Origin of the sequence: Actinomadura harenae (assembly GCF_003696215.1) — a bacterium.
Lineage (GTDB): Bacteria > Actinomycetota > Actinomycetes > Streptosporangiales > Streptosporangiaceae > Spirillospora > Spirillospora harenae.
In genome coordinates this window covers 1-55,806 of sequence record NZ_RFFG01000017.1, presented here as the reverse complement: position 1 = coordinate 55,806, position 55,806 = coordinate 1, and the positions used below count along the sequence as shown (strand labels likewise).

Genomic DNA, 55,806 nt, shown 5'->3' with positions numbered 1-55,806 from the left:
GCTCAACCTGATCGACGCCGCGGGCGACCCGCTCATGCGCAACGCCGACGTGCTCAAGGCCATCGCCGACCCGGCCTGGGACACCGAGCTCGGCCAGTTCAACCTGGAGATCAACATCCCGCCACGCGAGCTCGGGGGCCACAACGCCCACGAGCTGGAGCAGGAGGTCCGCGACCACCTGAACAACGCCGGGGCCCACGCGGCCGAGGTCGGCGCGGAACTCGTGACGATCGGCATCCTGCCGACGCTGCGCCGCGCCGACATCGGCGAGGAGACGCTGTCGGCCAACAACCGGTACAAGCTGCTCAACGACGAGATCTTCGCCGCGCGCGGCGAGGAGATCCGGATCGCCATCGACGGCCCGGAACCGCTGTCCCTGCACACCGACACCATCACCCCGGAGGCCGCCTGCACCAGCGTCCAGTTCCACATCCAGGTCAGCCCCGACCGGTTCGGCGCGCACTGGAACGCCGCGCAGGCCATCGCCGGGCCACAGGTCGCGCTCGCCGCGAACGCGCCGTTCCTGTTCGGCCACCGGCTCTGGCGGGAGACCCGGATCCCGCTGTTCGAGCAGTCCACCGACACCCGTCCCGAGGAGCTGAAGGCCCAGGGCGTCCGGCCCCGGGTGTGGTTCGGCGAACGCTGGATCACCTCGGTCTTCGACCTGTTCGAGGAGAACACCCGGTTCTTCCCCGCGCTGCTCCCGATCTGCGAGGACGAGGACCCCGAGGCCGTGCTCGACGGCGGCGGCACCCCCGAGCTGCCCGAGCTCGCCCTGCACAACGGCACCATCTACCGCTGGAACCGGCCGATCTACGCCGTCGTGGACGGCCGTCCGCACCTGCGCGTGGAGAACCGCGTGCTGCCCGCCGGCCCGACCGTCGCCGACACCGTCGCCAACGGCGCGTTCTACTACGGCCTGCTGCGCGTCCTCGCCGAGGAGGAACGCCCGGTCTGGTCCCGGATGTCGTTCGCGACCGCGCGGGAGAACCTGCTCCGCGCGGCCCGGGACGGCATCGACGCGCGCCTGTACTGGCCCGGCCTCGGCGAGGTCCCCGCGGCCGAGCTCGTGCTGCGCCGCCTGCTCCCGCTCGCCCACGAGGGCCTGGACCGCTGGGGCGTCGAACCGTCCCGCCGGGACCGGCTGCTCGGCATCATCGAGGGTCGCTGCCTGGCCGGACGCACCGGCGCGGACTGGCAGACCGCGACCGTCGAGGCCATCGAGGAGCGCATCGGGCCGCGCCGTCCCGACGCGCTGCGCGCGATGGTCCGCTCGTACGTCGGTCATATGAACACCAACGAACCCGTCCACACCTGGCCGATCGGCCCCTGACCGGCACAGGTTCCACCGTCGAGGTCCACTGATCGGCACGGGATCCGCCCGGCGGATCCGGTGATCGGCACAGGATCCGCACAACCCGCCCCGGGAGCGCGCGCACCGCGCTCCTAGGGTCGGGGCATGCGCATCCTGGTCGTCGAGGACGAACCCACCATCGCCAAGGCGGTCGCCGACCGGCTGTCCGCCGAGGGCTTCGCGGTGGAGACGGCCGCGGACGGACCGTCCGCCGTCGCGCGGGCGCGCGAGACCGCCCCCGACCTCATCGTGCTGGACGTCATGCTCCCCGGCTTCGACGGGCTGGAGGTCTGCCGCCGCGTCCAGGCGGACCGTCCCGTCCCGGTGCTGATGCTCACCGCCCGCGACGACGAGACCGACAAGCTCGTCGGGCTCGGCGTCGGCGCGGACGACTACCTCACCAAGCCGTTCAGCATGCGGGAGCTGGTCGCCCGCATCCGCGCGCTGCTCCGGCGCGTCGAGCGCGCCGCGACGCTGACGCTGCCCGCGCCCGAGCCCGTCACCCGCCTCGGCCCGCTCGAGATCGACGAGCGCTCCCGCCGCGTCCGCCGGGACGGCTCCGAGGTGCACCTCACCCCGACCGAGTTCGACCTGCTCGCCTGCCTCTCCCGCCGCCCCGGCACCGTCCTCACCCGCGCCGTCCTGCTCGAGGACGTCTGGGACTGGGCCGACGCGTCCGGGACGCGCGTCGTCGACGGCCACGTCAAGGCGCTGCGCCGCAAGCTCGGCCCCGACCTCATCCGCACCGTCCACGGCGTCGGCTACAGCCTGGAGATCCCGGCGTGAGCGACACGCGGACGAGGCGCCTGCGGGTGAGGGGCGTGCTCGCGAGGGGGGCACGGTGAGCGTGCGCGGGTTCGCGCGGCTGCGGGCCGTCGCGGCGGTGCGGGAGCGGGCGCGGCGCAAGCGCGGGTCGGCGGAGCGCGCGTGGGAGCGGCTGCCCCGGCCGCTGGACCCGCTGCGCTCGATCAAGGTGAAGCTGGGCGTGCTGGTCGTGGTGACCGCGTGCATCGCGATCCTGATCGTCCTGTGGGGGTATCCGCTGGGGTTCCGCGCGCGGCAGACCGTCCCCGTCGGGCTGCTCATCGCCCTGGTGATCACGCAGCTCATCGCGCACGGCATGACCGCGCCGCTGCGCGAGATGACGGCGGCGGCGCGGGCGATGGCGCGCGGCGACTACTCGCGCCGGGTGCGGTCCACGTCACGGGACGAGGTGGGCGAGCTCGCCGGCGCGTTCAACCGGATGGCCGCCGACCTCGCCGCCGTCGACCGCCAGCGGCAGGAGTTCGTCGCGAACGTGTCGCACGAGCTGCGCACCCCGATCAGCGCGCTGCACGCCGTCCTGGAGAACGTCGCGGACGGCGTGACCCCCGCGAGCCCCGAGGTCCTGGAGTCCGCGCTGGAGCAGACCGAACGGCTCGGGCGCCTGGTCGGGCAGCTGCTCGACCTGTCCAAGGTGGACGCCGGGGCCGTCCCGCTCGACCTGCGCGTCCTCGACGTCGCCGGGTTCGTCGACGAGGTGACCGCCGCGTTCCCCGACACCCCCGTCACGACCGACATCGCGCCCGGCCTGAGCTGCGTCGGGGACCGCGACCGGCTGCACCAGGTCCTCGCGAACCTGCTGGACAACGCCGTCCGGCACGGGCCGTCCGACGGGGCGGTCGCCATCACGGCGCGTCCCGGCGACGGGGCGGGCGCGCTCGTCCTGGAGGTCTCCGACGAGGGGCCCGGCATCCCCAGGGGCCAGCGCGAACGCGTCTTCGAGCGGTTCTCGCGCGGCGCGTCCGGCGCGGCCACCCCGGACGGCGGCACCGGCCTCGGCCTCGCCATCGCGCGCTGGGTCGTCGACATGCACGGCGGGCTCATCGGCGTCGTCGACACCCCGCACGGCTGCCGCATCCGCGTGACCCTCCCGGCCCGCTCCGCGTCGGTCAGCGGCGGAGGCTGACGATCTCGCCGGTCTCGCCGACGGCCTCGTGGACGGTGGCGAGGAGGTGCTCGCCCGCGCCGGAGGCGAGAAGCGCGCGGGCGCGCAGGACGATCTCCAGGTCGAAGCGCTGGTCGGGGTCGAGGAGCTGGTCGCCGAAGAGCTCCTCGAGCTGGCGCAGCCGGTAGCGGACGGTCTGCGGGTGGACGTGCAGCCGCATCGCGACCTCGTTGGCGTTGCGGCCCGACTGGAGCCAGGCGAGGAGCGTCTCGGCGAGCCGGTCCTGCTGGCTGACGCGCAGGTGCGCGAGCGGGGCGAGGCGCAGCGCGGCGAGGGACGAGATGAGGTCCTCGTCCTGGAAGAGGATCAGCGTGGACATGTGCTCGACGCTGCGCACCACCCCGCCGTCCGACTCGATGACGCCGCGGTCGACGAGCGCGAGGGTCTTGCGCGCCCACTGCACCGAGCGGGCGGCCTCGGCGACCGGGACGGTCGGGCCGACGACGGCGTGCGTCCCGGCGAGCGCGCGGTCGATGAGGCGGGCGCGGCCGGGGCCGTCCGGGTCCGGGACGATCAGGCTGGGCGTGCGGCGGGTCAGGTCGGACAGGACGTCCGGCGGGAACGCGGGGTGGTGGGACCCGGCGGGCGGACGGCCGAGCGCGACCGCCGCGACCGTGCGCGGCACCGGCCAGGCCGCGGCGGCGGCGAGGTCGGCGATGGCCTCCGGCGCGGCGGGCGGGTCGGCGAACAGCAGGTCGAGCAGGCGCTTGCGGCGGCGCTGCATCTCGCCCGCGACGGCGGCCTTGGCCTGCGCGTACCCCTCGGCGGCCGCGGCGGCCAGCTCGTCCTGGACGAGCATGAGCGCCTCGCCGACCGCGCCGAGCGTGCGCGGGTCGACCTCCAGCGCGGCGGCGCCGTCGGCGATCCGCCGCCAGGCGACCATCCCGCCGACCCGCATGGCCGACTGCATGGCGTCCAGGCTGCGGCCCTCGCCCGACTCGCCGCGGCCGATCGCGCGGAAGAAGTCGGCGAGGTCGCCGGGCTCGTGCGCGGGGTCGGCGACCCGCTCGACGAAGTGGTGCAGGACGCGCTCGACGGCGAGCCGGAGCGTCCCCGAGTAGGGGCCGTCGCCCGGACGGTCGTACTCGCGGACCCGGCCCTGGATCTCGGCGATCATGTCGTCGGCGACCTCGTCCAGGTTGGGCCGCATGTGGTCGGCCAGCTCCCTGGGCAGGTCGGACCAGGGGCGCCCGTGTCCCGCCGTCCCGGTCCCGCCCGTCGCGTCCTCCGCCACGCCGCTCCCCCCAGGTCCGTCACCGGCTCATGCGCCTTACAGCCACACATGAGAAAATTGCTCACTTTTGAGTCTAGTGTGGGGAAAATCATCATCCCAACCAAGGGTCCCCTGGGCGTCCATGGCGAGACCCGACCAGATTCGGTCGCCCCGCTTGACGAGGTTGGACGAAGACCTCCCCTGGAGCGCGGTCGTCGTGCCTGGTGAGGCGTCCCAGCGGCGGGGCGGGGCGGGGCGGGGCGGGGTGAGGCGGGTCAGTGGTCCCGCATGGCGAGGCGGCCGCGGGCTTCGAGCCAGGGGGTCATGGCGGCGTCGTCGAGGTGGCAGCCGCGCAGGTAGGCGCGGAGGACGCGTTCGCTCGGGAGCCGGTCGCCCTTGTCGGCCTTGGAGAGGGTGGAGACGACGGGGGTGCCGCCGCTCAGCCGGGCCATCTCGCGGTAGGACGCGCCGCGGTACCGCTTGAGGCGGCGGAGCTGCTCGGCGAACTCGGCGGTGGTCCGGGCGGTGGCCGGGTCGGGGTGTTCGGACGGGGACCGGCGGGCCCAGCCCTGGAGGGCGCCGGCCAGGTACTCGGCGGCGACGCGGATGAGGGCCGCCAGATGGTCGGCGGCCAGGCGGATCGCGACCGCGAGGCGTTCGGCGGTCAGGCGGAACCCGCCGTCGTCGGGACGCCGTCCCTCAGGGCGGCGCGGATCGTCGTGCTCCCCCTTCGCGCACATGTGCAGCTCCTCCCACTGGTCGTGCCTGACCGGACGTTTCGTAAGGGGGCGCCGACGGTGGCGGCCGTCGCATCGCCCCGATCCACGAAATCATGGCTCAGAGATCAGCATCATGTCGGCATTTCTAACGAGATGCTGGAGGGGAGAAATCCACACCCAAGGTAGATGGATCCTCCTCCGTTCCGGGGTGGTCACGGTAGAGAATCCCAGGCGGTATTCGATCATGCACCATAAATCGCCTTAAAACGGGCGGTCACGACGGGGGCATGCCGGGGACATGCGCGATAATCGACTCAGGGCGGAGATGTGTCACGTGACACGAAACCGCTCCTCTCAAGGGCGCTCCTGACCGGGCGGCCCCGGCGGCGGGCGGCCGCGCGCAGTGCTGTGGCGGCAGAGCGTCGGAACGCCCGCCGCCACCCCCTTCCCTTTCGCCCTTCCCCTGTTCGCCTTTGTTCGCGTCCGTGCCGATTTCGAGGCGACCGCGTTCGTTCGGGCACCCGGCCCACATGCGGCGTTCCATGCTTGCGCCTACTCCCGGAGTGCTCCGGGAAGGCGATTCCGGCGTCGCATCCACACGCCGGTCCGTTTCGAGGATGACGATGGAACAGAACGCATCGCCCCCTCCGGCCGGGCTTCCCGGCCATCCGGTCCCGCGCGCGGTATTCGGGCTGGACGTGGTCGGTTACGGCCGCCGCTCCGGCGCCGTCCGGCGCGTCCTGCGGGACGACCTGCACGCCGTCGCGCGCGCCGCGTTCGCCGCGATCGGGCTGCCGCTGGACTGCTGCTCGTCCCGGGACACCGGCGACGGGCTCGTCCTGGCCGCCCCGCCGGACGCCGACTGCGGGCTGCTCGCCGGCGAGCTCGTCCAGCACCTCGACCGGCAGCTCCGCGCGCGCAACGAGGCCCGGACAGAGGACGGGCGGCTGCAGCTCCGCGCGGCGGCCGCGGTCGGCCTCGTCCTGCGGGACGGCGAGGGCCTGGACGGCGACGGGTTCGTCCGGCTCGCGCGGATGCTCGACGCCCCGGCCTTCCGCGACCTGGTCGCCGGGCACGGCACCGACCTGGGGTTCGTGATGAGCGGATTCCTCTACCGCAACTTCGTCCTCGAACACCGGACGCTGATCCCGCCGGCCGAGTTCTTCGAGATCGACCTGGCCAACAAGGAGAGCGAGGAGACCGGCTGGGCGTGGGTCGCGCGCCCGCAGCGCCACCTCCACGTCGCGGGCCGCCACGTGTCGGCCTGACCAGCAGTGTTGGCCTGACCAGCAGTGTCGGCCTGACCAGCAGTGGCCGCTACAGGAGTTTGCCGAAGCAGCGGCTCGACTCGGAGCAACGGTAGTAGCCGAACTTCTCGATCTCGCCGTACCCGGACGAGGCGTACAGGGCCAGCGCCTCGGGCTGCGCGGTGCCGGTCTCGAGGACCATCCGCCCGCGTCCCGCCGTCCGCGCCGCGGCCTCGAGCCCGGCGAGCAGTTCCCGCGCGAGGCCGCGCTTGCGGGCGCGGGGCACGACGTACATGCGCTTGAGCTCGGCGTCCCCGTCCAGGAAGCCGGGCTCGCCCGCGTCGTGCGCGCGCCATCCGCCGCACGCGACGGGGTCGCCGCCGAGGCGTCCGACGACGAAGTGGCCGAGGGGCGCGGCGAACTCGGCCGGGTCGACCGGCGTCTCGTCCGGCCCGCCGTAGCGCACGACGTACTCCTGCTGCAGCTCGTCGATCAGCTTCCGCGCGGCCGGATCGGCGTAGGAGGACACCAGCAGTTCCATGTCGAGCAAAGTACGCGAAGGGGATGACATCTCGACAGACCCGGCGATAGCGGTCGGCTCACGCGGAGGTCGCGGCCGGGGCGGGAGTGCGCGGGCGGGTGAACGCGAGCGCTCCGGCGGCGAGCGCGAGCAGGACGATCGGCAGCGCGAGCGCCAGGTGGACGCCGTCCAGCGGCGAGCCGACGGTCATGAGCGCGGTGGTCGCGGCGGTGCCGAGCACCGAGCCGAGCTGCCGGACGGAGTTGCTGACGCCCGAGGCCGACCCCGCGAGCCGCGCCGGGACGCCGCGCATCGCCTCGGCGGAGAGCGGCGCGATCATGCATCCGGTGCCGAGTCCCATCAGCATGAGCGGCGCGGTGAACGTCCAGGCGTGCGCGTCGCCGCCGGTCAGCAGGGCGACGAGGCCGAGTCCGAGGGCGAAGGCGAGCAGTCCGGCGACCAGGACGCGGTGCCCGCCGACCCGGTCGCTCATCCGACCGGCGAACGGCGACACGGCGAGCGACACGAGCGGGGACGGCGCGAGCGCGAGCCCGGCGTGGACGGCGCTGAGGCCGAGCTGCTCCTGGAGGAAGATCCCGAGGGGCAGGACGGCCCCGATGAGCGCCGCGCCGATCACGCCCATCAGGGCCGTCATCAGCGCGAATCCGCGGTTCTGGAAGAGCTCGAACGGGATCAGCGGCTCGCGGTCCTGGCCTCCGGCCTGGTGGCGGAGGAAGAGGCCGCCGAGCAGCGCGCCGGACGCCATGAGCCCCCAGATCCACGCGTTCCACCCGTACCGGTCGCCTTCCATGAGCGCGAACGTGAGGCAGGTCAGGGCCGCCGAGGAGAGCAGGACGCCGGGCAGGTCGAGGCGGTGCGCGCGTCCGGTCCGGACGTCGGGGACGACCAGGACGGTCATCGCCAGCACCAGCGCGCCGACCGGGATGTTGACGAGGAACACCCAGCGCCAGCCCGCGGCGCTGACCAGCGTCCCGCCGAGCGTCGGCCCGGTCAGGGTCGCGACGCCCGCGACCGCGCCCCAGACGCCGAGCGCCGTGCCGCGCCGGTCCGCCGGGAAGGTCGCGATGATCAGCGCCATGGTCTGCGGGGTGAGCAGCGCCGCGCCGACGCCCTGGACGACCCGCGCGGCGATCAGCGTCCCGACGTCCGGGGCGAGGCCGCACGCCGCGCTCGCGAGGGTGAAGACGACGACGCCCGCGGCGAACACCGTCCGCTGTCCGCGCAGGTCGCCGAGCCGCGCCGCCGTCACCAGCAGGACGGCGAGGACGAGCGTGTACCCGCCGACCGTCCAGACCACCTGGTCGAGGCCGGTGTGCAGCGAGCGCATCACGTCGGGGATCGCGATGTTCACGATCGTCATGTCGAGCAGGGTCATGAAGAACCCGAGGGACAGTGTCGCCAGGACGGCCCAGGGGTTGCCGCGCCACTTCGTCATGCCGCCGACCGTAATGCATCTTTTGAGATGCATCAAGAGAGATGCATCTTGGATGATGTAATCTCGGGCCGTGAACGTCACGGAGCTGTACCTGCTGGGACGCCGCCTCCAGAAGATCGCCGAGGCCGCGATCCCGACCGAGGGCGTCGGCGAGCACCCGACGAGCACCGGCACCGTCCTGATCGTCGCCGACGACGTCCGCGACCATCCGGGCACGACGGTCACCGAGATCGCCAAGCGGACCGGGCTGGTGCAGAGCCAGGTCTCCAACTGCGTCGCCCGCCTGCGCGAGGCCGGAACCGTCCGCGCCGAACCCGACCCGTCCGACCGCCGCCGCACCCTCCTCCACCCGAACGCGGACGTCTCGCCCCGCGCGAAGGTGATCCGCGACGCGCCGCTCGAACCCGTCCTCGCCGAGGCCACCCCGGACGTCCCCGAGACGCTCGCCCTGCTCGACCGCCTCGCCGTCCTCCTCAAGATCGAAAGCTGACCTCGCCGGACCTCAGGGCCGGACGCGCCGTCCGCGCCGTCCGCGCCCGAAGTCGTGGGTCCGCTGCGGCGAAGGTCGGGCGGCGACCTCCCTAGAGCGGGTCCAGCTCGCCCAGCCCGATGCTCCGCAGGGTGTGGTTCGCCATGTGCAGGTGACCGACGGCGTTGGGGTGGGCCGGGTCGTCGAGCCACGGGATCGGGTCGTCCGCGCCGTGGTGCTCCAGCCAGTGGGCCTCGTGGTCGACGAGCAGCGCGCCGCTCTCCTTCGCGATCTCCCGGACGGCCTGGCAGTACGCGGGAAGCGCCGCGCGCCGCTCCCGGCCCGAGGCGCTGACCAGCACGGGCGTGTGCAGGACGACCTGCGTGCCCGGCGCCGCCCCGGCGATGATCCGGTGCATCGCGTCGCGGAACCCGGGCAGCCCGTCCTCTCCGGCGAGGCAGTCGTTGGTGCCGAGCGACACCGACAGGACGTCGGGTTCGAACCGTCCGATGAGGCGGTCGTGGGCCGCGAGCACGTCGTCGGCGCCCCACGCGGAGACGCCGGTGTTGACGACGACGTCGGTGAGCCGGTTCAGCTGCCACCGGATCCGCTCGTGCAGGTGCTCGACCCAGCCGCGGGCACCGTGGGTGTGCTCGACGGCCTGGGTGATGCTGTCCCCGGTCGCTACCCAGGTCATGGGCCCGTCTGACAGCCGGATCATGGCGTTCTCCTCTGTGAGCGGTCACCACGAACCCCCTGGTGACCGCGGTCATCGCTCGAAACGCCATCGTGCCCGTTCAAGATCTTCCGCACAATGTGATCCCTGACGGGTGCCGGTGCGGTCAGGGGCGGAGTCCGGCGAGGCCATGGGACAGGTCGGTCGCGTAACGCCACGTCCGGCTGCGGCGCTCGGCGGCCAGTTCCCACTGGTCGAGATTCCGCCTGTGGACGGTGACCTGGAGCTCCACGATGAGGTTCCGCACGCGGAAGTCGATGGCGTGAGGCCTGTCCTTCGCGTCCCCGGCCGGCATGTCGATCGCCTGGTCGCCGAGCGGGGACGGCGCGGACACCGGAAAATCGGCGAACGCGTGGTGCAGCGAGTCGAACACGGCGGCCGCGTGGTCGGTCGCGCTCTCCCCGAGGCGCGGTTCGTACTTCGTCACGTCGACCGAAAGCTCGTCCCGCTGCGGGGATCCCGGGCGCGCGGCGCTGAACCGGCAGCTCCACATGTCGTAGCCCTCACCCGGGTTGTAGCGGCATGAGTCGTCCTTGTCGCGGAAGGTCCTCACCACCTCGGCCGGGAAGAGTCTCCAGGGGACGGGGGCGCTGGAGAACTCGTCCGGCCACCTCGTCCCCGGCGCGGTCGGGCTCGATTTTCCGGACGAGTAGGCGACCGTCCCGCACCCCGAGGCGGCACCGGTCAGCATCGCGGCCGCCATGAGGACGCGCCACACACGGTTCATCGGTCGATCCCCCCGGATCGGACGGGCCTCAGGCGCGTTCGGCCAGGCGGGCGACGGCGGTGAGGAGTTCGATGCGGATCATCCCGGCGCCCCCCAGGCGGATGAACGACCAGTAGGGGCGGAACGCGCGGCGGCTGCGCCGGTCGGTCGCGGTGACGCGGGTGTCGGCGGCGAGGAGGGTGCGGCCGTCGAGCGGCGTGATCTGGAGGCCCATGGCGGCCTTGGCCCAGCCGGGTTCGGAGAAGGCGGCGAAGCCCTCGGCGCCCGTGGCCTCCGCCGGGCCGAGGGCCGGGCGCGGCTTCCAGAACTGGCCGACGCGGCCGATGACGACCTCGCGTCCGTCCTCGCGGCCGAGCTCGGGGATCAGGCCGTTGGCGACGAAGGCGCCGGGGTCGGGACGGCGGCCGCCGCCGCGGATCCGCATCAGGACGCGGGTGACCGGGAGATCGTCCACGCCGATGCTCAGGAGCGCGCGCCAGACGGCCTCCGGCGGGGCGTCGACGGCGCGGGTGTGGCAGGTGCGGAAGTCGGGGTCGGGCAGCAGGCGGTCCAGGATCCAGTCCACGGTCGGGTCCCCTCCGAACGTACTGAACGGATGCGTACAGAACCTAGACTGTACGGCACCGTCCAGAACGTGGGGAGCGTGAGAAATGCCACGAACCGCCCGCCTCAGCCGGGACGACTGGGCCGCCGCGGCACTCGCGGCACTCGCCGAGGGAGGCGCCGCCGCGGTCGCGGTGGAGCCGGTCGCGGCACGGCTCGGGGCGTCCAAGTCGAGCTTCTACTGGCTGTTCGAGAACCGGGCGGCGCTGCTGGACGCGGCCCTGGAGCTGTGGGAACGCGAGCAGACCGACGAGGTCGTGGCCCGCCACGCGGGCATTCCGCACCCCCTGGAGCGGATGCGGATCCTGCTCCGGAACGCCCTGTCCGACAACCGCGCCGATCTCGCGCTGCGGCTGACCGGCGAGACGCACCCCGCCGTCCTCGAGGTCGCGGGCCGGGTCACGCGGCGGCGGCTGGAGATCGTCGCGGCGGCGTTCCGCGAGCTCGGGATGGAGGAGGAGCAGGCCCGGCACCGCGCGACCGCCGCCTACGCCAGCTACCTGGGGACCTTCGCCCTCGCCCGCGTCGACGCCGCCCCCGCGGACATCGACGCGTACGTGGACACGGTGCTGGCCTGCTACGCGCCCTGACCGGTCAGTTCGGTGGAGATCCCCCAGAGCCGCGCCGCGTCCTCGGGGTCGACGGCCCACGGCTTGACCCCGCCGACGAGCATGTCGTCGCCGGTCGCGTGCTCGGCGATGTCGCAGTCCTGCGCGTAGAGCCCGCCGAGGCCGTCCAGGAGCGGTGACGTGGCGGCCCAGATCGCCGTGGCCGCCCCCTGCTCCGGAGTCTTGAAGCCCTCCGCCGGGGTGCCGTTCTCGTCCATCCACCCCTGCGCGATCTGCTCCTCACGCGGGACGTGCCGCTGGAGCGGCGTGAGGATGCTGCCGGGGTGAACGGCGAACGCCCGCACCCCGACCACGTCGTTCAGGTGGACGGCGAACAGCGCGTTCGCCGTCTTCGACTGCGCGTACGCGAGCCACCCGTCGTACCCATCATTGAAGTGCAGGTCGTCCCACCTGATGCCCGACAGGAAGTGCCCGGACGACGCGACCGAGACCACCCGCGTCTCCTCGGTGAAGAGCGGACGCAGCCGGTTGACCAGCGCGAAGTGCCCGAGATGGTTGGTCGCGAAGTGCGCCTCCCACCCCGGCCCGACCCGCGTCTCCGGGCACGCCATGATCCCCGCGTTGTTGATCACGATGTCGAGCGTCCGCCCCTCCCCCAGGAGATGATCGGAAAATTCACGCACGCTCTCCAGATCACCGAGGTCGAGCTCGAAGACCTCCACTCCCGTCAGGCCCGCCAACGCCTCCCGCGCGACATCGACCCTCCGAGCTGGGACGACGACCCGCGCCCCCGCCTCCACCAGCGCCTGGACACCGGCCAGCCCGAGCCCCGAGTAGCCCCCGGTGACGAGCGCGGATTTTCCAGAGAGAACGATCCCAACGAGAACGTCCCGCGCCGTGCTGTGCGCGCCGAACCCCGAACCAAGCTTGTGCTGCTGTTCCCACGTCATGTCCCAAGACGCTAGGAACTGGAGCGCGCTCCAGGTCAAAACGGCCCCGCCCGATGCCGTCCGTGCGGACGCGGCCGGAACATATGGAAGAGCAGCCCCGCCAGCGAGGCCGCCGCACACGCCCCGGCAACGCCCGACCCCACCACCACCGACGCGCGAACAACGTCGAACGCGGCGATCACGCGTCGGCGCCCGGCGAGACGAACCGCGCCCACACGGTCTTGCCGCCGTCCGGCGAGCCGTGCTTGCCCCACGAGACCGCGAGCGCCTGGACGATCCCGAGCCCTCGTCCCGTCTCACAGTTCTCGTCGGGCTCCTGAAGTTCGGGACACCCAGGCCCGTCATCCCACACCGCGACCTCGACCATGGCATCGGTGTGCCACTCGACAAGCACACGGATATCGCCCGCACCGCAGTTCAGCGCATTGGTGACCAGCTCGGACACACACAGCGCGGCGTCGTCCTCAAGGTCTTCACGCCCCACCCCCGCAGCACCTCCCCCACCCGCCGCCGCGCTTTCCCCGCAGCGGACAAATCCGCCTCGAACCGACAAACGACCAGCCTTTCCTGATCGTCCTCCACCGGAGCTTTCGGAATCATCGGACCCGTCCTCATGGCGCGAATTCCAGTGTTCTGCATCACACCCTGACGCCACTCGACTACCGTTGTCACTGTTGTTGCTCGGATCAGAAAATGCGCCGATCAGACCCCCGCGGAGCGCACCATGGTCAAGCCACCACCCGACGCCCGGCTCTCCCTCTGGGCCCTGATGGCCAATCACCTTCGCCATATGCGCATCTGGATGAACCTGCGCCAGCACGACGTGGCCGCCATCCTGGAGTGCTCGATCAGCCAAGTTTCCAAGTACGAGACCGGCGACAAGCAACTCGACGAACGCCAATGCAAGGCCCTCGACACCACCTGGCACACCGGACAACTCTTCGAAACCCTGCATTACTTCGCGACATCGGGCACCAACCCCAACTGGAGCGAGCGCCTGAATCACATTCAGCGCGAGGCCATCGAAACCCGGGTCTTCTCGTACAACATCATTCCGCTGCCCTTTCAGACGGAGGACTACGCGCGGAGCCTTCTGACGGCCGGACACAACGCCGGCCTCATCAAGGATGTGGACGCCGCCGTGGCTCGCCGCATGGAGCACCAGACCGCGATGTTGAGGGGCGAGCGCCAGATCTGGGCGGTGCTCGACGAGGTCGCCCTACGTCCGCTGGCGAGCCGCGAGGTGATGTGCGCCCAGACCGACCACCTGCTCAAAATGGCGGAGCGGCATCATGTCTCGCTGCGCATCATTCCCGAGCGGATCACGCCGCACATCGGTGTCGACGGATCGTTCTGGCACTTCAGGATGCCTAGGGGCGAGGAGCTGGGCTTCGCCGGCACCGCGCTCGACGTAGGAGGAATCATCGACGACCAGAGTCGAGCGGACCGTACGCGGATACGCTTTGATCGACTCGCCGCTCGCGCTCGCAGTGAGGACGAGTCTCGCGAATGGCTCATCCTCGAACGGCGAGAGGAATGACGATGATCAAGTGGCGCAAGAGCAGCCACAGCAGCGAGAGCGGCGGCGGCGGAACCTGCATCGAACTGGCCGACCTCGGCACGTTCGTGGGCGTCCGCGACAGCAAGGATCCCGACGCCGGGCACCTCACCCTCCACCGCACCGACCTCCGTCGGCTGGCCTCGTTCGTCCTTGACTCGGAGCCGCCGTCAAGAGCGCGGTCCAGCCACGCGCCTGGCTAGGGGCGTAGGTAGAGGCGGCGTTCGTCGGGGGTGAACGGGCGGGGTGCGTGACGCCGGACCAGGGCGGGCAGGCGGTCGGCGGGACCGCAGACCTCGCACTCCCAGGTGCGCACGCGGGACGGCCGACGCCACCGGGCCGCCCCGTCGGAGCCCACCTGACCGGTGAACGCCGCGACCAGCCGGGTGCCGTGGAACGCCAGCGGGCCGACCGGTCCGCCGAGCCCGCCGAACGTCAGCGGCTCGGTGGGACCCTCGCCGACCCGCCACACACGCAGGCCGCCGGACGGCTCGGTGGCCGCCAGCCAGGACCCGTCGGCGGTGAACGCCAGCGACCGGCCCTGGAGGATCTCGCCGCCGGTGCCGCGCATGACGGCGGCCGCCGCGCCGTCGGCGGCGGTGTCCCACAGCAGCACGGTCCCGTCGGAGCGGGCCCCGGCCAGCCACCGCCCGTCGCGGCTGAGGGCGAGCTCGGTCACGCTGGACCGGCCGCCGCGCAGGACGCGGGGCCGGACCCGGCCGGACAGGTCCCAGAACCACACCGAGCCGTCGGCGCGGGCGCTGGCCAGCCGCCGACCGTCGGCGCTGACGGCCAGTCCGCCGTCGGCGCGGCCTCCCTCCCCGCCACGCCGCCATCCGGTCATCTCCGTGGGAGGCCCCTGCGGGGGCACCCGCCATACGCGCACGTCGGCCGCGCCGCCGCTGCTGACCGCCAGCGTCCGGCCGTCGCCGCCGAAGGCCAGCGCCGTCGTCCGCGCGCCGCTCTCCACCAGCACGTGCGGCGGGCCGCCCGCCAGGTCCCACAGCCGGACCGGGGCGCCGAAGAACCCGCCCGTGGCGGCGCGGCGGCCGTCGGGGCTCAGCACTGCGTAGTCGGCCTGGCCCGGGGGGACGCGGTGGTCGGCCAGCGGTCGCCCGCCCCGACCGGCGTCCCAGACCGCGAACCGGTCGCCCTTGACGGAGGTGGCCAGGACCCGCCCGCCGTCGGCGCTGAGGGAACGGTCGGCCATCCCGTCGTGGCCCTCCAGCCGGGCCGACCGTTCGCCCGTGCCCGCCGTGACGTCCCAGACGTGCAGCGCGCCCTGGCCCGTGACGCCCGCCAGGCCGCGGCCGTCGGGGGCGAACGCGACCGCTTGCAGGACCCCCGAGGGGATGCGCAGCGTCAGCGGGTCCAGCGTGCTGCCGGTGTCCCAGACACGGACCGCCCGGTCGTCGGCGAAGGTCGCGACGCGGCCGCCGTCGGCGCTGAACACGGCGCCCCGGAACGTCTCGGCCCCCATCCGCCAGGTGGCCTCGGCCTGCCAGTCCCCGCGTCCGGCCTCCCAATCCGTCCGCCACAGGCGCGCCTGCCGGCCTTGGGTGGAGACCATCCACACGCCGTCCGGGCTGAACGCCAGGTCCCTCGGACGGCTGTCGAGAGCGGTCCGCAGGGTCTCGGCGCCGGTCCGCGTCAGTGTGAACATCCGCTGGGCCGTCCCGAAGCCGCCGCACACCAGCTGCCGCCCGTCGGGGCTCAACGCCACCGTGTCCACGTCATGGGCCGCACCGAGCCGGACGAACGCGCGGTCCGGTTCGTCCAGGTCCCATACGCGCACCTCCTTACCGCGCGCCGCCGCCACCCGGCCGCCCGCGAACGCGACCGCGGTCTGGACCGGCGACCCGCCCTCGTCCCACAGCGTCCGGATCCGCCCGCGACCGCCGGAGGCGTCCCACAACTCGACGGTCCCCTTGCCACCGCCCACCGCCAGCGTCCGGCCGTCCGCACCGAACGCCGCGTCGCTCACCACTGCGGGGATCTCCAGCCCGGGCCCGTCCGGGACCAGCCGGCCGTCCTCCCACCGCCACGTCCGCACGGACGTCCCCGCGCCGCGCCCCGGACCCCACACCGCGATCCGCGTCCGGTCGGGGGCGGCCGCCATCCCGGTCACGATGGTCAGGCCCGTGGCGGGGGCGGGCCGGTGCCGGGCGTCGGCCAGGGCCTGCCGCAGCACCGTGTCCGCCTCGACGGTCGGCGCCACCCGGTGCGACTCGGCCGCCAGTGACAACGCCAGGGCGGGGTCCAGGGTGAACTGGCGGCGGGCCTCGGCGGCGAGCTGCCGGGACCGGGCGCGGTCGCGGGCGTCGGCGTTGCGGTCGGCCTGGACCAGCGCGACGACCGCCAGCACGGCGACCACGGCGGCGACCAGGCTCAGCCCGCCGAAGCGGCGGCGCGCACGGCGGCGCTCGGCCAGATGCTCGGCGTCGCGGCGGGCCCGGCCGGCGGCCAGGAACGCGCGTTCGCGCTCGTTGAGCGGTCCGGGGTCGGCCTCGTCCCACTCGGCCAGCCGCCCGCCGCGCAGCAGGAACTCGGCGTCCCGGCCGTGGTCGTGCCAGTCGTCGGCGGCGGTGGTGAGCCGCCGGTGCCGCAGCAGCGCGGCGCGGTCGTCGGCCAGCCACCTCCGCAGCCGGGGCCAGGCGTCGATCAGCGCCTCGTGGGCGGGCTCGGCGGTGCCGCGGTCGACCACCACCAGCCGGGCGGCGGCCAGCCGGTCCAGCAGCGCGTCGATCTCGCCGGGGTCGGCCAGGCCCGCCAGCTCGTCGCGGTCCACGCGGCGGCGGGTGTCCTCGGTGCCCTCGCCGAGCGCGGTCAGCCGCAGGAACACCGCGCGCAGCAGGTCCCGCTGGGGAGGGTCCAGGTCCTCGTACAGTTCCTCGGCGGTGCGCGCCACGGCCTCCCGGACCCCGCCGGCCGTGCGGTAGTCGGCCAGCCGCAGCACCTGGCCGGGCTGCCGCCGCCAGGACTCCCGCAGGGCGTGCGCCACCAGCGGCAGCGTGCCCGGCTCGCCCGCCGCCTCGGCCAGCACCGCCTCCACCAGCGCGGGCTCGACCTCCAGCCCCACGCGGGCGGCGGGCTCCACGATGACGGCGCGCAGCTCCCGCGCCGTCAGCGGCCCGATCGGGAGCTGGGCGCCCGCCCGCAACACCGCCACCAGGCCCGCGTGCCGGGAGCAGTGCCCGTAGAAGTCGCCGCGCACCCCGAGCACCACGCGGGGCCCTCCGCCGTCGGCGAGCGCGGTCACCGCGTCCAGGAACGCCATCCGTTCACCGGCATCGGCGCAGAGCGTGAACGCCTCCTCGAACTGGTCCACGACCAGCACGCCGTCCCCGCCCAGGCTCTCGACCGCCTCGTCCAGCGGGGCGCGGGGGTGCGCGCCCGGCATCAGCACCGCGACGGGGACTCCCTCGGCGGTCAGCGTCGGCGCCAGTCCCGCCCGCAGCAGCGACGACTTTCCGCTGCCCGAGGCCCCGAACACCGCCGTCAACGGCCCGCGCGCCACCGCCGCGCGCACCTGCTCCACCAGGTCGTCCCGGCCGAAGAACAGGTCGGCGTCGGCGGCCTCCAGCGGCGCGAGCCCCGGATAGGGGCAGCGGCGGCGCGCCCGTTCCAGTTCCTTGGCCGCCGCCCGCCACCGGGCCTCCCACCGGGCGGCGTCGCCCCCGCAGGCGGTGGCGTAGGCCAAAGTGGCCTCGAGGGTCGGCAGGCGCAGCCCGGTTGCCGCCTCCGCCAGGGTGCTGCGGGAGAAGTGGGCTCGCGCGGCCAACTCCCGGTAGCTGGGGCGGCCCGCGCGGTCGCGCAGCCCGCGCAGCTCCCACGCCAGCCGTTCGACGGGACCCGCGTGCGGGTCCAGGGGGCGTTCCGGTCTCCCCATGGCCTGGCTGCTCCCCGGCGACCGCTGTTGTTCACGTTGGGCGGCATCATCCTAGGGATTTCCCGCCCGGACCGGGGCGACCTGCGCGAATCAGATTGAGACGCTTTGTCCGGACCCGCTGACCAGGGATTTCGGACAATCCGGCGGCTGCCTAGACCTGGTCGTGGGGCGCCGCCGGAGCGCCCCGGGACCCATCGAGAGGGGAGCCGATGAGATACCGCGTGCTCGGGCCACTGGACGTCCAGGGCCCGGAGGGACCGGTGGCGCTGTCGCCCAAGCTCCGCGATCTGCTGGCGACACTGCTGTGCCACGCGGGCCGCCCGGTCTCGCCGGGACGGCTGGCCGACGTGCTGTGGGCCGGGCGGCCGCCGGGCGCGGCGGCCGAGACGCTGCGCGGCTACGTCCACCATCTGCGGCGGGCTTTGGGCCCCGGCCGGCTGGCGTCCCACCCGGCCGGGTACGTGCTGCACGTCGCCGCCGGGGAACTGGACGCCACCGCGTTCACCGCCGCCGTCGACAGGGGAAGGGACGCCTGGGCGGCGGGCCGCCCGCGCGAGGCGGCCGAGGCGTTCGAGACGGCGCTGGCACTGTGGCGCGGCGGCGCCGCCTACGAGGAGCAGGACCATCTGGCGCCGGTCCACCAGGAGGCCCTGCGGCTGGGGGAACTGCGGTCGAGCGCGGTCGAGGAGGCCCTGGAGGCCCGGCTGGCCCTCGGCTGCGACGCCGACCTGATCGGCAGGCTGCGGAACCTGGTACGCCTGACCCCGCTGTGCGAGCGCCCCCGCGCGCGGCTCGCACTGGCCCTCTACCGCACCGGCCGGACCGCCGAGGCCCTGGAGGTGTGCCGCCAAGGCCGCCACCTGCTGGCCGAGGAACTGGGCCTGGACCCCGGCCCGGAGCTGACGGCCCTGGAGGCGGCGATCCTACGCCACGACCCGGCGCTGACGACGCACACCGCGCCGGGCCTGACTCCATCGGCCTGACCCCCCGATGTGGGCCGGCGGACGCGCAACCCCGCAAAGCGCGCCCGCCGACGCCCGTCCGCCGCTACCTGGGCAGCATGTAGCCCACGATGTTGCGGTCGGACAGCTTGTAGGTGTTGGTGCGGATCGCCTGGCCCGAGGAGACCAGCTCCGCCACTCCCGGCTCACTCACCTGGCCGAGGACGGCTGGCCAGCCCCGATGCTCATGGCCCTGTCCGGGCACCAGAACATCCGCAGCCTGGCCATCAACACCAACGCCACCGCAGAGGCCGTCGGCGCGGCCCTCGCCAAGCAAGGCCCGAGTCGCCACCACCACGATCGCTGAAGAAGCCCACCCTCGTGCGGCTGGTGACACGTGCGAATTCAACGCTAACCGGACCACGCTCGTCCGCGTGGATTCACCACGGAGGGATTGTGGGCCCCCGATCCCGCCGTGGTGAATCGCTTTCCTGCCAGGGGCGACACTAATGCGTGTTCGCCTTCGCCGTAGCGCCGCCGCGTACCGCGATCGCTGTTCGGCCGCGTTTCTCAGTTCGGCCTGGCAAGCGTGCTCCGCTTCAGGGGCAGGACGCTACGGTCAGGCACCGACCGCGTAAGGGTGCCAAATGAGGTCGTTGTAGGTGCCGTTGGGCGGGCTCTGCTGGATCACCCGCAGCCCCTTGGTACTCACGAACTGGAGCTTCAGCGCGGTATCGGGGTAGCTGCTGTAGCCGCCGCCGATGAGGTAGTACTTGCTCGTGTTGTAGAACCAACTCTGCTTGACGGAGCCGCTGGCACAGGACTGGGTGCTGACCGACTGCTGGTCGTTGTAGGCCAGGCACCGCCCGGTTGCCCGGTTCTTGAGAAGCTTGCCGGAGTTGGCCCCTCCGGACACCCACTCCCACTTCTGATAGGCGCCGCCATTGCACGCCAGCACGTAGGCTGAGCCGTTGGCGTTGGAGTCGAGGCACGCGCCGCTCACAGCGTTGCGGAAGTTCCAGAACTGGGCGGCTTGCGCGGGAGTCGCCGCGACAACTCCTCCTGTGACTGTCGCAGCGGCAAGCGCAACGGCCGTGAGTTTCCTCTTCATGTGCAGGTCTGCCTCTCTGTGGCGTGGAATAACTCGCTGATGAGCTCATGGCGGCGCGGTTGCTTCAGCCATGCGGTGTGAACGGTGGTGGTCGAGGGGCGGTCTCAGCCGCCCGCCGCCCGCATCTCCGCCGGGGCGGCCGTGACAGCGTCCGCCGGGGCGGCCAGGATGCCGCTCGCGACCGCGGTGGGCGCGGCGGCCAGGATCTCGGTCGCCGCACTCGTCAGGATCCGGGCCGGTGCGCCCTTCCCCATCTCGAACCTCCTCGTTCGTCCCTGTTCGGGTACTGATGACGATCGAGGCAGGACGTTGGAAGGGCGTTGGAAGGGCGTTGGAACGGGATCGACGCCCGCCACGGCGGACGATGGCCTGGCCGCGTTCCGGAACATGGATGTGGTCGGCGTGGAGGACGCCAGCGAGTCGGGGGATGTCAACAGGGCGGTGCGGCCGTGGCGGCGGCGTGGGCACGGATCTGCTCGAGCAGGCGGCGCTCGGCGCGGGCGTCCAGGGCGGCGGCGGGCTCGTCGCAGATCGGCAGGGAGCGTCCCGGTAGAAGCCGCGCGCCGCCGCCGGCCGTTGCCGTTGGCTGCCTGACGGCTCCCCGCCGCCCTACGCCACTCCCCGGTTGGCGTGAGCTTCGTTTTGGGGATGGTTCGGCGCTGAACGGGACCAGCCAGGTTGTCGGGGCGTGGTCCCGCGTCTGCGGGATGGTCGTTCGCCGAAAGGAGGGGTCAGGGCAGGCGACGGGGGGTTAGGCGGGGCGGCCTAGTTGTTTTTGGAAGAGGTGGTGGACGTTGTCGCCGAGGATCTTCAGGATGTCGGGCTCGGAGTGGCCGCGGCGGAGGAGGGCCTCGGTGACCAGGGGCAGGCCGCGGGGGCCGTCGAGGCCGGGGACGACGGCGTTGACGTCGAAGCCGGCCATGGTGACCATGCCCTCGCAGCAGGGCGGGGTGAGTTCGAGGTTGAGCTCGCGGATGAAGTCGGGGCCCAGGCCGACGTGGTCGATGCCCGCGACGGACGCCACGTGCTCGATGTGGTCGACGAGGCGGTCGATGGTCCACTCGGCGGGGTCGGCGCTGAGGAAGCCCGCGAGGAAGTTGACGCACACGACGCCGCCGGTCGCGGCGATGCCGCGGAGCTGGTCGTCGGTGAGGTTGCGGTGGTGGTCGCGGAGGGCGCGGGCCGAGGAGTGCGTGGCCATGACCGGGCGGGTGGCGAGTTCCAGGACGTGGGCGACGCCGGAGGCTCCCAGGTGGGAGACGTCGAAGAGCATGCCGAGTCGTTCCATCTCGGCCAGGGTCTCGACACCGGCGCGCGTCAGGCGGCTGCCGGTGGCGTCCTCGCCGCTGCCGTCGGCGAGCGGGGTGCGGCCCCAGTGCGCGATCGAGGCGACCCGGACGCCCAGCCGGTGCAGGGTGGAGAACAGTTCCACGTTCGCGTCGAGTCCGGGGGCGCTCTCCAGGGCCAGGACAAGGGCGATCTTGCCGTCCGCGAGCGCCCGGTCGATCTCCTCGCCGTCCCGGCACAGGCTCACCTCGTCGGCGTTGCCCTCGGCGAGCACGTGCGCGGCCTCGATCATCCGGAGGGTCTCGCGCAGCGAGCCCTCCGGCCGGAACTGCTCGTCGATGAAGACCGGGAGGACCTGGAGGTCCACGCCTCCGTCACGCAGCTGCGGCAGCCAGCGCTCCCGGAAGAACCCCGCCCACCGCTCGGGCGGACGGGCCACCACGCCCATCAGCAGATCGTTGTGAGTCTCGGCGACGACGGCCCTGCGATGAAGCTCAGCGGACATCTCGGTTCCCTTCTGCACCAGATACCGCAGCTTATGGCCCTTAGTTGGGGTGCAGAGTCTGCAGGGTCTGGGTCAGCCATGCGCGTTCGGCGGCGGACGTCGCGCGGGCGATGTGCTGGATGCCGGCCCGGAAGGGGGACGTGAGGTCGGCTTCGCGTGCCGCGCGGTCGTCGTTCAGGAAGAAGCCCCGCTGCGGGTCCTCCAGGAACGTCAGGCGGCGGCGGAGGACGTCGGCCTGGGTGGACGGCGGCAGCAGGTGCAGGAAGGCCAGGACGACGAAGTATTTGTTGCGGTCGGTGATGTCCAGGTCGTCCGGGTGGGTGAGCCGGCGTTCCAGTTCGGCGCGTCCGGCGTCGGTGAGCGCGAAGACCTGACGGGCGGGGCCGCCCTCGCCGGGGGCCTGCTCGCGGGACAGCAGGCCCTGGCGGCGCAGGCGCTGCAACGCCGGGTACAGCGAGCCGTCGCTGACCGGCCGCACGTGCCCCACCAGTTTGGTGATGCGTTTGCGCAGCTCGTAGGCGTGCATGGGGTCCTCTGCGAGGAAGCCGAGGACGGCGAGTTCGAGGATGGCCGCCACCTCCCGGTGCGAGTTCGCCCGGCGGACCGGACGCGACAGGACGCCGAACGCCACGAGGGCCGCCACCACGACACCGGCGGCCGCGACCTGGGACGGGGACAGGCGCTCGTCCAGCACGATCGTACCCAGCAGCAGGGAGACGACCGGCGCCGCGAACGACACCAGTGACGCCTGGACGGCGCTCACCCGCTGGACGAGGGTCGTGTTCGCGAGCCATCCCAGCCCCGAGCACAGGACGCCCAGCGCCGCCACGGCGGCCCAGGATCCGGGTTCCCAGCGGGCGGCGGAGAGGTGCGTCACGGCGAACGGCGTGCTGATGACGACCGCGACCGTCATCTGCGCGCTGGTCAGGGTGAGGGGGTCGACGTCCCGCAGCCGGCGGCGGACGAGCAGGACCCCGGCGGCGTAGCTGAACGAGGCGGCGAGCGGGAGGGTCGCCCACAGCGGCGTCCCGCCGATGCCGGTCGTCATGAGGGCCGTTCCGCAGAGCGCCGCGACCATGCACGCCGTCCGGGGCAGGCCGAGGCGTTCGGCCGGGAACAGCAGCGGGGCGCCCATGGCGACCCACATCGGGGTGGTGGCCAGCAGCACCGACGTCAGGCCGGTCTGCACGTGGTGTTCGCCGACGGTGATGAGGGCGGACGGCAGCGCCGCGCTGCACACGCCGACCAGCAGGACGTCGAGCGGGCGGGACCTCAGCAGCCGGGCGGGCGCGCCGAACGCCTCGGCGACGCCGCGCCGCGCCGCCGCCATGACGAGCAGGGTCAGGACGGCGAGCGCGAACCGCGTCCAGGTCAGCACGTCGGTGGGCAGGGCGCGGGCGGCGATGGAGATCAGCAGGAACGGGGCCCCGAGGGACAACGTCACCCACACTCCCAGCGCGCCGTTCGATGTCGGTCGGCTCATCCGGGCATGCTAACTCGATTCGAGGTAGTTGTTCCAGGGTCAGAGAACGATCAAGGTCTTGCCGAGGGCGGTGCGGTTCTCGATCGCGGCGTGGGCGTCGGCGGCGCGGTCGAGCGGGAAGGTCTGGCCGATGACCGGGTGGACGGTCCCGGCGGCGGCCTTGCCGACCATCTCGCGCGCCCATCGGTCCAGGTGGGGGCCGAAGCCGGCGAGCTGTTCGAGTCCGATGACCGTGACACCCCGCGCGGACGCCTCGGACGGGTCGACGGACGTGGCGTCCCCGCTCGCTCCGCCGTGGACGGAGAACCGTCCGCCGCGCGCCGTGACCTCGAAGGCGGCGCGTCCGATCGCACCGCCGACGCCGTCGAAGACGAGGGTCGGGCCGACACCTCCGGTCGCGTCGAGGACCTGCTTCGTCCAGCCGGGTTCGGAGTAGTCGACGGCGGCGTCCGCGCCGAGGTCGCGGATGAGCCGGAGCTTGAGCTCACCGCGCGCCGCGCCGATCACGCGCGCGCCCGCGGCCCGCGCCAACTGCACCAGCAGCGTTCCGACGCCTCCGGCCGCCGCCTCCACCAGCACCGTGTCACCGGGGGTGATCCGGGCCGTCTCGGCGAGGCCCTGCGCGGTGGCGCCGTCGCTGTGCAGGGCGACGGCCTCGGGGAGGCCCAGGTCGTCCGGCACCGCGAACAGGTCGCCGGCCTCGGCGACGGCGCGCTCGGCGAAGCCGCCCGTCTGCCCGGTGGACGCGATCACGCGGCGTCCCTCCCAGGACGCGTCCACGTCCGGGCCGGTCGCGATCACCCGTCCGGCGACCAGGCCGCCCGGGACGTACGGCAGCGGCGGGCGGGCGTGCCAGCGGTCGACACCACGCCTGATCTGTGTCTCGACGTAGGTGATCCCCGCGACCTCGACGCCGACGACGACCTGCCCCGGCCCGGCGTCCGGGTCCGGGGCCTCGGCCGGGACGAGCACGTCCGGTCCGCCGAAATCCGTCACCTGTGCCACCCGCATATCGCTCTCCTCTCGCTCGGAAGGCCAGCCTGCAACCTGAAGAGACATTGAGGTCAAGGGGGTCTACCTCCACCACGGTCATGGGGCAAACCCCCTGGGACCGCTGTCGCCACGTCGACAAACTGAGGGGGCGAAAGCGACACGGGAGGACATGATGAAGAACCGCTGGACGATGACCGCCGCCACGGCCGCGGCGCTCGGGACGATCGCGGCCGTCCCGGCCCTGGCGGGCCCGGCGGACGCCGCGGCCCATGCCACCTCGGACGCCGCACCCCGCGCCACCTCGGACGCCGCACCCCGCGCCGCCCCGGACGGCGCGACCGTCGTCACCGACAAGGGCGCGATCCGCGGGACGGTCGCGACCGGCCACCGCGAGTTCCTCGGCATCCCCTACGCGGCCCCGCCCGTCGGCGCGCTGCGCTGGGCGTCGCCGAGACCGGCGGCCGCCTGGCACGGCGTCCGGAAGGCCACCGCACCCGGCGCCCGCTGCGCCCAGCAGACGGGGATCCTCGGCGCGGGCGGCGAGGACGAGTCCACCGCCGAGGACTGCCTCTACCTGAACGTCACCACCCCCAGGCACACGCCGAAGGGCGCGAAGCTGCCGGTCATGGTGTGGGTCCACGGCAGCGGGTTCCGGAACGGCTCGGGCTCCCTCTACCGTCCGGCGGAGATGGTCGCGCGCGACAACGTGATCGTCGTGACGATCAACTACCGGCTCGGGATGTTCGGCTTCCTCGCCCACCCCGCGTTCGACAAGGCCGGGAACGGCTCCGGCAACTACGGCCTCGAGGACCAGCAGGCCGCGTTCCGCTGGGTTCGGCGCAACGCGTCCGCGTTCGGGGGCGACGCGCGGAACGTCACGGTCTTCGGGGAGTCGGCGGGCGGCGTCAGCACCTGCTCGCAGTTGGTGTCTCCGCAGGCCAAGGGCCTGTTCCAGCGCGCGATCGTGCAGAGCGGGCCGTGCACGCGGCCGGCCGCGGACTGGCCCCAGTTCGACGGCTCGCGCGACTCGTCCGACTCCTGGCTGCCGCGCTCCCGCCCGGACGCCGAGAAGCGCGGCCGGGACGTCGCGGCGAAGCTCGGCTGCGCCGACACGGCCACCGCGGCCGCCTGCCTGCGCGCCGTCCCCGTCGGCCGCCTCCTCAAGGAGTCCGGTTACGGTTTCACCCCGACCTACGGGGGCGGCGGCCTGCTGCCGCTGTCACCGAACAAGGCGTACGCGACCGGCCGTTTCCACCACGTCCCGGTCATGCAGGGCATGACCCGCGACGAGTACCGGCTGTTCGAGGCCGTCGGTGAGCGGCTCTCCGGCACCACGCTCGACAAGTCCGCCTACGAGGCGCACGTCAAGGCGTACGTCGGCGCGAAGCGCGCGCCGGAGATCCTGTCCCGCTACACGCTCGCGCGGTACGGCTCGTACGGCGCGGCCTGGTCCGGGATCGTCACGGACGCCACCTTCGGACGCGGCTCCACCGAACAGCGCCGCGACCTCCAGAACCGCGTCCCGACCTACTCGTACGAGTTCGCGGACGAGTCGTCCCCCTGGGTCTCCGGCGCGCCGGCACCGGGCTTCCCGGCCGGTGCGTTCCACGCCGCCGAACTCCAGTACCTGTTCAACACCACCTATTTCGCCGGACGCCACCTGACCCCGAAGCAGCAGCGGCTTTCGCACCAGATGATGGATTACTGGACCCGTTTCGCCCGCACCGGAAACCCGAACGGCCCCGGCACCCCGACCTGGCGTCCCGGCGCGTCCGTCCAGTCCCTCTCCCCCGGCGGCATCCGCCCCACCCCCTTCGACCGCGACCACGGCTACGCCCTCTGGCGCACCTTCTAACACCACGCACGACCTGCAACAACACCAGCACGAGAAAGACGACAGGCACATGAACGGTCAGCCCATCACTCACGGCACCTGGGAACTCGGTTCGGGCTGCGACAGGACCGAGGTCCGGACGGGACGGGCGGAGGCGCGGCTCGGCCAGGAGCTGGGCCGCGCGGTCCGCGCGAGGCGGCTCGCGCTCGGCCTGTCGCAGATGGCGCTGGCCGGACGGGCCGGAATGACCCAGCCCGCGTTGTCCCGCCTGGAGACCGGCGGCCTCACCCCCACGATCGGCGTCCTCGACCGCCTCGCCCGCGCCCTCGACGCGAAACTCACCATCACCTTCACCGACGCCCCCTGACGGCTCGTCCGGGGGGCGCGGCCGGCCGGGACACGCCCGAGCGGGGGCCGGACGTGTCCCGGCGGCCGGCGACCTCACCCGGGTGAAGCCGAGCTCCTCAGGGCCCACCCGCGCATCGGTGTCAGCCGAGGACCTCGCGGAGCTTCTGGGCGAACTCCTCGGGCTTGCCGGGATAGCCGCCCTCGGGGCCGGCGAAGCCGCCGTGGTGGCTGGGGAAGACCACGGCGTCGCCGCCCAGGAGGGCGGCCGTCGCGCGGGCGGTGCGGGCGGTGAACGCGTCGCCGGTCTCCTCGCCCACGGCGAGCACGACGCGCGTGGGCGCGGCGTTCAGGGCCGCCACGTCGGGCTCGTAGGCGGTGATCGGCCTGGACGCGCCGGAGAGCAGGGGGTTGTCGCGGGTGCCGTCGTCCTCAGACGGCATGCCGAACGCGGCCGGGTCGGGGGCGGGCTGCGCGAAGTAGGCGTCGTCGTACTCGCCCTGCCAGGCGGTCATCGCGATGAAGGCGGCCATGCCCGCGTTGTTGCCCTTGGCCTGGTAGACGTCCTGGACGGCGGCCAGGGCGCGCGCCGCCGCGCCGGCGTCGGGGAGGACGGAGGCCATCGGCGGCTCATGGGCGACCAGGGTCGTCACGTCGCCCGGATACGCGGCGACGAGCGCGAGGGCGGTGACCGCGCCGCCGCTGCTGGCGAACATCTCGACCGGGCCCGCGCCGAGCGCCTCGATGAGAGCGTGGACGTCGCGGGCCTGCGTCTCGGGGTCGTTGTCGGTGCGCCCGTCCTTGCGGACGCTGCGTCCGAGGCCGCGCGGGTCGTAGGTGATCACGGTGCGGTCCGGGAAGCGTGCCGTGAGCGCGCGGAAGCCCTCGGCGGTCATGGGCTGGCCGATCAGGAACAGCGGCGGACGCCCGTCGGCCGTGGGAAGCGGGCCCTGCACGTCGTGGACGAGGTCCACTTCAGGCGTTTCGAGCGTGTTCGTGGTCATGCCCATATCGACTCCTGCGGAGAGGTGAACTCATCGGTTCGTCACCGGGCCCTGACGGCCCCTTCACCCGTTGGTCGGAGCCGCCGCACCCGTCTCGACATCCGCGGGGAAAGAACTCCCGGAGACCGCCGTCAGGCGTCGTCGTCCTTCTCCTCGGTCGGGAAGGTGGCGAGGGTGTCCCAGGTCGGGGTGAGGGTCAGCAGCTTCAGGCGCCACCCGTAGGGGGTCCGCACGGCGGTCCCGGTGACGACGGAGCCCGTGATGTAGACGCGTTCCGTCCCGAGCAGGACGTAGGTCGCGTTGGAGTTCACGCGCAGGGACGCCTCGTCGCCGTTTACGTCGACTAGGTGGCCGGCGTAGATGTGCTGGGACCTTCCGAAGGTCGCCAGGGAGTCGGCCAGGTACCGGGACAGGTCGGTCAGGCCGGTGTGCTCCTCCCGGGGGATGCTGACCGTCGCGTCCGGGGTGAACAGGGCGGCGAGGGTCTGCGGATCGAAGGTGCGGTCGTCCAGGGCGCGCGCGTAGCGGTCCAGGAGCGTGACGAGTTCGGCGCGGTCGGCCAGGGCGGTGAGCCGGGCCTCCGCGGTCAGGTCTTGTAGCGCCATGCCCCGTCTCCGTCCGGGCAGGTGATCCTTCCTGACCGAAAGTAGCAGGTCAGCGACCCGAAGTGACCGAACGGGGGGCGGTCGGCGGGCTCAGCGGCGGAAGAGGTGGAACTTCTCCTCGCCGACGCGCTCGCGCAGCGCCGGGTCGTCGATGCCCTGCCCCTCGGCGGTCGCGCCGCACAGGACGGCGACCTTGCCGATGTGCTCGTTGGTCTGGACGGCGCGGGTCGCCTCGCCCGCGTCCTCCAGCGTGTAGGAGCGGGACAGGGTCGGGTGGATCATGCCGAGCCCGAACAGCCGGTTGACCTGCACGGCCTCGTGGTAGTTGAAGCCGTGCGAGCCGATGATGCTCTTCAGCCGCATCCACAGGAACCGGTTGTCGTACTCGTGCTTGTAGCCGGTGGACGAGCCGCACGTGACGATCTTGCCGCCGCGCTTGGCGACGTACACCGACGTCCCGAACGTCTCGCGGCCGAGGTACTCGAAGACGATGCCCGGGTCCTCGCCGACCCGGGCGCGGATGGCCTCGCCGAGGATCCGGCCGGCCTTGGGGTTGCGCAGCCCGTCCTCGCCGAGGTCGAGCTCGGTGCGGTCGATGACGTGCTCGCAGCCCTGCGCGCGGACGATCTCCGCCTTCTCCTCGGACGACACGACCGCGACCGGGATCCCGCCGCCGTTGAGGACGAGCTGGGTGGCGAACGAGCCGAGCCCGCCCGTCGCGCCCCAAACGAGGACGACGTCGCCCTGCTTCATGCGGGCGCCGTGCGTCCCGACGAGCATGCGGTAGGCGGTCGCCGCGCACAGCGTGTTGGAGCCCGCCTCCTCCCAGGTCAGGTGGGCGGGCTTCCTGATCAGCTGGTTCGCCTTGACGACGCAGTAGTCGCCGAGCGAGCCGAAGTTCGTCTCGAAGCCCCAGGCCAGCTGGGTCTCGGACATCATGCCGTCGTCGTAGGAGCCGTGGTCCTCCTCGTCCACGTAGGACGGTGAGATGACCACCCGGTCGCCGACCTTCCAGTGCTTCACGCCCGCGCCGGTGCGGACGACGACGCCCGAGCCGTCCGAGCCGAGCACGTGGTACGGCAGGTCGTGCCGCGCGCCGTACCAGCCCTGGCGTCCGAACTTCTCCAGGAACGCGAACGTCGGCACCGGCTCGAAGATCGCCGACCAGACGGTGTTGAAGTTGATCGCCGCCGCCATCACCGCGACGACGCACTCGTCCGGCGCGATCTCCGGCATCTCGACCTCGCCGACGTGCATCGACCGCCGGACGTCCTTGTCGGCCTGCCCAGCGAAGATTCCCACCTCGTCCTTGCGGGTGAACGCGGCGCGGTACCGGGTGGGCAGGTCGATCTCGGCCAGCTCCCGGCCGGACGCGCCGGACCGGACGGCTTCGAGCAGTTCGGACATGGGGGGATTCCTCCGCGGGATCAGTGGGCCGGAGACAGGGCCGCCGAGCCGTCCGAAGCCGTGTCGGCGGCGAGTCGGCCGTCCAGGTGGGCTGCGAGGATCTCCACGCCGGGCGGGTCGAGCAGGTTCAGGTGGTGCACGCCGGGGATCACGACCTTCTCCAGGGCGGGACAGAGCGGGCCGAACCCGTTCGTCCCGTCCAGGACGTACCGGGCGTCCTTCACGGCCCAGGGGGTCTCCTCGGGCGCGTAGTAGAGGATGACACGGCCGTCGTAGGGCCGGGGCTCGTACGCCTCGAGGGACCGGGTGTCCTGGTGCGAGGTGAGCTGGTGGTGCAGCGCGGCCGGCGGGATCAGCTCGGCGAGCGGCGCCGCGCGCTCCATGACCAGCGCGAACTGCTGCTCCTCGGGCAGCCCGGACAGCTCCTCGTAGGTGAGCGCCACGTCCAGGTCGTAGGTCTCGTTGATGTAGTCGGTGAACGCGGCGAACCGGCGGGCGAGGGTGTCGGACTCGTCGTCCACGGGCAGCGGCAGGCCCGCGTCGAACAGCGCGACGAACTCGACCTCGCGTCCGGCCTCGCGGAGCCGCCGCGCGGTCTCGTACGCCAGGACGCCGCCGAACGACCATCCGGCCAGGCGGAACGCGCCCTCCGGCTGGACCTCGACGATCTGCTCGGCATAGCGTGCCGCGCGCTCCTCGACCGAGGGCGCGTCGTCGAACCGCTCGAGCCCGTACACCGGCTGGTCGTCGCCGAGCAGGTCGATGAGCTGCCGGTAGCAGGCGGTGGTGCCGCCCGCCGGGTGCGCGATGAAGAGCGGCCGCCGGTCCCCGGACGGCTTCAGCGGCCGGACGATCTGCCGCGCGGCCTCCTCGTCCGCGGCCCGGATGTACTCGGCGACGTTCTCGGCCGTCGGCGTCGCGAACAGCTCGCCGCGCGTGGCCTCCCCGCCCAGCTCCTTCAGCAGCAGGGCCACGACCTGGTCGGCCTGCTCGGCCGTGCCGCCGAGGTCGGCGTGGAAGTCGGCGACGACGGAGACGCGGTCGAGGCCGAGGACGTCCTCGAAGAACCGGACGGCCAGGCGCTCGGCGGCGTCGCGCGCCATCACGTACCCGAACTCCGCATTGGACACCGCGTTCGACACGGCGGTCGTCGTGGTGGGCGCCGAAGCGCCGGCGAGGCCGAGCTCCTCGGCGGCCCACTCCTCGAACACGTCCACCGAGGCGCCCTTGAGCAGCACCGACGCCGGGACGGTCAGCCCCAGGTCGTGCTCGACGCCGCTCTTGATCCGGACGGCGACCAGCGAGTCCAGCCCGAGGTCGGTGAGCGGCACGGACGGGTCGAGCCGGTCGGGCGCGAAGCCCAGCACGGACGCGATCCGCCACCTGACCTGCGCGGCGATCCGGGCGCGCGCCTCGTCCGGGGGCAGCGCCCGCACGGCCTCGATCCCCGGCCAGTCGCCCGCGTCGACGACCTGGCCCTCCGCGGCCTCGGTGAGCGCCGCGAAGTACGGCATCTTCGTGATCTCGGGGAACAGGCCCACGGCGGCGGACGGGTCGAACCGCAGCACGCCCGCGAGGGTCGCGTCGGCGGCGAGCAGCGCCTCCAGGGCCTCCGCGCCCTCGTCCGGCGTGATCGGCTCGATCACTGCGACCCGGAGGTCCGCGGCCCCGCCGACCTGGGACCACGTGCCCCAGCCGATCGACGTGGCGGGACGTCCGTGCGCGCGGCGGTGCGCGGCGAGCGCGTCCAGCGCGGCGTTCGCGGCGGCGTAGGCGGCCTGCCCCGGCGAGCCGAGCAGCGCGGCGGCCGACGAGTGCAGGACGAACCAGTCGAGTTCGGCGTCCCAGGTGGCCTCGGACAGCGCCCGCGCGCCGTCCACCTTCGCCCCCCACACGCGGTGCAGGTCGTCCGGGCCGAGGTCGGCGAGCATGCGGTCGTCGATCGCGCCCGCGCCGTGCACGATCCCTCGCAGCGTGGCCCCGCCCTCGCGCGCGGCCTCGACGAGCCGCTCGGCGACGCCGGGCTCGGCGATGTCGCCGAGGACGACGCCGACGTCCACGCCGTCCTCGCGCATCCGCGCGATCGCCTTCTCGGCGTCGGCGGACGGCCCGGACCGTCCGGAAAGCACGATCCGCGCGGCCCCGCGCTCGGCGAGCAGACGCGCCGTGACCAGCCCGATCCCGCCGTAACCGCCGGTGATGACATACGCGCCGCCCCGCCGGACGACCCGCCGCCGCTTCCGTGTCACCGCGCGCGCGTCCGCCCTGGCGGAGTCACCGGAACCGGCGTGGGAGTCGCCCGTCGCGCCCGTGTCGCCCGTGTCGCCCGCCGGGTGGGCGGGGAGCCGCGCGCGGTCGAGGCGGGCGGTGCGGCGGGTGCCGTCGCGGTAGGCGGTCTCGCGGGACGGGGTGTCCGCGAGGAGTTCGGTGACCAGGTCTTCCGCGCGGGCGGCGTCCACGACGGTGGCGCGCTGGACGGTCCGCTCGAACGCCAGGACGCGGGTGAGCGCGCGAACGTGCGCCTGCCGGAGCTTCCCGGCTTCACCGGGCAGGACGGGCAGCGCGTCGCGGGTGGCGACGTAGAGGCGCGGGCCGTCCTGCATCGCGACGGACGTGCGCGCGACGGCCAGCACGAGCTCCTCGTCGGCGAGGTCGCCCGCCAGCAGCACGACACCGTGCACGTCAGCGGACGGAACAGCGTCGAGAGGCTGACGTGTGACGGTCTGGCCCCGGCGGTTCAGCTCGTCGGCGACGTCCGTGGCGAAGGGGTCGGTGTCGTCGGCGAGCAGCGACCAGGACGCTTCGGACACGACCGCTTCGGGGGTTTCCGACGCGTCCCAGACGACCTCGGCCAGCTTGTCCGCGAGCGGGACGGGCAGGCCGGCGCGGTCGGCGCGGCGCAGCGTGATGCCCGTGGCCTCGACGAGCACCTGACCGTCCGGGCCGAGGATCCGCAGGTCGCCCTGGTCGCCGTCGACCGTGGCGCGGACGTGGCCGCCCCGGTGCGTCGGCCCGTGGACGCGCAGGCTGCCGATCGTCTCGACGAGCGCGTCCCCGCCCGCCTCGGCGTAGAGGACGGCGAGCGCGCGTTCGAAGACCTCCGGGTGCAGCCGGTAGTGGCGGCTTCCGCGCTGCGCGGCCGCGATCTCGGTGGCCGGGCCGTCCAGGGGGGACGCGGGCGCGTGGTGGTCCTCGCCGACGTCGGCGCTGGCCAGGCGGGTCCAGGTTCCGGCGGGGGTGAGGGCGTGGATCTCGACGCGCTGCTCGTCCTCGCCGAACGTGGTCGTGACGGTCGTGGACGCGTCGAGCGCGAGCGGCCGCTCTATCCACAGGCTGTTGACACGCACCGACTCGACGCCGAGCGCCTCGGCTCCGGCGGCGAGCGCCATCTCCGCGAACGCGGCGGGCGGCAGCAGGCTCAGTCCCTGCGTCGGCGTGATCCACGGCTGGGCGGCGGTGCCGACGTCGGCGCGCCAGGCGTGCCGGTCCTCGCCGGGGAGTTCGACGTGCGCGCCGAGCAGCGGGTGCTCGTCCCGCCCGGCGCCGCGTCCGCGGCGCGAGGTGTCGATCCAGTGACGTTCGTGCCGCCAGGACGCCGACGGCACGTCCGCGATCGCGCCGCCCCCGGGCGTCGTGATGGCGTGGCCGTGCGCGGCGAGTCCGGCGAGCCGCGCGTGGAAGGTCAGGGTGTCGTCGGTCTCCTGGCCCCTGGGGGCGCGCTTCAGCGTGTGCGTGACGAACGCGCCGACGCCGTCCAGGGTCTCGCCGACGGCGTGGGAGAGGATCGGGTGGGCGTTGACCTCGATGAACGTCCGGTGGCCGTCGTCGGCGGCCGCCGCGATGGCGTCGGTGAGACGCACCGGGTTGCGCAGGTTGTGCGCCCAGTACTCGGCGTCCATCGGGACGTCGGCGCGCGGGTCGTCGAGCGCGGTCGTGTAGAGGCGGACGCCGTCCGCGAGCGGGGTCCCGGGCTTCGCGCCGATCTCGGCGAGCGCGTCGCGCAGGTCGGGCAGGAGCGGGTCGACCTGCGGGGAGTGGCCCGCGCCCTCGGCCTTGATCGTCCGGGCGAGGCGGCCCTCGGCCTCGGCGCGCCTCACGACCTCGGCGACCTGCGCGGCGTCGCCCGTGACGACGGTCTGCTTCGGCGAGGAGTGGACGGCCGCGTACACCTCGTCCAGGCCGTCCGCGAGGCGGGCGACGTCGGCGGCGGACGCGCCGAGCACGGCCATCGCGCCCCCGCCGATCAGCCGGTCCAGCAGGCGCGAGCGGCGGCAGATGACCCTGACGCCGTCCGCGAGGGACAGCTTTCCGGCGACGACGGCCGCCGCGACCTCGCCCATCGAGTGCCCGACGACCGCGCCGGGCGTGACGCCGTACGCCGCCCACATGCGCGCGAGGCCGATCTGGATCGCGAACAGCAGCGGCATCGTGGCGGCCGGGCCGCCCTCGACCGGCTCGCCCTCCTCCAGGACGGCCCACAGCTCGGGCCCGCCCTCCTCGGCGAACAACGCGTCCAGGTCGTCGATGGCCTCGGCGAACGCGGGCTCCTCCTCCAGGAGCCGCTGCGCCATGCCGGCCCGTTGCGCGCCGTACCCGGAGAACACCCAGACCGGACGTCCCGGAACGCCGACGGCCGTGCCGCTGACCAGCCCCGGGTGTGGACGGCCGTCGACCAGCGCCCGCAGGCCGTCGACCAGCCCGGCGCGGTCGCGGGCGGCGACGGCGGCGCGGGCCCGTCCGCGTCCGTCGCGGCGGCGCAGCGTCCGCGCGAGATCGGCGTCCGCGACGCGACGTCCGCCCAGGTCCGCGTCGTGGGCGTCCTGGGCGTCCTGGCCGTCGAGCCAGGTGAGCAGCTCGGCCGCGTACGCGCGGACCCGCTCATCGGACGTGTCGGACAGCGGATAGATGCGAACCGGAACGTCCTCGCGCGCGACCTCGGCGGCCGGGGCCTCCTCCAGGAGGACGTGCGCGTTCGTCCCGCCGAAGCCGAAGCCCGAGACGCCCGCCCGGCGCGCGTGACCGCGCCGCGGCCACGGCGTCTCCTCCGCGACGACCGCGAGCCGCAGGTCGTCGAACGGGATGTGCGGGTTCGGCTCCTTGTAGTGCGCGGACGGCGGGATCACCCCGTGGTGCAGCGCGAGGACGGCCTTGACCAGCCCCGCGACGCCCGCCGCCGCCTCCATGTGCCCGAGGTTCGACTTCACCGAGCCGATCAGCAGCGGCCGGTCGGCGTCGCGTCCCACGCCCAGCACCTCGCCGAGCGCGCGCGCCTCGATCGGGTCGCCGAGGAACGTGCCCGTCCCGTGCGCCTCGACGTAGTCGACCTCGCGGGTGTCGATCCCGGCGGTCGCGTACACGTCGCGCAGCAGCGCCTTCTGCGCCTCGGAGTTCGGCGCGACCAGGCCGTTCGAGCGCCCGTCGGAGTTCACGCCGGTGCCGCGGACCACCGCGAGCACCCGGTCGCCGTCGCGCTCGGCGTCCGCGAGCCGCTTCAGGACGACCGCGCCGCACCCCTCGGCGCGGACCATGCCGTCCGCGCTCGCGTCGAACGCCTTGCAGTGCCCGTCGGACGCCGTCCCGCCCGCCAGGTCGAAGGTCATCGTCACGGTCGGCGACAGCAGCACGTTCACGCCGGACGCGAGCGCCACGTCCGCCTCGCCACTGCGCAGCGCCTGGACGGCCAGATGCGTGCTGACCAGCGACGACGAGCACGCGGTGTCCACGATCATGGACGGCCCGCGCAGGTCCAGCAGGTAGGAGAGGCGCCCGGCGATCACGCTCAGCGCCGCGCCGGTCGCGGTGAACGGCTCCAGCGCCGCCAGGTCGGACGCGGTGAACGCGGCGTACTCGGGCGCGGAGACGCCGACGAACACGCCGGTCCGGGTGCCGCGCAGCGCGGCGGGCGCGAGGCCCGCGTGCTCGAACGCCTCCCACGCCACCTCGAGGACGAGCCGCTGCTGCGGGTCCATGACGGCGGCCTCGCGCGGCGTGATCCCGAAGAACTCCGCGTCGAACCCGGCGATGTCGGAGAGGAAGCCGCCGAGCCGGGTCGTCCGGGCGAGCAGGTCGCCGACCTCGGGCGATCCGTCGTCGAACGGGTCCCAGCGGCCGCCCGGGACCTCGCTGACGCCGTCCCCGCGGTCGAGGAGGAACCGCCAGAAGTCGTCCGCGCCGGTCAGGTCGCGCTCGCCGCCGCCGGGCATCCGCAGCCCGACGCCGACCACCGCGATCGGCTCGTCCTCACGGACCCGGGCGACCGGCGCGGGCGTCGCGGCGGGGACCACGAGGTCGGCGCCGTTCGCGAGCGCGGCGGACAGCCGGTTGATCGTGGGGTGCTCCCACACCAGGGTCGCGGGAAGCGCACGCCCGAGAAGCTGCTCCAGCTCCCCCGCGACCGCGACGGCGTCGCGGGAGGCGAGTCCGAACTCCTCCAGCGGACGGTCCGGATCCACCTCGGAGGGTTCGACGCGGGACCGGCGCGCGATCTGCTCGACCAGGTACCGGCGGATCGCGTCCTCGCCGATCCCCTCACGGGAGTGCATCTGCGGGGTTCCCCCAATAACGCGGGATCGTTCGTGCGGCACGGAGGAGGTCCACGATGTCCTATTTCGACCGTCTCACGATGCGCACACAGGCCACTTTTCTCAGGGGCCACTTGTCACGCCGATGACAAGACCCTCCGGCGGGCGATCCCGGGGGCCCCTGGCAAGCGAAGTGCCCTGATGGGATAGTTGGGCAGCACTACCACTCACGCTCAACAGGGGGAAGCGGCGAGCCACGTGACCCGAGGACGATACCGGTGGGCACTGCTCGTCGTCGCGGTGAGCGCCTTCATGACCACCATGGACAACACGGTGGTCATCCAGGCGATCCCCACGATCCGCCGCGACCTCGGGATGTCCGGCTCGGCCGGCGAGTGGGTCACGACCGGCTACATGCTGATGTTCTCGTGCCTGATGGTCGCCGGCGGCCGGATCACCGACATCTACGGCTGCCGCGTCGGCTTCACCACGGGCATGACGATCTTCACCGCCGCGTCCGCCGTCTGCGGGCTCGCGCCGGACGCCGGGACCCTCATCCTCGCCCGCGTCGTCCAGGGCGCGGGCGCCGCGCTCGCGCTCCCCGCGACGCTCGTCATGGTCACCGTCGGGCGCACCGACAAGCAGCGGTCGCTCGGCACGATCGTCTGGGTCTCCGCGGGCGGCGCCGCGACCGCCCTCGGCGGGCCGATCGGCGCGTCCATCGTCACCTACTGGCCCTGGGGCTGGATCTTCCTCGTCAACATCGTGCCCGGCGTGCTGGTGATCGCGCTCGGCGCCGTGGTGCTGACGTCCAAGGCCGAGAACGCCGACGCCCGGGTCGACATGCCGGGCGTCCTGATCTCCGCGACGATGCTGTTCGCGCTGGTCTACGGACTGGAGGCCGTCCAGCGGGACGGGTGGACGGCGCGTCCGGTGCTCGGCGTGTTCGCGCTCGCGCTCGTCGCGTTCACCTGCTTCGTCGCGGTCGAGCGGTGGTCCCGCGACCCGATGATCCACCTCGGCTTCTTCCGGAACCGGGTGTTCGTCGGCGGCCTGGTGTCCCAGATGCTCCAGGGCATGGGGTTCACGGCCATGCTGTTCTACTCGGCCACCTTCATGCAGGACTACCTGGGCTTCACCGCGCTCGAGTCGTCCCTGGTGCTGCTGCCCGCCGCGTTCGTGATCATGGCGCTGACCCCGGTCGCGTTCTGGCTCGCCGGACGGATCGGGCCGCGTGTCGCGGTCGGCTCCGGCATGGGCCTGATGGCGCTCGGCATGGCCTGGTTCTCGCTCGTCCGGCGCGGCGACGGCTACACCGACCTGCTGCCCGGCGTCCTGACCGTCGGCGCCGGATCCGCGCTGGTCATGCCGCTCGCGATGTACGTCCTCAAGGCCATCCCGGAGGAGCGGACGGGGGTCGCCAGCGGCATCCTCAACGTGATCCGGGAGGCGTCCGGCGCGTTCGGCATCGCGGTCGTCGGCGTCCTCGTGCAGGACCTGCCCGGGCAGGCGTCGGCGGCGGCGACGGAGCGGTTCCGGCACAGCATCGCGTCCGGGCTGCTGCTCGGCGCGGCGCTCGTCGCGGTCGGCGGGCTCATCAGCGCCACGACCCTGCCGCGCCGACACCGACTGAAGGACGGCGCCGCCGCGGAACAGGCGTCGGACGACGTGCTGGTCGCGGCGGGTTCCGGCGGACGGCGCGGACGCTCCGGGCTGCACTCCTACCTGGACGAGAACCTCCGCCGCGGCCTCCCCCCGCCACCGGACGGCTGGTACCGCCCGTACGATCCCGAGGACAGCGAGACGACCGGGCCGCTCCGCATCCCCCGCGGCGACGCCTGGGAGACCGAGCACCGGTAGATCAGGGACCGGGAGACCGAGGAGACGTCCATGAGCCGGACCGTCGTGATCTTCGCGGCCGGGTCGCGCGGCGACATCCAGCCGTGCGTCGCCCTCGGCCGCGCCCTCGCCGCGCGCGGCGACCGCGTCCGCCTCGTCGCGAGCGCCCGCTACGCGCCGCTCGCGCACGCCTCCGGGCTCGACCTCGCGCCGCTGACCGTCGACCCCGCCGAGATCCTCGCGTCCGACGAGGGCCAGGAACTCCTCGCGGGCGGCCGGAACCCGGTGCGCTTCCTGACCGGGTTCCGGCGCATCCTCGGCCCGGCCGCGCGCCGCCTGCTGGACGAGTGCCTCGCCGGGTCCAAGGACGCCGACCTGCTGCTCGGCCCCACCCTCGGCCTGCTCCCCCGGCACCTCGGCGAGCACCTGGACGTCCCGTGGGCGCTGATCCACTTCCAGCCGAGCCGTCCGACCGCCGCGTTCCCCCACCCGTTCGTCCCGCGCCCGCTCGGCGGGCCGCTCAACCGCGCGAGCTTCGCCGCCGTCGACCAGATCGCCTGGCAGCTCTCCCGCCCGTTCCTCAACCCGTGGCGGCGGGACGCGCTGGGCCTCCCGCCGCTCCCCCTTCGCGGCGCGCCCCGTGACGAGCCGCTCGTCCTCGCCTGCTTCAGCGAGCACGTCGTCCCGCGTCCGGCGGACTGGCCCGCCCACGTCCATCTCACGGGATATTGGACGCTGGACGAACCGGACTTCACCCCGCCGGACGACCTCGCCGCCTTCCTCGCCGACGGCCCGCCGCCCGTCTACGTCGGATTCGGCAGCATGGTCCCGAAGGACCCGCGGATGACCGACCTGACCGTCCGGACGGCGCTGCGGCTCGCCGGACGGCGCGGCATCGTCCAGGGCGACCCCGCGACCTCGGACGATGACGTCCTGGCCGTCCGGGACGTCCCGCACACGTGGCTCTTCCCGCGCATGGCCGCCGTCGTCCACCACGGCGGCGCGGGGACGACCGCCGCCGGGTTGCGCGCGGGCGTCCCGTCCGTGGTCACGCCGTTCTTCGGCGACCAGCCCTACTGGGCCGAACGCGTCGCGGCGCTCGGCGCGGGCCCCGCCCCCGTCCCGTTCCGGACGATGACCGCCCCGGCCCTCGCGAAGGCGATCCGCCGGGCGACGTCCTCCGAGACGATCAGGACCCGCGCCGCCGACCTGGGCGCCCGCCTCCGCGCCGAGGACGGCGTCACCCGCGCTGTGAAGCTCCTCGACCGCCTGTGACCACCGCTGCGCGCGACGCCAGGCGGACCCGGTGAGCAGCCGGAGCCCGTTGAGGCCGACGATCACCGTCGAGCCCTCGTGCCCGGCGACACCGAGGGGCAGCGGCAGGTAACCGACCAGGTCCCAGACGACAAGGCCGGTGATGAACACGGCCGCGAACAGGGGTCCCCACGTCCACGCCGGGGCTCCCGCCAGGTACAGCGGCAGCGCCACCGCTCACCCCGGCGAGCGCGACGCACGTGGCCAACACCCTCCAGGCCCTCGCCACGCCGTCCCGGCTGCTGATCCTGGCCCGCCTGCGCGAGGGGCCCCTCCCGGCGACCGAACTGGCCACCGAGGTCGGCATGGAGCAGTCCGCCTGCTCCCACCGGCTACGCCTGCTCCGCAACCTCGGCCTGGTCACCGGCACCCGCCAGGGCCGCCACATCGTCTACGCCCTGTACGACGACCACGTGTCCGCCCTGCTCGACCAGGCGCTCTACCACGTGGAACACCTGCGCTTGGGCCTCACCGACCCGCAGGACTAGACGAACCGTCCGAGAACGCCGGACTCGACCACGATGATTCCGCCGATCACGACGAACACGGTCGGCACGAACCAGTGCCCATGCCGCTCGACGAGCTCGATGACCTTCTTGTGCGACCCGAGCACGGACCCCGCCAGGCACCACAGCGCGACCCCGACCAGGAACACGCAGACCATCACCACCGTGGACGCCGTCCCGACCGTCCGGAACACCGGCGTGTAGACGGAGATGTTGTCGGCCCCGTTGGCGATCGTCACCCCCGCCACCGCAGGCAGAGTCGCCGCAACGGCGGGCACCCCGCCCTCCCCGTCCCCTTTCGCCCGGACGGCCGAGACCAGCCCCTTCACGCCCAGCCCAAGAGGCACAAGCCCAAGAAGCCCCACCCAGTCGTCCGGCACGATCGTCAGCCCGAGCGCCGCGACCACCGACACCAGAACCAGAAGGGCGAACCCGGCGTACTGCCCACCCCAGATCCGCCAGACCCGAGGACTACCGGTCGCCCGCGACGACAGGAACAACACCGTCAGAACGATGATGTCGTCGATGTTCGTCCCCGCGAACATCCCAGCCGCCGAAGCCACGGCCCCCGCAATCCCACCCACACCGCGCGAACCTACAGGACCCCACCTCGCCCATCCCCCGGGACCAGCAGAACCTCCCTGATCTGGCGGCGCTGCCTGAACTCACTCCGGTGACAGGTGCCCGTCCCAGGCGTCGAGGACGGCGGCCAACATGCCTCGATGGGTTGCGATCCAGTCGGACGGCAGGTCGATGGGCACCCGCACGGTCGTCATCGAGACGAGAACGTCCTCAACGACGACCTCGGGGCAGTCACGCTCGCCGTTCAAGTGGATGTGGACGGCCGGCCCGCGCTGGACGTGCAGCCAGGCGATGTCCTCACCGGCCCCCAGGCGGTCCAGTGCCTCGCCCCACTCGGTGAGCCGAGATCGCCACAACGAGAGGGCAACGCGGCCTGCCACGAACGGCGTGTCGACGACGATCTCCGCGGAGAGCCCACCGGCCACACCCTGCAAGGGGCCGAGCACGGTGATGCGCACGCTGTTGCCTTCGTCATCGCGCAGCAGGGCCAGATCCAACCGCTCAGCCGTCACCATGCCGCCTCCCTCGACGTTGAGGCGATCTTGACTCACCTCCGCCTCGGTTGGCCAACGGCTTCCGGCCGGAGTACGCCATCTCGTCAGGAGTTCTAAGAGACCAGCGCGACGGCGAGTCCGGGTGGGGTTTCCAGGGTCTTGTGGCGGTCGATGTCCACCCAGACGGTGTGACCGAGGGCAGGGCTGCCGTGAATGCCCAAGGCAAGCGCGAGCTGCGACACCACGTACAGGCCGCGTCCGCTCTCCCGGTTCCCGTCGACCTGGAGCACGGCGGGGATGCCGCCGCCACCCATGTCGGTGATCCCGACGTAGACAGGGTCACCGTAGGCGAACTCGACACCGAACCAGCCGTCCGACTTGGACGAGCGTGTGTGCCGAAGGGTGTTACCGGCCAGCTCCGCGACGACGAACTCGACCACGTCGGCGCACTGCTCTCCGGCGAACATCGCCCGGGCGAAACGACGGGCGATCGGCACCTGCTCCGGATCGCCGGAGAACGTGCGCCGCCAGCGCATCTGGCCGGGCCCGTGCAGCCATTCGACCGCCGTGCTGTACCTCCACGTCGTCGTGACCATCTCTCCTGATCCTCCTTGTCCAGCGCCTGGTGCCCATGGCCGGCCGACAGGCGCGTCAGCATCGCGATGTGATCCGTTGCCCGACGATCAGGGCGGTGAGCGTGCGGAGGACAGGACCTCGATGCTCACGTGGCGCCCCTCGGCGGGTTGGCGCGGATGTGGTCGGCGAAGCGGGCGGGCGTCGCCATGCGGAGCGCGATGGTCGCGGCGACCGCGTCGGCCTCGTCTGCGGCGCCCAGATCAGCGCCGACGGAATCGACCATCCGTCCTTCGATGAGGCGGATCGTGTCGCCGATGCTGGGCACACCCCTGATCCGGACGAGGAGGGACTCGCCCGGGGCACCGTCGGCGTCGGGGATGAACTTGGTGCTGAGCCCGCGAGCAGCAAGTGCGTCGGCGAGCCCTTCAAGCGGATCACTCATCGGAACTCCGATGGCTTGGCGAGGCACGCGCCCCAGAATCCGGCTGACGGAACTACCGGCATCCCAGCGCGCGCCCGTGATCAGGAATCGGGCGGGTCATCGCGCACAGGACGTCGCGATGATCTTGTTGAGCTCGCGGCGGATGGCGCTCACGAGCTGGGCCGCGGTGTCCGCCTGGACGGTGCGGAGCACTCCGGCGTCGACCTCGGCGGAAGTGAGCTTCTGATCCCGGGTCGCGTAGAGGCGACCCGTGTCGTCCCAGCCCGGATACCAGCCGGTGAGCTGCCGGACGATCTGCTTGAGGAGGTGGTTCTCAAGTCGGAGTCGTTCCAGGTGTTCGCCGCCGGGCGCCCCTTCGGGCACTGCACCATCCGCCATCTCGACCTCACTCACTGTCACGGCCTTGGAGCGGCTCGCGACAACTCGCTGGACCGGGTACGGGTCCATGGTGCACTAGACGATGCAAACTCGCCATAGGCTAATTGACATCGTCCAGAAAGTGCCGAGATGTCTGCGTCGCCGACGCGCATGATGGGGGCTGGCTACGATCACTTCACCCACCGTGAGCAAGGAGGCCGCCATGACGACCCGGCAGAGCCCGACCCTTCGTCGTCGCAGGCTCTCCGCCCTGCTCAAGACCTACCGCGGGGACGCCTTCACAACTGTCGAGGTCGACAGGCGCCTCGGCTGGACCGTCGGCAAGGTCGCCAAAATGGAGCGCGGGGTCTGGTCGCGTCCGAACCTGCGCGACATGGAGGACCTGCTGAACCTGTACGCCGTCGACGATCAACGCCAACGGCAGGAGGTACTCACGCTCGCCCGGCAGGGCCGCGAACGCGGCTGGTGGCACCCCTACCGCGAAATGATCAGCGAGTCCTACACGACCTACATCGGGCTCGAGGCCGAAGCGGCGTCCGTCTTGCAGTTCGAGGCGCTCATGGTGCCGGGCCTGCTCCAAACACAGGAGTACGCGTATGCGCTGCTGCGACGTGGGCCGTCCGAGCTCGATGACGAGAGCGTCAAAAACCGCGTCGAGATCCGCATGGAACGGCAGAAGGCACTGAAGGCGAGTGACCCGCTCCGCCTATGGGCGATCGTCGATGAGGCCGTCCTCTGGCGCCCTGTGGGCGATGCGACTGTGATGGCCGCCCAGCTGCGCCACATGATCAGGCTGAGCGAGCTACCCAAGGTGACCATTCAGGTCGCACCGTTCGCGGCTGGCGCACACGCAGGCATGGGTGGGCCCTTCACCATGCTGGAGTTCCCTGAGCCGCAGGACCCCGATGCCGTCTACACCGAGACCATCACCGGGGAACTGCTGGAGGAAGACGATGTGGACGTCGCCAAGGTCAAGGTCGCGTTCCAGCGGCTGACCGGCGATGCCCTCAGCGCGCAGGCTAGCCTGGATCTCATCGACGCCAGGGCGCGCGTCTTTGAGGCTCAGGCGTCGTGACCTAACCGCCACACGAGAGACGTACCAATGCCGCAGAGCTCATTCCCCCATGCCAACTGGCGCACCAGCAGCTACACCGGCGAGCAGGGAGCATGCGTCGAACTGGCCAGCCTCGCCTCGACAGTCGCCGTCCGCGACACCAAGAACCGTCCCGGCCCGATGATCCAGGTGGAGCGGGCCGCCTTCGCCGCCTTCGTTCGTGAGGCGAAGACCGGCAAGTACGACCTCTGATCGATCACGGAAGAAGCCTTCGGACTCCGGATGCTTCCCAGTGAGCCCGCCAGACAGCCTGGCGATGGTCGCAGCCAATACGACGCACTCTTGAACTGACCGACTGGAGAGTTCCGATGCACCACATTGAGCTTGCTCAGTGGCGTAAGTCCAGCTACAGCAACCAAGAGGGCACCTGCGTGGAACTGGCTTCGATCGACGGGGCTGTGGGAGTCCGTGACTCCAAGAACCCGCAGAACGGCCACTTCGAGATCACTCGCAGCGAGCTCACTGCGCTGACCTCGGTGATCCGCGAAGGATTGCTTGACCTGTAGACGCCACCCCCTGCGAGCCCCCGTCCTCGGTCGGGGGCTCTGCTGTCCTCGAGGAGACCCCCTGGGGTCCGCAGGGAAGCTTGGCTCGGGTGTTCGTGGCGCACGAGCTGACGAGCTCAGTTGGTGCTCGTGTGTTTGGGCGGCGCGCTGCGTGTGGGTCGGCTAGGGCCGGGTGCGTTGAGGGGCCGGCGAAGGTGGTTGAGGTGGGACGACGCTGCAAGGGACCAGCCTGTGTCGTCAGGCTGGTCCCTTGCGCGTCTTAGATGCCTACCGGGTCAGTGGCGGGACTTGAGGTTGTAGGTGTGCTTCTTGGCGACGTGGGCGGCGGGCTTGGTGGCGTGCTTCTTGGCCTGGAGCGCCGAACGGAGCTTCGCGACCGTGGGGTTGGACGGGTTGGCCTTCAGGCCGTCCGGCACGTTCGAGGCGTTGGCGCCGATGCCGAAGGTCAGGATGCCGGTGAGGTTCATGCTGTTGTTCGCCGCCGGTGAGGGCAGGCCCATCATCTGGTTGATGACGCCGTCCAGGAGGCCGAACGGGCCACAGCCGGACGCCTTGGGAATGGCGATCGGCGCGTTGATCTCCATCTGGCCGCCCGACCAGCCGAGCTGCGGGTCGTTCAGGAAGCTACCGCCGGTGAAGGTCGGCGAGAGGCTGGCCTGCACCGGGCCGATCACGCAGTTCGAGCCGAGCAGGGTGTTGTTGAGGTGGATGTTGAGGCTGGCCTGCGCGCCGAACCCGCCGGGAACCTGAAGGACGTGCACCGGCCCGGCGAGGGTCTGGCTGACGGTGAGCTTGTTGACGTCCCACATCGCCGCCGGGGTCTTGCCGAGGATCGGGCCGATCAGCGGCAGTTGCCCGATCAGGCCGCCCGGGACCTCCACCGGGGTCCCCTCGAACTGCTTGCCGGAGACCGGCGGGTTCAGCACCGGGTTGCCCGTCGAATCGGGGTTGCCGATGTATCCCGTGATCCGGATCGCCGCGGGCGGCAGGTCCAGCGCGAAGGATCCGATCTTGGTGTTGCCGCCCGTCGTGACCTGCGAGATGCAGAGGCTGTTGCTCGGGCAGCGGTTCTGGGTCGCCGACACCATGGTCGGGAACCCCGGGCCGTACCCGGGCGTCGCCGAGTGCGCGAAGCCGGACGGCGGGTCGGCCGGGTCCACATAGCCGACACGGCCGCGGCCGGGCGCGGAATACCAGATCTTGCCGTCCGCGCCGACCGTCACCCGGAACGGCCCCGAGAGGGTGGCCGGCAGCGGGTACTCGCTGATCTGACCGGTGGACGGGTCGAGCTTGCCGAGGTTGGACGAGGACGACTCGGTGAACCAGACCGCGCCGTCCTGACTCACCGTCAGGCCGGTCGGACGCGCACCGCTGGTCGGCACGGCGAACTCGCTGATCTGCCCGGACGCCGGATCCACCGAGCCGATCTTGCCGTTGCCCGGCTCGGTGAACCAGACCTTGCCGCCGCCCGAGGTGATCTCGCCGACCGCGGGGGCGCCTCCCATCGCGCCGGGCGCGGCGTACGTGGTGACCGCGCCGGTCGCCGGGTCGAGCCGTCCGATCTGGCCGTCCAGCGAGGTGAACCACACGGCCTGGTCGGGGCCGACGGTGACCGAGTACGGGCTGAGGCCGGTCGCGAAGGTCGTGAGGACACCGGCCGAACCAGAGGCGGTGATCTTCACGATCGACCCGTTGTAACCGGTCGTGAACCACATCGCGCCGTTCGCGCCCGCCGCGATTCCGCTGATCTGGGCGCCCGGGAGCGCGTCCGCGGACGGCTCGAACGTCGCCACCGCGCCGCTCGCCGGGTCGACCCGCCCGACCCGCGGCACCATGCCGGAGACGTCGGTGAACCACACCGCGCCGTCGGAGGCGGTGGCGATCGCGTCCGGGAACCCGGTGCCCTTGGCGGAGTTCCTCGGGATCGGGTACTCGGTGATCTTTCCGTCCGTGGTGACCCGGCCGATGCCGCCCTGGGACTCGGTGAACCAGGCACCGCCGCCGCTCGCCGCCGCGACGCCCGTCGGCGTCACGTCCGGGATGGAGAGCCCGAACTCGGTCGCGTCCGCCGCGTGGGCGGCGGACGGCAGGGCCACGGGGGCCGTGCCGAGGACGGCCGTGAGTGCCACGGCCGCGGCGCGATTGCGTCGACGGCGCATGCCATCGCCTCCTTCTATCAAGATCCGGGGCACCCAATAGAAACCTGGGAGTGTCTCAGGTCAAGACCTTCGCCGCACAGCGACCTCAACCGGCCAAATCCGCACCGCCCTGTCAACCACACCCGCTCCGCCACGTCGGCCCCACACGAAGACGGACGCGGCAGGCGTACGGCCCCTGCCAGAGCACGGTCAGGTGATGTCGACCACGGTGCTGGGCGAGAGAGAGGCTGAGAAGCCGAGCGTCAGGACCCCACCCGGGATCCCGCACGAAGGAGAGGCGGCGGCCTGGATCGGCGCGTTGAACACCCTGAACCAGGCACCGCCGGCAGTGAGGGTGATCACCGTCGGTCTCGCGCTTATCGTGCAACCCGGGAGGCCGGAGAGGGTGAGGGTCAGCCCGCCGCCGGGGACACCGATCTTCATCGCGGGCGGCGGCCCGGACGCTCCGGTCCAGGTCCACGTCCCGGCGGAGGCGGCGACCCAGAACCTCGCATAGTTGTCGCCGCAGTTGGTGAAGCTCGGGTTCCCCGGCGTGCCGGGGCTCACGTTCACTGGGCCATAGCCCGAGGCCGGGGTGGTGAACTTGAGCGACATCGACGAGCAGACGATCGTGTACGGCGCCGAGGCATTGATGGTGAAACGGACGTCGGATCCGGTGGCGGTGATCGGCCAGGCGGGTGGGGTGACTCCGGCGGCGTGGGCCGGGGTGGCGGTGAGGGCGACCAGGGCGGTCGAGGCGATGGCGGCGGTCGCGGCGGTGCGGGCGATCCGCGAAGGCATGGCGCGTCCTCTCTCAGGACGGATGGGTGAAGGCGTCCCCCGACGGCGGGGTGAGGGCGTCCGCCGGAGGGCAGGACGGGCCGCCCGGGGTTGCCGGGCGGCCCGCTCAGGCATCGGTCAGGAGGACGACGGTCAGGAGATCGTGACCGCCGGGCTCGTGGTGAAGGTGCCGGTCACCGAACCGGTCGGGCTGAGGGAACCGCAGCCGACCCCGGAGAACGGCACCGAGGCGCTGAGGGCCATCGAGGCGGTCGGCGGGTTGGTGTACGGGCCGCTGATCGGCGCGGGCGCGGACGGCGCGGCGGTGACCGTGCAGCCGGGCAGCGTCGAGGTGGTGAAGGTCGCCCCTCCGGTGGGGATGGTGACGGTGACGGTGGGCGAGGACCCGCCGGTGGCCGACAGCGTCCACACGCCGTGCGGCGTGATGGTCGCGGTCCCGCCGAAGTTGTCCTTGCAGTTGACGAAGCTCGGGTTGCTCGGCGTGCCGGGGTTCAGGTTCACCGGGCCGTAGCCCGACGCCGGGGTGTCGAACGCGACGGTCGCCGTCTGGCAGGTGACCGAGAAGTTGAACAGCCCGCCCAGGGATCCGGCGAACTTGACGTTGCTGCTGGTGGCGACGATGTGGGTGCTGGCCGGGGAGATGCCGCCGGCGGCCGACGCCGGGGCGGCGGCGAGGGCGAACAGACCCGTGGTGGTGGCTGCGGCGGCCAGGGCCGTGCTGATGATCCGCGAAGGCATGTGCTGCGTCCTCTCTCGGGACGGGTGGGGTGGATGCACCGGCCGGATGCGGGAGTTCTGAGTGCCACTAGAAACCAAGTGGTGTTTCATGTCAACCTGAGTCAGGGAGGCGTCCGGATCCGGACGCCGGGGAGCGGCGGTCCGAAGCGGAGCCCTCGATGACGACACCCGATCACGAACACGACCTACTCCTCGGCGCGTTCGCGCGCACCGTGGCCGAACGCGGCTATCCCCGGACCCGCCCGCGCGACGTGGCGGACGCCGCCGGACTCAGCGAGGCGGCCTTCCACGCCCGGTTCACCGACCTGGACGACTGCTTCGTCGCGCTCTACCGGCACTGCACCGGCCTGTTGCGGTCACGGGCGGACGCCGCGTTCCGCGCGGCCGGATCCGACTGGCGCGCGGGACTGTCGGCGGCACTCGGCACCGTGCTGGCGATGATCGCCGCGTCCCCGGAGCACGCGCGGGCCTGCCTGCTGGACGTCAGTTCCGCCGGTCCGCGCGTCCGCCTCGAACGGCTGCGGTTCCTCGGCGGCCTGCGCGGCCTGCTCCGCGGACCGAGCCCCGGCCCTGTCCCGGATTCCAGTCCCGGCCCGGGCCGAGACCGCGGGCCTGCCTCCGGCCCCGACCCCGCTCCCGAACCCGACCCCGGAGCGCTGCCGGACGTCGTGCGGGACGCGATCATCGGGGGCCTCTACGGAACGGTCTATGCGCGCGTCGCCGCAGGCCGGACGCGGGAGCTCCCCGATCTCGCGCCCGCGCTCGCCGCGTTCACGCTCGGCTACTTCGCGGCCTCCGACGCCGCCGTCTCCAGGTAGCGGGCGGCGGCGCGGCGTCCGATCAGCGGCATCAGCGAGAAGTAGGTGAGCTGGGGAAGCAACTCGGGAAGGTCCGTCGTCTCGCCGTTCTCGATCTGGACGTAGATGGCGCTGTAGACACCGCCGACGACGGCGTCCGCGACGATGGTCGGCACGGCCACCTCGCCGGGCCCGGCGAAGAACGCGCGGAAGCGTTCCATGCACTCGATCCGCGCGCGCCGGACGCGCGGGCCTCCCGCGTTCACCTCGACCATCGCCATCCGCGCGAACGGCGGGGCGTCGGCCAGCATGCACAGGACGGTGCGGAGCGCGGCGCGGATGCTGTCCGGCCAGGTGCGTTCCGCGCCGAACGCGGCGGACATGCACTCCAGGACGATCGCCGTGCCGCGCTCGTAGGCGGCGAGGAAGCAGTCGTCCAGCTCGGCGAAGTGCGTGTAGAACGTCTTCTTGGTGACGCCCGCGGCGTCGGTGATCCGGCCGATCGTCGCCCCGGCGTAACCGCGCTCGGCGACGACCTGGACGAACGCGTCGATCAGCCGGTCGCGCTGGATGGCGGCCACGGTCTCGGGCGGCAGGCCGTGCCGTCCGGGCTTGATGGCCCGGCCGGGCTCCAGCGCCGACCGGGTGCCGGGAAGTGGGATGTCCGGGAGCCCCAACATGGCGTCCGCGCGCTCCTCCGCTCACGAGCCGTCCCGTCCACCCTACTTGCCGAACGTCGAGGCACGCGCCCCCGAGACGGCCGGGCGGACCGGGCGCCCAGGTCAGCGGACGGGCTTGGCCCCGATGGCCTTCATGATCTGCGGCCATGCGGTGTGCATCTCGCGCTTCCAGTACGGCCACGAGTGACGTCCGGGACCGTACATGTGCGCCGTGATCGGGATGTGCAGCTGCCGCGCCCGCTTCGCGAAGTCCTGGACGGTCGGGTTGACGGCCTTCTCGCTGAGGTAGCCGATGTCCCAGGGTGCGGTGCCGGGCTTGTCGAAGGGGCCGGGCGTGCCGTTGCCCGCCGACACGTAGAACCGCGTCCCGCGGACCTTGGACAGCAGCTTCACCGGGTCGTGCGCGTCCCAGTTCGCCTGGTCAACGCGCGGGATGCCCCAGATCGCGTTCGGGTCGACGCCGGGTTTGGTGTTGGTGTACATGAGCAGCGCCGGGATTCCGGGCAGGCTCATCGACAGGACGCCGCTGAAGCACGCCGCGAACCGGAACTCGCCGGGATACCGTCCGGCGTAGGTGCACGCGCCCTCCGCCCCGGACGAGATGCCCATGACCGCGCGCGACGCGCCCGCGTGGTAGTTCCGCTCGACGAGCTGCCGGACCTCCTTCATATGGAAGTCCTCCCAGCGCGGAGTGCCGCCCTTCCCGTAGTTGAACCAGTTCGTGTAGGAACCGTTCGCGCCCTCCGGCATCACCACCATGACGCCCCACTTGGACGCGACGCTCTGGATGTCGGAGCTGCGCGTCCACGAGACGTAGGAGTCGTTGCCGCCGTGGTAGGCGTACACGACCGGCCACGCCTTCGGGGACGAGAACCTGTAGCCCTTCGGCAGCAGCACGCGGACCTTGCGCTGCGCGCCGAGCGCGGGCGATTCGACCGTGATGTCGAACGCCGTCTTCGTTTTGTTCAGCCACTTGTACGCGGCGATGGACGCGCCGTCGTCGGCCTTCGCGAGGGTCGCGGCGTCCGCCGTCCCGGTCGTCGCCGTGAGGGGAAGCAGGGCACCGGCGATGACGGCGGCCGTGGCCACCGTCGGCATCGTGCGGGAGACGGGGCGACGCGGCCTACGGGTCATCGTTCTCCTTGACGGTGTTCCAGCTCCAGCCTGAACCATCGTGGTTGGGAACTATCTCACGCCGGGAGTCACCCGGAAGGGCCGTTCCCGGTTCCGGCCGTCCGCCCGCCCAGGGCCGCCACGGACCGTCCGCCGACATGTCCGGCACCGCCTCTGACGTGCCCGAACGCGACTCCCCGTTCGCCGTCGCCGGGGTGCTCTTCCAGTCGACCGCGATCACGCCCGGCGCGGCCTCCGCGGGCCCGCGCGGCGCGGGAGCGGCCGCCGCCGGGGCGGGCGTACCGGGCAGGGGCTCGTCCCGCTCCCGCAGGTCGAGGGCCGCGTGCAGGCCCGCGAGGAAGCCCGGGAGCCACCAGTTCGCGCGTCCCATGAACCGCATGGTCGCCGGGACGAGCAGGGACCGCACGAGCAGCGCGTCCACCGTGACGGCGACGAACATGCCGACGCCGATCAGCTTCACCACGGTGATCCCGGCCATCGAGAACCCGGCGATGACGACGAGGAACAGCAGCGCGGCGCTCGTGATGATCGAGCCGGTCTTCTGCATGCCGCGCGCGACGGCCATGCGGTTGTCGTGGCTGTGGTCCCACTCCTCGCGGATCCGGGACAGCAGGAAGACCTCGTAGTCCATGGACAGGCCGAACACGACCGACAGGATGAGGATCATCGAGGTCGCCTCGACGCTTCCGGTCGGCGTGAAGTCCAGGACGCCCGCGAGGTGCCCGTACTGGAAGCCCCACACGATCGCGCCGAACGACGCCCCGATGGACAGCACGTTCATGACGATCGCCTTGAGCGGCAGCACCACCGACCCGAAGAACATGAACAGCAGGACGAACGTCGCGACGCCGACGAACAGCGCCATCTTCGGCAGCGTCCGGATGAGGCTCGACATCAGGTCCATCTGGCCCGCGGTGGCGCCGCCGACGTCGATGTGCATCGGGACGCCGTCCTTGGAGAGGGACAGGTGCCGGATGTCCTTCACCAGCCGCTGGGCGTGCTCGTCCATGGGCGCGTACTTGTGCGTGACCGAGATCCGGACGCCGGGATAGTCGCCCGCGTAACCGGTGAACTTGGCGTCCGTCACGCCGGGCATCGCGGCGAGCCGCCTGCGGAAGTCCTCCAGGAAGGGCGGGATGTTGTCGCCCTTCCTCGACGGCGTCCAGTGCCTCGGCACCAGGTCCCCGGACAGGACGACGTCGATCGGCTCGGCCGTCTGGTTCGGGAACTGGCTCTGGACGGTCTGGAACACCCCGCGCGACGGGCTGTCCTTCGGCAGGACGCGCGCGTCGATCGACCCGAACTGGACGTGCAGGAACGGCCCGAACATCACGCCGAGAACCACCAGGACGGCCGCGAAGTACGGCAGCGGACGCCGCATGACGCTGGTGCCGAGCCGGAACCAGAAACCGGAGTCCGGGTCGCGGTGCGCGTCCGGGCGCCGCCACGGCATCCGCCCGAACTCGACCTTCGGGCCGAGCAGCGCGAGCATCGTCGGCAGCAGGACGGTCGCGCCGAACACCGCGACCAGCACGGTCGCGATCCCGGCCAGGCCGATCGTCCGCAGGAACATCTGCGGGAACAGGAGCAGGCCGGCGAGGGCGGCGGACACGGTCACGCCGGACACCATGATCGTCCGACCGGCGGTGGCGAGCGTCCGGCCGAGCGCGGTCCGCACGACCGGCTTGAGCGCGCTCTTGTACTCCCGGCGGACGGTCCGCCGCTCGTCCCGCGGCAGCGCCCGGTGCGCCTTCTTCGCCGCCTGCCGGTCGGCCCGCGTCGCCCCCTGTTTCCAGGGTTTCCCAGGCGGCAGCCCGGCGGCGCGCTGGCCGTGCTCCAGCTCCTCGCGGAACCGGCTCACCACGAACAGCGAGTAGTCGATGGCGAGGCCGACGCCCATCATCGTGACGACCTCGAGCGCCATCGACGTGACGTCCGCGACGTAGGTCACCAGGTGCAGGACGGCGAGCCCGCCGAGGACCGAGAACAGCGCGACGACCATCGGCAGCAGCGACGCCGTCACCGCGCCGAACAGCATCACCAGCAGCACGAACAGCGGGATCGCCGTGATCGTCTCGGCGTGCACGATGTCCGCGACGACCTGCGTGCCGAACTCGGTGCCGAGCGGGAACCCGCCGCCGAGCCGGGTGTCGAGCCCGGGCGCCTTGAGATGGTCCTTGACCGCGAGGTAGTTCTCCCCGCGCACGGTGTCGTTCGCCCCGGCGATCTTCAGGGTGACGATCGTCTGGTGCCGGTCGCGCGAGGCGAGGTTGTCGGCGTCCGACTTCTTGTCGAACGACCAGTACGTGATGATCTGGCTGACGTACGCCTTCGGCAGCCGCGCGACCGTGGAGACGACCGCCGCCTGGTAGCGCGGGTCGTCCACCGTCATCGTGTCGCTCTTGTAGAGCACGAGCACGTCGGGGTTGGTGCTCCCGAAATAGGTCGAGCCGAGCTTGGCGACGGTGGTCGAGGACGCCTTGGGATCCTCGAACCCGCCCTGCTTGAACTTCGCCAGCACGCCCGCGCCCCAGAGCGCCGCGAACCCCGTGATCAGCAGGATCAGGACGAGGCTGGTCCAGCGCTGCCGTTGGATGAGACGGCCCAGCCCCCCGAGCATGGTCCTCCAGAAGTCGTTCGAGCGTCCCCGGTGCCGGGGAGCCTAACCGGGCTATCCGCGTGCGGCCGCCCGCGTCGCGAGCCTCGCCTCGGTGGTGGCGAGCTCCCCGGCGAGGTACCGCCGCCGGGTGGCGGCTCGGGCGATCTTGCCGGACGAGGTGCGCGACACGCCACCCGGCTCGATCAGGACGAACGCGTGGACGCTCATCTCGTGCTCCACGTTGACCGCGCCGCGCACGGCGTTCTCCACCTCGGCGAGGTCGAGCCGGGCCAGCGGCACCCGCCGGTTCCGCTCGGCGACGACGACCAGCAGCTCGGTCTCCCCGCCCGGCACGGCGAACGCCGCGACGTGGTCGGCGCGGACCGCCGGGTGCGCCTCCTCCGTCGTCAGCTCGACGTCCTGCGGGTAGTGGTTGCGGCCGTCGACGATGATGAGGTCCTTGATGCGGCCGGTGACGTACAGCTCGCCCTCGCGCGCGATGCCGTAGTCGCCCGTCTTCGTCCACGGGCCCTCGGGCAGGTCGCCGGGCTCGGCGAGGCGTCCGCCGAAGGTGTCCTGGCTGCGCTCGGAGTTGCGCCAGTAGCCGGGCGCGGTGTTCGGGCCGTGCACCCAGATCTCGCCGACGACGCCGTCCGGCCGCTCGCGGCGGGTCTCCGGGTCGACGATCGCGACGATCTGCCCGACGGGACGTCCGCAGGAGACGAGCGGGTTGGCGTTCACGGCGTCCTCGGCCACCACGACGGCCCGGCCCTGCGTGAGCGCCTCCCGGTCGACGGTGATCACCTTGGGCGGGGCGTCCTCGGCGGCCGCCGACACGAACACCGTCGCCTCGGCCAGCCCGTAGCCGGGGGCCTGCGCGCCCGCCCGCAGCCCGGCGGGCGCGAGCTTCTCCGCGAACGCCGACAGCGTCGCCGGACGGATCGGCTCCGCGCCGTTCAGGCAGGTCACAAGGCCGGACAGGTCCAGGCCGTCCAGCTTCTGCGGGGTCGCGTGCGCGACGACGTACTCGTAGGCGAAGTTCGGCGCGGCCGTGTAGACGTTCTTGTTCGGCCGCTCGGCGATCAGCCGCATCCACCGCATCGGGTTCATGATGAACGCCATCGGCTCGGTGTAGATCACGTGGTCGCCGTTCACCAGCGGCATCGCCATCGTCGCGATCAGGCCCATGTCGTGGAACAGCGGCAGCCAGCTGACCAGCTCGGGGTCCGGCCGCTCGGGCGCCCAGCCCGCCCACATCTGGCTGGCGTTCGCGGTGATGTTCCCGTGCGTGATCTCCACCCCGGCCGGACGGCGCGTCGAGCCGGACGTGTACTGGAGGTAGGCGAGGTCGTCGAAGCCGACCGGCTCGTCCGTCCACGCGTCCGCGAGGGACACGTCGACGTCCTCGGCGATCACGATCTCCTTCGGGCGCGGCACGTCGTGGTCCGCGAGGAACTTCTCGACCTGCGGGAGCGCGCCGCGCGAGGTGACGACCACGGCGGGCTCGGAGTCGGTGTACGCGCCGATGAGCCGGTCCGCGTAGCCGGGCAGGTCGGGCGAGAACAGCGGGACGGCGACGACGTGCGCCAGCATCGCGCCGAGCATCGTCATCAGGTAGTCGGGCGTCTGCGGCAGCAGCAGCGCCACCCGGTCGCCGGGATCGGCGGCCCGCCGCAGCCGGGTCGCCATCGCCCGCGCCCGCCGGTCGCTCTCCGCCCAGGTCAGCGTGGTCCGGATGCCGGACGGGTCGGACGAGTACTCCACGAACGTCCAGGACGGGTCGTCCGGCCGCTCCCGCGCCCACCGCGCCACCCGCTGGACCAGCGGGATCCGGCCGGAACCGCCGGGCGCGAAGTCGGGAAGCAGCGAGCCCAGTGCCATGGATCCAACTCCCGGGGGGATGGGCCGGACGGCGGCCGATGGGCCGGGACGCCGTCGGCGGACGTGCGTGCCGCCCGGCGGTTCGCCGGTCTCCCGGCGGGTGCGTTGCGGTGGCGGCATGAGAGCGTGCAGCGTGAAAGCTACCGGATGGTAGCCGGGGCGGGCATTAGCCTCGACGCACATTACCCCGGGCCGCCTTTGTCACTCCGGTGACAAGCCCTCTTGGCGGAAAAGCGAGCGATGTCGATATCGCGCGCGGACGGACCGGCCGTCCGCCGCGACGCCGTCTCCGCAGGTCAAGACCTGCGGAGACGAGGAAGCGACCACCAGCGGGCACCGCTGCCCGCGCTACCGCCCGCACCCGCCGCCGCGGTCGCGGTCGCGCCTGCGGTCGCGGTCGCGTCCGAGGAGGCCCCGGTCCGGCTCAGCGTCAGCCTCCGCCGCAGCAGCGACAGGCACGCCACGCCCCACAGCAGCACCACCTCGGCGACCAGGACGATCCCGAGCACGATGGCCCAGTCCTTGGCGTCCTTGATGTCGCTGATCGGCGACACGAGCGTCATCTGCGACTCCCCGGACGGCCCGGGAAGCGGATCGTTCTGCCCCGGTGCCCCGGGCCTGATCGTCGGCAGCACCGCGGTCGGCGACGTCGGAGCGCCGGCCCCGATCGTCGGCATGTCCATCGGCCCCTGCTGGGGCGGCGGCGTCGGCACCGGGATCCCGGACGGCGCCAACGACTGCGCGCCCGGACGCGACACGGGCGAGTGCGGCACAGGCGGCACCCCCGGGACGAGAGGCTGCGGGACCAGCGGCGTCACGTTCTCATGCGGCACCGGAATCCGCGGCACCGGCGCCGGAGGCACGGCGGGCCCCGGCTGGACGTGCGGCACGCGAGGCGGCCGCGGAGCGACGGCGCGCGGCACGGGCACATGCGGAACCCGGGGAACCACGGCATGCGGCCTGTGCATCCCCGCCGCCGCTCGATGCCGCCCATGCCCACGATGCCGATGCGGAGCCGACCCCCGAGGCCCCACCACCCGCGGCGGAGCAACCTGCGGCCCAGCGGCCTGCGGAGCAGGAACCCGCGGCACCACAGCCTTAGGCGGAACGACCTTGGGCGGCGCGGCGGCCTTCGGCGGCGCTGCGGCCTTCGGTGGCGCTGCGGCTTGCGGAGAAGCGGCCGCCTTGGGCGGCGTCGGCGTCGCGGCCTTGGGCGGGGTGGCGGGCGCGGGCGCGGGCGCGGAGGCGGGCGGG

At 72.6% G+C, this 55,806-nt stretch carries 51 protein-coding genes (1 of these 51 only partly in view); 19 read left to right on the top strand and 32 right to left on the bottom strand.

Going from position 1 to position 55,806, the window contains the following annotated elements; genetic code table 11:
- From EBO15_RS12140 to EBO15_RS12130, 3 genes are all read left to right on the top strand, one after another.
- Positions 1 to 1,333 carry the 3' portion of a glutamate-cysteine ligase family protein gene (locus EBO15_RS12140; protein ID WP_122194448.1) on the top strand. The gene continues 149 nt to the left of window position 1, outside the view, so the window shows 1,333 of its 1,482 coding nt (coding positions 150-1,482); its start codon lies beyond the left edge, outside the window; the stop codon is at positions 1,331 to 1,333.
- 126 nt (positions 1,334 to 1,459) lie between these two features.
- Complete coding sequence (locus tag EBO15_RS12135; protein ID WP_122194447.1) at positions 1,460 to 2,140, top strand: response regulator transcription factor; 681 nt, start codon at positions 1,460 to 1,462, stop codon at positions 2,138 to 2,140.
- 55 nt (positions 2,141 to 2,195) lie between these two features.
- Positions 2,196 to 3,302, top strand: a complete 1,107-nt coding sequence (locus EBO15_RS12130) for a sensor histidine kinase (protein WP_233616132.1) — start codon at positions 2,196 to 2,198, stop codon at positions 3,300 to 3,302.
- Here the strand turns inward: EBO15_RS12130 and EBO15_RS12125 are convergent.
- Together EBO15_RS12125 and EBO15_RS12120 are read right to left on the bottom strand one after the other, a co-directional pair.
- Positions 3,286 to 4,575, bottom strand: coding sequence for a helix-turn-helix domain-containing protein (locus EBO15_RS12125; protein WP_325051899.1), 1,290 nt, complete (start codon positions 4,573 to 4,575; stop codon positions 3,286 to 3,288). The genes EBO15_RS12130 and EBO15_RS12125 overlap by 17 nt on opposite strands.
- Before the next feature lie 254 nt (positions 4,576 to 4,829).
- The gene (locus EBO15_RS12120; RefSeq protein ID WP_122194446.1) at positions 4,830 to 5,294 is read right to left on the bottom strand and encodes a helix-turn-helix domain-containing protein; all 465 of its coding nucleotides are present in this window, start codon (positions 5,292 to 5,294) and stop codon (positions 4,830 to 4,832) included.
- A 602-nt stretch (positions 5,295 to 5,896) separates the two neighbouring features.
- Here EBO15_RS12120 and EBO15_RS12115 point away from each other — a divergent pair.
- Complete coding sequence (locus EBO15_RS12115) at positions 5,897 to 6,541, top strand: hypothetical protein (protein ID WP_122194445.1); 645 nt, start codon at positions 5,897 to 5,899, stop codon at positions 6,539 to 6,541.
- Between the two features lie 49 nt (positions 6,542 to 6,590).
- Here the strand turns inward: EBO15_RS12115 and EBO15_RS12110 are convergent, their stop codons facing one another.
- Positions 6,591 to 7,061, bottom strand: a complete 471-nt coding sequence (locus tag EBO15_RS12110) for a GNAT family N-acetyltransferase (RefSeq protein WP_122194444.1) — start codon at positions 7,059 to 7,061, stop codon at positions 6,591 to 6,593.
- A 58-nt stretch (positions 7,062 to 7,119) separates the two neighbouring features.
- Positions 7,120 to 8,496: a DHA2 family efflux MFS transporter permease subunit gene (locus EBO15_RS12105; protein ID WP_199744489.1), complete on the bottom strand. Its 1,377-nt coding sequence runs from the start codon at positions 8,494 to 8,496 to the stop codon at positions 7,120 to 7,122.
- 70 nt (positions 8,497 to 8,566) lie between these two features.
- Between EBO15_RS12105 and EBO15_RS12100 the strand changes: the two genes are divergently transcribed.
- A complete protein-coding gene (locus EBO15_RS12100; protein WP_122194442.1) occupies positions 8,567 to 8,986 on the top strand; it encodes a MarR family transcriptional regulator in 420 nt (139 codons plus the stop codon).
- Between the two features lie 91 nt (positions 8,987 to 9,077).
- Here the strand turns inward: EBO15_RS12100 and EBO15_RS12095 are convergent, their stop codons facing one another.
- The 3 genes from EBO15_RS12095 to EBO15_RS12085 all read right to left on the bottom strand — a co-directional run bounded on the left by EBO15_RS12095 (position 9,078) and on the right by EBO15_RS12085 (position 10,993).
- Entirely contained in the window at positions 9,078 to 9,686 is a 609-nt protein-coding gene (locus tag EBO15_RS12095; protein WP_122194441.1) for an SGNH/GDSL hydrolase family protein, read from the bottom strand.
- A gap of 121 nt (positions 9,687 to 9,807) precedes the next feature.
- Complete coding sequence (locus tag EBO15_RS12090; protein ID WP_122194440.1) at positions 9,808 to 10,428, bottom strand: hypothetical protein; 621 nt, start codon at positions 10,426 to 10,428, stop codon at positions 9,808 to 9,810.
- A 28-nt stretch (positions 10,429 to 10,456) separates the two neighbouring features.
- On the bottom strand, positions 10,457 to 10,993 hold the full coding sequence (locus EBO15_RS12085) for a hypothetical protein (protein WP_122194439.1): 537 nt from the start codon (positions 10,991 to 10,993) through the stop codon (positions 10,457 to 10,459).
- An 85-nt stretch (positions 10,994 to 11,078) separates the two neighbouring features.
- On the opposite strand from EBO15_RS12085, the gene EBO15_RS12080 reads away from it, so the two are divergent.
- A complete protein-coding gene (locus EBO15_RS12080; protein ID WP_122194438.1) occupies positions 11,079 to 11,621 on the top strand; it encodes a TetR family transcriptional regulator in 543 nt (180 codons plus the stop codon).
- On the opposite strand, the gene EBO15_RS12075 is transcribed toward EBO15_RS12080, so the two are convergent.
- Together EBO15_RS12075 and EBO15_RS44160 are read right to left on the bottom strand one after the other, a co-directional pair.
- Positions 11,609 to 12,550, bottom strand: coding sequence for an SDR family NAD(P)-dependent oxidoreductase (locus tag EBO15_RS12075; RefSeq protein WP_122194514.1), 942 nt, complete (start codon positions 12,548 to 12,550; stop codon positions 11,609 to 11,611). The genes EBO15_RS12080 and EBO15_RS12075 overlap by 13 nt on opposite strands.
- Positions 12,551 to 12,728: 178 nt before the next feature.
- Positions 12,729 to 13,034 (bottom strand): ATP-binding protein, encoded by a 306-nt coding sequence (locus EBO15_RS44160; RefSeq protein WP_158628202.1) that lies wholly within the window; start codon positions 13,032 to 13,034, stop codon positions 12,729 to 12,731.
- A gap of 240 nt (positions 13,035 to 13,274) precedes the next feature.
- On the opposite strand from EBO15_RS44160, the gene EBO15_RS44155 reads away from it, so the two are divergent.
- Together EBO15_RS44155 and EBO15_RS12060 are read left to right on the top strand one after the other, a co-directional pair.
- A complete protein-coding gene (locus EBO15_RS44155; RefSeq protein WP_158628201.1) occupies positions 13,275 to 14,090 on the top strand; it encodes a helix-turn-helix domain-containing protein in 816 nt (271 codons plus the stop codon).
- Between the two features lie 2 nt (positions 14,091 to 14,092).
- On the top strand, positions 14,093 to 14,311 hold the full coding sequence (locus tag EBO15_RS12060) for a DUF397 domain-containing protein (protein WP_122194435.1): 219 nt from the start codon (positions 14,093 to 14,095) through the stop codon (positions 14,309 to 14,311).
- On the opposite strand, the gene EBO15_RS12055 is transcribed toward EBO15_RS12060, so the two are convergent.
- Positions 14,308 to 17,997, bottom strand: coding sequence for an nSTAND1 domain-containing NTPase (locus EBO15_RS12055; RefSeq protein WP_122194434.1), 3,690 nt, complete (start codon positions 17,995 to 17,997; stop codon positions 14,308 to 14,310). The two genes, EBO15_RS12060 and EBO15_RS12055, sit on opposite strands and share 4 nt — an antisense overlap.
- Before the next feature lie 209 nt (positions 17,998 to 18,206).
- Between EBO15_RS12055 and EBO15_RS12050 the strand changes: the two genes are divergently transcribed.
- Together EBO15_RS12050 and EBO15_RS47285 are read left to right on the top strand one after the other, a co-directional pair.
- Positions 18,207 to 18,980 (top strand): AfsR/SARP family transcriptional regulator, encoded by a 774-nt coding sequence (locus EBO15_RS12050; RefSeq protein ID WP_122194433.1) that lies wholly within the window; start codon positions 18,207 to 18,209, stop codon positions 18,978 to 18,980.
- A 199-nt stretch (positions 18,981 to 19,179) separates the two neighbouring features.
- Positions 19,180 to 19,305 carry a hypothetical protein gene (locus EBO15_RS47285; protein ID WP_267898401.1) on the top strand — a complete coding sequence of 42 codons (126 nt, stop codon included), beginning with the start codon at positions 19,180 to 19,182 and terminating at the stop codon, positions 19,303 to 19,305.
- 252 nt (positions 19,306 to 19,557) lie between these two features.
- Here EBO15_RS47285 and EBO15_RS12040 read toward each other — a convergent pair whose 3' ends face one another.
- The 5 genes from EBO15_RS12040 to EBO15_RS12025 form a co-directional block, all read right to left on the bottom strand.
- Complete coding sequence (locus tag EBO15_RS12040) at positions 19,558 to 20,049, bottom strand: RICIN domain-containing protein (RefSeq protein ID WP_122194431.1); 492 nt, start codon at positions 20,047 to 20,049, stop codon at positions 19,558 to 19,560.
- 104 nt (positions 20,050 to 20,153) lie between these two features.
- Positions 20,154 to 20,303, bottom strand: a complete 150-nt coding sequence (locus EBO15_RS44150) for a hypothetical protein (RefSeq protein ID WP_158628200.1) — start codon at positions 20,301 to 20,303, stop codon at positions 20,154 to 20,156.
- Positions 20,304 to 20,800: 497 nt separating this feature from the next.
- The gene (locus EBO15_RS12035) at positions 20,801 to 21,841 is read right to left on the bottom strand and encodes a dipeptidase (protein ID WP_122194513.1); all 1,041 of its coding nucleotides are present in this window, start codon (positions 21,839 to 21,841) and stop codon (positions 20,801 to 20,803) included.
- Positions 21,842 to 21,881: 40 nt separating this feature from the next.
- Positions 21,882 to 23,324: an EamA family transporter gene (locus EBO15_RS12030; protein WP_122194430.1), complete on the bottom strand. Its 1,443-nt coding sequence runs from the start codon at positions 23,322 to 23,324 to the stop codon at positions 21,882 to 21,884.
- Between the two features lie 39 nt (positions 23,325 to 23,363).
- A complete protein-coding gene (locus EBO15_RS12025) occupies positions 23,364 to 24,335 on the bottom strand; it encodes a zinc-binding dehydrogenase (RefSeq protein ID WP_122194429.1) in 972 nt (323 codons plus the stop codon).
- 151 nt (positions 24,336 to 24,486) lie between these two features.
- Between EBO15_RS12025 and EBO15_RS12020 the strand changes: the two genes are divergently transcribed.
- Positions 24,487 to 26,172 (top strand): carboxylesterase/lipase family protein, encoded by a 1,686-nt coding sequence (locus EBO15_RS12020; RefSeq protein WP_199744488.1) that lies wholly within the window; start codon positions 24,487 to 24,489, stop codon positions 26,170 to 26,172.
- A 49-nt stretch (positions 26,173 to 26,221) separates the two neighbouring features.
- The gene (locus tag EBO15_RS12015; RefSeq protein WP_122194428.1) at positions 26,222 to 26,518 is read left to right on the top strand and encodes a helix-turn-helix domain-containing protein; all 297 of its coding nucleotides are present in this window, start codon (positions 26,222 to 26,224) and stop codon (positions 26,516 to 26,518) included.
- 121 nt (positions 26,519 to 26,639) lie between these two features.
- On the opposite strand, the gene EBO15_RS12010 is transcribed toward EBO15_RS12015, so the two are convergent.
- The 4 genes from EBO15_RS12010 to EBO15_RS11995 form a co-directional block, all read right to left on the bottom strand.
- Positions 26,640 to 27,500, bottom strand: coding sequence for an alpha/beta fold hydrolase (locus EBO15_RS12010; protein WP_122194511.1), 861 nt, complete (start codon positions 27,498 to 27,500; stop codon positions 26,640 to 26,642).
- A 131-nt stretch (positions 27,501 to 27,631) separates the two neighbouring features.
- Positions 27,632 to 28,105: a nuclear transport factor 2 family protein gene (locus tag EBO15_RS12005; protein WP_122194427.1), complete on the bottom strand. Its 474-nt coding sequence runs from the start codon at positions 28,103 to 28,105 to the stop codon at positions 27,632 to 27,634.
- Between the two features lie 90 nt (positions 28,106 to 28,195).
- Positions 28,196 to 29,512: a crotonyl-CoA carboxylase/reductase gene (gene ccrA, locus EBO15_RS12000; protein ID WP_122194426.1), complete on the bottom strand. Its 1,317-nt coding sequence runs from the start codon at positions 29,510 to 29,512 to the stop codon at positions 28,196 to 28,198.
- A gap of 20 nt (positions 29,513 to 29,532) precedes the next feature.
- Positions 29,533 to 36,054, bottom strand: coding sequence for a type I polyketide synthase (locus EBO15_RS11995; RefSeq protein ID WP_122194425.1), 6,522 nt, complete (start codon positions 36,052 to 36,054; stop codon positions 29,533 to 29,535).
- Between the two features lie 291 nt (positions 36,055 to 36,345).
- Here EBO15_RS11995 and EBO15_RS11990 point away from each other — a divergent pair, with 291 nt between their 5' ends.
- The 3 genes from EBO15_RS11990 (at position 36,346) to EBO15_RS11975 (ending at position 39,674) form a co-directional block, all read left to right on the top strand.
- The gene (locus tag EBO15_RS11990; protein ID WP_407643370.1) at positions 36,346 to 37,893 is read left to right on the top strand and encodes an MFS transporter; all 1,548 of its coding nucleotides are present in this window, start codon (positions 36,346 to 36,348) and stop codon (positions 37,891 to 37,893) included.
- Between the two features lie 30 nt (positions 37,894 to 37,923).
- Entirely contained in the window at positions 37,924 to 39,147 is a 1,224-nt protein-coding gene (locus tag EBO15_RS11985; protein ID WP_122194423.1) for a glycosyltransferase, read from the top strand.
- 239 nt (positions 39,148 to 39,386) lie between these two features.
- The gene (locus tag EBO15_RS11975) at positions 39,387 to 39,674 is read left to right on the top strand and encodes an ArsR/SmtB family transcription factor (protein WP_199744487.1); all 288 of its coding nucleotides are present in this window, start codon (positions 39,387 to 39,389) and stop codon (positions 39,672 to 39,674) included.
- On the opposite strand, the gene EBO15_RS11970 is transcribed toward EBO15_RS11975, so the two are convergent.
- The 5 genes from EBO15_RS11970 to EBO15_RS11950 all read right to left on the bottom strand — a co-directional run bounded on the left by EBO15_RS11970 (position 39,671) and on the right by EBO15_RS11950 (position 42,164).
- Entirely contained in the window at positions 39,671 to 40,255 is a 585-nt protein-coding gene (locus tag EBO15_RS11970; RefSeq protein ID WP_233616131.1) for a cadmium resistance transporter, read from the bottom strand. The genes EBO15_RS11975 and EBO15_RS11970 overlap by 4 nt on opposite strands.
- 102 nt (positions 40,256 to 40,357) lie before the next feature.
- Positions 40,358 to 40,789 (bottom strand): DUF5959 family protein, encoded by a 432-nt coding sequence (locus EBO15_RS11965; protein WP_122194422.1) that lies wholly within the window; start codon positions 40,787 to 40,789, stop codon positions 40,358 to 40,360.
- 92 nt (positions 40,790 to 40,881) lie between these two features.
- Positions 40,882 to 41,364 (bottom strand): ATP-binding protein, encoded by a 483-nt coding sequence (locus tag EBO15_RS11960; RefSeq protein ID WP_122194421.1) that lies wholly within the window; start codon positions 41,362 to 41,364, stop codon positions 40,882 to 40,884.
- 125 nt (positions 41,365 to 41,489) lie between these two features.
- Positions 41,490 to 41,786 carry a hypothetical protein gene (locus tag EBO15_RS11955; protein WP_122194420.1) on the bottom strand — a complete coding sequence of 99 codons (297 nt, stop codon included), beginning with the start codon at positions 41,784 to 41,786 and terminating at the stop codon, positions 41,490 to 41,492.
- A 96-nt stretch (positions 41,787 to 41,882) separates the two neighbouring features.
- Positions 41,883 to 42,164: a hypothetical protein gene (locus EBO15_RS11950; protein WP_147481466.1), complete on the bottom strand. Its 282-nt coding sequence runs from the start codon at positions 42,162 to 42,164 to the stop codon at positions 41,883 to 41,885.
- Between the two features lie 202 nt (positions 42,165 to 42,366).
- On the opposite strand from EBO15_RS11950, the gene EBO15_RS11945 reads away from it, so the two are divergent.
- From EBO15_RS11945 to EBO15_RS11935, 3 genes are all read left to right on the top strand, one after another.
- Positions 42,367 to 43,239, top strand: coding sequence for a helix-turn-helix domain-containing protein (locus tag EBO15_RS11945; RefSeq protein ID WP_122194418.1), 873 nt, complete (start codon positions 42,367 to 42,369; stop codon positions 43,237 to 43,239).
- Between the two features lie 27 nt (positions 43,240 to 43,266).
- Positions 43,267 to 43,470, top strand: coding sequence for a DUF397 domain-containing protein (locus tag EBO15_RS11940; protein ID WP_122194417.1), 204 nt, complete (start codon positions 43,267 to 43,269; stop codon positions 43,468 to 43,470).
- A gap of 116 nt (positions 43,471 to 43,586) precedes the next feature.
- On the top strand, positions 43,587 to 43,784 hold the full coding sequence (locus EBO15_RS11935) for a DUF397 domain-containing protein (RefSeq protein WP_122194416.1): 198 nt from the start codon (positions 43,587 to 43,589) through the stop codon (positions 43,782 to 43,784).
- A 275-nt stretch (positions 43,785 to 44,059) separates the two neighbouring features.
- Here EBO15_RS11935 and EBO15_RS11930 read toward each other — a convergent pair whose 3' ends face one another.
- The 3 genes from EBO15_RS11930 to EBO15_RS11920 form a co-directional block, all read right to left on the bottom strand.
- Entirely contained in the window at positions 44,060 to 45,943 is a 1,884-nt protein-coding gene (locus tag EBO15_RS11930) for a Vgb family protein (protein WP_122194415.1), read from the bottom strand.
- Between the two features lie 189 nt (positions 45,944 to 46,132).
- Positions 46,133 to 46,723: a hypothetical protein gene (locus EBO15_RS11925; protein WP_147481465.1), complete on the bottom strand. Its 591-nt coding sequence runs from the start codon at positions 46,721 to 46,723 to the stop codon at positions 46,133 to 46,135.
- A 132-nt stretch (positions 46,724 to 46,855) separates the two neighbouring features.
- The gene (locus EBO15_RS11920; RefSeq protein WP_122194413.1) at positions 46,856 to 47,461 is read right to left on the bottom strand and encodes a hypothetical protein; all 606 of its coding nucleotides are present in this window, start codon (positions 47,459 to 47,461) and stop codon (positions 46,856 to 46,858) included.
- Positions 47,462 to 47,619: 158 nt separating this feature from the next.
- On the opposite strand from EBO15_RS11920, the gene EBO15_RS11915 reads away from it, so the two are divergent.
- Entirely contained in the window at positions 47,620 to 48,279 is a 660-nt protein-coding gene (locus EBO15_RS11915; RefSeq protein ID WP_122194412.1) for a TetR/AcrR family transcriptional regulator, read from the top strand.
- On the opposite strand, the gene EBO15_RS11910 is transcribed toward EBO15_RS11915, so the two are convergent.
- From EBO15_RS11910 to EBO15_RS11890, 5 genes are all read right to left on the bottom strand, one after another.
- Entirely contained in the window at positions 48,243 to 48,938 is a 696-nt protein-coding gene (locus EBO15_RS11910; protein WP_122194411.1) for a TetR/AcrR family transcriptional regulator, read from the bottom strand. The two genes, EBO15_RS11915 and EBO15_RS11910, sit on opposite strands and share 37 nt — an antisense overlap.
- Before the next feature lie 102 nt (positions 48,939 to 49,040).
- Positions 49,041 to 50,072 carry an alpha/beta hydrolase gene (locus EBO15_RS11905; RefSeq protein ID WP_158628199.1) on the bottom strand — a complete coding sequence of 344 codons (1,032 nt, stop codon included), beginning with the start codon at positions 50,070 to 50,072 and terminating at the stop codon, positions 49,041 to 49,043.
- Entirely contained in the window at positions 50,062 to 52,692 is a 2,631-nt protein-coding gene (locus EBO15_RS11900) for an MMPL family transporter (RefSeq protein ID WP_122194409.1), read from the bottom strand. The genes EBO15_RS11905 and EBO15_RS11900 overlap by 11 nt, the downstream gene beginning before the upstream one ends.
- A 51-nt stretch (positions 52,693 to 52,743) precedes the next feature.
- Positions 52,744 to 54,552, bottom strand: coding sequence for a fatty acyl-AMP ligase (locus EBO15_RS11895; RefSeq protein WP_122194408.1), 1,809 nt, complete (start codon positions 54,550 to 54,552; stop codon positions 52,744 to 52,746).
- A 296-nt stretch (positions 54,553 to 54,848) separates the two neighbouring features.
- Entirely contained in the window at positions 54,849 to 55,385 is a 537-nt protein-coding gene (locus EBO15_RS11890; protein WP_147481464.1) for a hypothetical protein, read from the bottom strand.
- Positions 55,386 to 55,806: the final 421 nt, after the last annotated feature.

Bases quoted from the DNA above. Each gene is read 5' to 3' on its own strand.
- EBO15_RS12135 (WP_122194447.1), top strand. From the start codon at position 1,460: ATGCGCATCCTGGTCGTCGAGGACGAACCCACCATCGCCAAGGCGGTC.
- EBO15_RS12120 (WP_122194446.1), bottom strand. From the start codon at position 5,294: ATGTGCGCGAAGGGGGAGCACGACGATCCGCGCCGCCCTGAGGGACGG.
- EBO15_RS12115 (WP_122194445.1), top strand. From the start codon at position 5,897: ATGGAACAGAACGCATCGCCCCCTCCGGCCGGGCTTCCCGGCCATCCG.
- EBO15_RS12110 (WP_122194444.1), bottom strand. From the start codon at position 7,061: ATGGAACTGCTGGTGTCCTCCTACGCCGATCCGGCCGCGCGGAAGCTG.
- EBO15_RS12105 (WP_199744489.1), bottom strand. From the start codon at position 8,496: ATGACGAAGTGGCGCGGCAACCCCTGGGCCGTCCTGGCGACACTGTCC.
- EBO15_RS12095 (WP_122194441.1), bottom strand. From the start codon at position 9,686: ATGATCCGGCTGTCAGACGGGCCCATGACCTGGGTAGCGACCGGGGAC.
- EBO15_RS12090 (WP_122194440.1), bottom strand. From the start codon at position 10,428: ATGAACCGTGTGTGGCGCGTCCTCATGGCGGCCGCGATGCTGACCGGT.
- EBO15_RS12080 (WP_122194438.1), top strand. From the start codon at position 11,079: ATGCCACGAACCGCCCGCCTCAGCCGGGACGACTGGGCCGCCGCGGCA.
- EBO15_RS12075 (WP_122194514.1), bottom strand. From the start codon at position 12,550: ATGACGTGGGAACAGCAGCACAAGCTTGGTTCGGGGTTCGGCGCGCAC.
- EBO15_RS44155 (WP_158628201.1), top strand. From the start codon at position 13,275: ATGGTCAAGCCACCACCCGACGCCCGGCTCTCCCTCTGGGCCCTGATG.
- EBO15_RS12060 (WP_122194435.1), top strand. From the start codon at position 14,093: ATGATCAAGTGGCGCAAGAGCAGCCACAGCAGCGAGAGCGGCGGCGGC.
- EBO15_RS12055 (WP_122194434.1), bottom strand. From the start codon at position 17,997: ATGGGGAGACCGGAACGCCCCCTGGACCCGCACGCGGGTCCCGTCGAA.
- EBO15_RS12050 (WP_122194433.1), top strand. From the start codon at position 18,207: ATGAGATACCGCGTGCTCGGGCCACTGGACGTCCAGGGCCCGGAGGGA.
- EBO15_RS47285 (WP_267898401.1), top strand. From the start codon at position 19,180: ATGCTCATGGCCCTGTCCGGGCACCAGAACATCCGCAGCCTGGCCATC.
- EBO15_RS12040 (WP_122194431.1), bottom strand. From the start codon at position 20,049: ATGAAGAGGAAACTCACGGCCGTTGCGCTTGCCGCTGCGACAGTCACA.
- EBO15_RS44150 (WP_158628200.1), bottom strand. From the start codon at position 20,303: ATGGGGAAGGGCGCACCGGCCCGGATCCTGACGAGTGCGGCGACCGAG.
- EBO15_RS12035 (WP_122194513.1), bottom strand. From the start codon at position 21,841: ATGTCCGCTGAGCTTCATCGCAGGGCCGTCGTCGCCGAGACTCACAAC.
- EBO15_RS12030 (WP_122194430.1), bottom strand. From the start codon at position 23,324: ATGAGCCGACCGACATCGAACGGCGCGCTGGGAGTGTGGGTGACGTTG.
- EBO15_RS12025 (WP_122194429.1), bottom strand. From the start codon at position 24,335: ATGCGGGTGGCACAGGTGACGGATTTCGGCGGACCGGACGTGCTCGTC.
- EBO15_RS12020 (WP_199744488.1), top strand. From the start codon at position 24,487: ATGATGAAGAACCGCTGGACGATGACCGCCGCCACGGCCGCGGCGCTC.
- EBO15_RS12015 (WP_122194428.1), top strand. From the start codon at position 26,222: ATGAACGGTCAGCCCATCACTCACGGCACCTGGGAACTCGGTTCGGGC.
- EBO15_RS12010 (WP_122194511.1), bottom strand. From the start codon at position 27,500: ATGACCACGAACACGCTCGAAACGCCTGAAGTGGACCTCGTCCACGAC.
- EBO15_RS12005 (WP_122194427.1), bottom strand. From the start codon at position 28,105: ATGGCGCTACAAGACCTGACCGCGGAGGCCCGGCTCACCGCCCTGGCC.
- ccrA (WP_122194426.1), bottom strand. From the start codon at position 29,512: ATGTCCGAACTGCTCGAAGCCGTCCGGTCCGGCGCGTCCGGCCGGGAG.
- EBO15_RS11995 (WP_122194425.1), bottom strand. From the start codon at position 36,054: ATGCACTCCCGTGAGGGGATCGGCGAGGACGCGATCCGCCGGTACCTG.
- EBO15_RS11990 (WP_407643370.1), top strand. From the start codon at position 36,346: ATGACCACCATGGACAACACGGTGGTCATCCAGGCGATCCCCACGATC.
- EBO15_RS11985 (WP_122194423.1), top strand. From the start codon at position 37,924: ATGAGCCGGACCGTCGTGATCTTCGCGGCCGGGTCGCGCGGCGACATC.
- EBO15_RS11965 (WP_122194422.1), bottom strand. From the start codon at position 40,789: ATGGTGACGGCTGAGCGGTTGGATCTGGCCCTGCTGCGCGATGACGAA.
- EBO15_RS11960 (WP_122194421.1), bottom strand. From the start codon at position 41,364: ATGGTCACGACGACGTGGAGGTACAGCACGGCGGTCGAATGGCTGCAC.
- EBO15_RS11955 (WP_122194420.1), bottom strand. From the start codon at position 41,786: ATGAGTGATCCGCTTGAAGGGCTCGCCGACGCACTTGCTGCTCGCGGG.
- EBO15_RS11950 (WP_147481466.1), bottom strand. From the start codon at position 42,164: ATGGCGGATGGTGCAGTGCCCGAAGGGGCGCCCGGCGGCGAACACCTG.
- EBO15_RS11945 (WP_122194418.1), top strand. From the start codon at position 42,367: ATGACGACCCGGCAGAGCCCGACCCTTCGTCGTCGCAGGCTCTCCGCC.
- EBO15_RS11940 (WP_122194417.1), top strand. From the start codon at position 43,267: ATGCCGCAGAGCTCATTCCCCCATGCCAACTGGCGCACCAGCAGCTAC.
- EBO15_RS11935 (WP_122194416.1), top strand. From the start codon at position 43,587: ATGCACCACATTGAGCTTGCTCAGTGGCGTAAGTCCAGCTACAGCAAC.
- EBO15_RS11930 (WP_122194415.1), bottom strand. From the start codon at position 45,943: ATGCGCCGTCGACGCAATCGCGCCGCGGCCGTGGCACTCACGGCCGTC.
- EBO15_RS11925 (WP_147481465.1), bottom strand. From the start codon at position 46,723: ATGCCTTCGCGGATCGCCCGCACCGCCGCGACCGCCGCCATCGCCTCG.
- EBO15_RS11920 (WP_122194413.1), bottom strand. From the start codon at position 47,461: ATGCCTTCGCGGATCATCAGCACGGCCCTGGCCGCCGCAGCCACCACC.
- EBO15_RS11915 (WP_122194412.1), top strand. From the start codon at position 47,620: ATGACGACACCCGATCACGAACACGACCTACTCCTCGGCGCGTTCGCG.
- EBO15_RS11910 (WP_122194411.1), bottom strand. From the start codon at position 48,938: ATGTTGGGGCTCCCGGACATCCCACTTCCCGGCACCCGGTCGGCGCTG.
- EBO15_RS11905 (WP_158628199.1), bottom strand. From the start codon at position 50,072: ATGACCCGTAGGCCGCGTCGCCCCGTCTCCCGCACGATGCCGACGGTG.
- EBO15_RS11900 (WP_122194409.1), bottom strand. From the start codon at position 52,692: ATGCTCGGGGGGCTGGGCCGTCTCATCCAACGGCAGCGCTGGACCAGC.
- EBO15_RS11895 (WP_122194408.1), bottom strand. From the start codon at position 54,552: ATGGCACTGGGCTCGCTGCTTCCCGACTTCGCGCCCGGCGGTTCCGGC.